Origin of the sequence: Mycobacterium kubicae, from assembly GCF_015689175.1 — a bacterium.
Classification (GTDB): Bacteria; Actinomycetota; Actinomycetes; order Mycobacteriales; family Mycobacteriaceae; genus Mycobacterium; species Mycobacterium kubicae.
Genome location: NZ_CP065047.1, coordinates 576,716 through 634,386, shown reverse-complemented (window position 1 = coordinate 634,386; position 57,671 = coordinate 576,716). Strand labels below are relative to the sequence as shown.

The 57,671-nt window shown below is 67.6% G+C and carries 50 protein-coding genes (1 of these 50 cut by a window edge); 26 read left to right on the top strand and 24 right to left on the bottom strand.

What is annotated here, in order from left to right:
- The 3 genes in view from I2456_RS02935 to I2456_RS02925 are tightly spaced (at most 32 nt apart) and all read left to right on the top strand, a layout consistent with a single transcriptional unit that may run on beyond the window.
- Positions 1-885: the 3' portion of a uroporphyrinogen-III synthase gene (locus tag I2456_RS02935; protein ID WP_068033467.1), read on the top strand. 273 nt of this gene lie to the left of the window's left edge; only the last 885 of its 1,158 coding nucleotides appear in the window; the start codon falls outside the window, past its left edge; it ends in the stop codon at positions 883-885.
- Entirely contained in the window at positions 882-1,652 is a 771-nt protein-coding gene (locus I2456_RS02930; RefSeq protein ID WP_085075643.1) for a sirohydrochlorin chelatase, read from the top strand. Before I2456_RS02935 ends, I2456_RS02930 begins: the two co-directional genes overlap by 4 nt.
- A 32-nt stretch (positions 1,653-1,684) precedes the next feature.
- Entirely contained in the window at positions 1,685-2,134 is a 450-nt protein-coding gene (locus tag I2456_RS02925; RefSeq protein ID WP_068033468.1) for a TetR/AcrR family transcriptional regulator, read from the top strand.
- Between the two features lie 7 nt (positions 2,135-2,141).
- Here the strand turns inward: I2456_RS02925 and nirD are convergent, their stop codons facing one another.
- Positions 2,142-2,495 (bottom strand): nitrite reductase small subunit NirD, encoded by a 354-nt coding sequence (nirD, locus tag I2456_RS02920; RefSeq protein ID WP_068033469.1) that lies wholly within the window; start codon positions 2,493-2,495, stop codon positions 2,142-2,144.
- A 25-nt stretch (positions 2,496-2,520) separates the two neighbouring features.
- Positions 2,521-5,073 carry a nitrite reductase large subunit NirB gene (nirB, locus tag I2456_RS02915; protein ID WP_085075644.1) on the bottom strand — a complete coding sequence of 851 codons (2,553 nt, stop codon included), beginning with the start codon at positions 5,071-5,073 and terminating at the stop codon, positions 2,521-2,523.
- Between the two features lie 216 nt (positions 5,074-5,289).
- Between nirB and I2456_RS02910 the strand changes: the two genes are divergently transcribed.
- Positions 5,290-5,727 carry an Hsp20/alpha crystallin family protein gene (locus I2456_RS02910; protein ID WP_085075645.1) on the top strand — a complete coding sequence of 146 codons (438 nt, stop codon included), beginning with the start codon at positions 5,290-5,292 and terminating at the stop codon, positions 5,725-5,727.
- Positions 5,728-5,779: 52 nt separating this feature from the next.
- Here the strand turns inward: I2456_RS02910 and I2456_RS02905 are convergent, their stop codons facing one another.
- A complete protein-coding gene (locus I2456_RS02905; RefSeq protein ID WP_085075646.1) occupies positions 5,780-6,562 on the bottom strand; it encodes an isocitrate lyase/PEP mutase family protein in 783 nt (260 codons plus the stop codon).
- 114 nt (positions 6,563-6,676) lie between these two features.
- Here I2456_RS02905 and I2456_RS02900 point away from each other — a divergent pair, with 114 nt between their 5' ends.
- The 4 genes from I2456_RS02900 (at position 6,677) to I2456_RS02885 (ending at position 10,578) form a co-directional block, all read left to right on the top strand.
- Positions 6,677-6,973 carry a hypothetical protein gene (locus I2456_RS02900; protein ID WP_068033473.1) on the top strand — a complete coding sequence of 99 codons (297 nt, stop codon included), beginning with the start codon at positions 6,677-6,679 and terminating at the stop codon, positions 6,971-6,973.
- Positions 6,974-7,051: 78 nt separating this feature from the next.
- Positions 7,052-7,876 (top strand): hypothetical protein, encoded by an 825-nt coding sequence (locus I2456_RS02895; RefSeq protein ID WP_068033474.1) that lies wholly within the window; start codon positions 7,052-7,054, stop codon positions 7,874-7,876.
- Between the two features lie 39 nt (positions 7,877-7,915).
- On the top strand, positions 7,916-9,832 hold the full coding sequence (locus I2456_RS02890; protein WP_068159516.1) for a fumarate reductase/succinate dehydrogenase flavoprotein subunit: 1,917 nt from the start codon (positions 7,916-7,918) through the stop codon (positions 9,830-9,832).
- The gene (locus I2456_RS02885) at positions 9,832-10,578 is read left to right on the top strand and encodes a succinate dehydrogenase/fumarate reductase iron-sulfur subunit (RefSeq protein WP_068033476.1); all 747 of its coding nucleotides are present in this window, start codon (positions 9,832-9,834) and stop codon (positions 10,576-10,578) included. The genes I2456_RS02890 and I2456_RS02885 overlap by 1 nt, the downstream gene beginning before the upstream one ends.
- A 3-nt stretch (positions 10,579-10,581) precedes the next feature.
- Here the strand turns inward: I2456_RS02885 and I2456_RS02880 are convergent, their stop codons facing one another.
- Together I2456_RS02880 and I2456_RS02875 are read right to left on the bottom strand one after the other, a co-directional pair.
- Positions 10,582-11,070, bottom strand: coding sequence for a flavin reductase family protein (locus I2456_RS02880; RefSeq protein WP_068159508.1), 489 nt, complete (start codon positions 11,068-11,070; stop codon positions 10,582-10,584).
- Positions 11,071-11,109: 39 nt separating this feature from the next.
- Positions 11,110-12,111 (bottom strand): isopenicillin N synthase family dioxygenase, encoded by a 1,002-nt coding sequence (locus I2456_RS02875; protein ID WP_085075652.1) that lies wholly within the window; start codon positions 12,109-12,111, stop codon positions 11,110-11,112.
- Between the two features lie 203 nt (positions 12,112-12,314).
- Here I2456_RS02875 and I2456_RS02870 point away from each other — a divergent pair, with 203 nt between their 5' ends.
- A complete protein-coding gene (locus I2456_RS02870; protein ID WP_068033478.1) occupies positions 12,315-14,150 on the top strand; it encodes an acyl-CoA dehydrogenase in 1,836 nt (611 codons plus the stop codon).
- Positions 14,151-14,479: 329 nt separating this feature from the next.
- Here I2456_RS02870 and I2456_RS02865 read toward each other — a convergent pair whose 3' ends face one another.
- On the bottom strand, positions 14,480-15,826 hold the full coding sequence (locus tag I2456_RS02865) for an acetyl-CoA C-acetyltransferase (RefSeq protein WP_085075647.1): 1,347 nt from the start codon (positions 15,824-15,826) through the stop codon (positions 14,480-14,482).
- Between the two features lie 138 nt (positions 15,827-15,964).
- Here I2456_RS02865 and I2456_RS02860 point away from each other — a divergent pair, with 138 nt between their 5' ends.
- Complete coding sequence (locus tag I2456_RS02860) at positions 15,965-17,329, top strand: 3-oxoacyl-ACP reductase (RefSeq protein ID WP_085075653.1); 1,365 nt, start codon at positions 15,965-15,967, stop codon at positions 17,327-17,329.
- Positions 17,330-17,334: 5 nt separating this feature from the next.
- Entirely contained in the window at positions 17,335-18,180 is an 846-nt protein-coding gene (locus I2456_RS02855) for a MaoC/PaaZ C-terminal domain-containing protein (protein WP_068033489.1), read from the top strand.
- Here the strand turns inward: I2456_RS02855 and I2456_RS02850 are convergent.
- From I2456_RS02850 to I2456_RS02840, 3 genes are all read right to left on the bottom strand, one after another.
- Entirely contained in the window at positions 18,167-19,414 is a 1,248-nt protein-coding gene (locus I2456_RS02850; RefSeq protein WP_139823333.1) for a chloride channel protein, read from the bottom strand. The two genes, I2456_RS02855 and I2456_RS02850, sit on opposite strands and share 14 nt — an antisense overlap.
- 9 nt (positions 19,415-19,423) lie before the next feature.
- The gene (locus tag I2456_RS02845) at positions 19,424-20,050 is read right to left on the bottom strand and encodes a TetR/AcrR family transcriptional regulator (RefSeq protein ID WP_068033481.1); all 627 of its coding nucleotides are present in this window, start codon (positions 20,048-20,050) and stop codon (positions 19,424-19,426) included.
- A 66-nt stretch (positions 20,051-20,116) separates the two neighbouring features.
- Complete coding sequence (locus I2456_RS02840; RefSeq protein WP_085075649.1) at positions 20,117-21,295, bottom strand: glycoside hydrolase family 3 N-terminal domain-containing protein; 1,179 nt, start codon at positions 21,293-21,295, stop codon at positions 20,117-20,119.
- 110 nt (positions 21,296-21,405) lie between these two features.
- Here I2456_RS02840 and I2456_RS02835 point away from each other — a divergent pair, with 110 nt between their 5' ends.
- The 4 genes from I2456_RS02835 to I2456_RS02820 all read left to right on the top strand — a co-directional run bounded on the left by I2456_RS02835 (position 21,406) and on the right by I2456_RS02820 (position 27,606).
- Positions 21,406-21,636, top strand: a complete 231-nt coding sequence (locus I2456_RS02835; RefSeq protein ID WP_082965811.1) for a DUF2613 domain-containing protein — start codon at positions 21,406-21,408, stop codon at positions 21,634-21,636.
- 24 nt (positions 21,637-21,660) lie between these two features.
- Positions 21,661-21,834 carry a DUF2613 domain-containing protein gene (locus I2456_RS02830; RefSeq protein WP_023369784.1) on the top strand — a complete coding sequence of 58 codons (174 nt, stop codon included), beginning with the start codon at positions 21,661-21,663 and terminating at the stop codon, positions 21,832-21,834.
- 46 nt (positions 21,835-21,880) lie between these two features.
- Positions 21,881-26,080, top strand: a complete 4,200-nt coding sequence (locus I2456_RS02825) for an alpha-(1->3)-arabinofuranosyltransferase (RefSeq protein ID WP_139823334.1) — start codon at positions 21,881-21,883, stop codon at positions 26,078-26,080.
- A gap of 68 nt (positions 26,081-26,148) precedes the next feature.
- Positions 26,149-27,606: a lipase maturation factor family protein gene (locus I2456_RS02820; RefSeq protein ID WP_085075650.1), complete on the top strand. Its 1,458-nt coding sequence runs from the start codon at positions 26,149-26,151 to the stop codon at positions 27,604-27,606.
- Between the two features lie 27 nt (positions 27,607-27,633).
- On the opposite strand, the gene I2456_RS02815 is transcribed toward I2456_RS02820, so the two are convergent.
- From I2456_RS02815 to I2456_RS02795, 5 genes are all read right to left on the bottom strand, one after another.
- On the bottom strand, positions 27,634-29,154 hold the full coding sequence (locus tag I2456_RS02815) for a PPE domain-containing protein (RefSeq protein WP_241007850.1): 1,521 nt from the start codon (positions 29,152-29,154) through the stop codon (positions 27,634-27,636).
- A 2-nt stretch (positions 29,155-29,156) separates the two neighbouring features.
- Positions 29,157-29,459: a PE family protein gene (locus tag I2456_RS02810; RefSeq protein WP_085072495.1), complete on the bottom strand. Its 303-nt coding sequence runs from the start codon at positions 29,457-29,459 to the stop codon at positions 29,157-29,159.
- A gap of 73 nt (positions 29,460-29,532) precedes the next feature.
- Positions 29,533-29,940 carry a TOBE domain-containing protein gene (locus I2456_RS02805; RefSeq protein WP_068024487.1) on the bottom strand — a complete coding sequence of 136 codons (408 nt, stop codon included), beginning with the start codon at positions 29,938-29,940 and terminating at the stop codon, positions 29,533-29,535.
- Positions 29,941-29,985: 45 nt separating this feature from the next.
- Complete coding sequence (locus tag I2456_RS02800) at positions 29,986-30,123, bottom strand: hypothetical protein (protein ID WP_163703792.1); 138 nt, start codon at positions 30,121-30,123, stop codon at positions 29,986-29,988.
- A gap of 383 nt (positions 30,124-30,506) precedes the next feature.
- Positions 30,507-32,153, bottom strand: a complete 1,647-nt coding sequence (locus tag I2456_RS02795; protein ID WP_085072497.1) for an acetolactate synthase large subunit — start codon at positions 32,151-32,153, stop codon at positions 30,507-30,509.
- An 88-nt stretch (positions 32,154-32,241) separates the two neighbouring features.
- On the opposite strand from I2456_RS02795, the gene I2456_RS02790 reads away from it, so the two are divergent.
- Positions 32,242-33,648, top strand: a complete 1,407-nt coding sequence (locus I2456_RS02790; RefSeq protein WP_085072498.1) for an NADP-dependent succinic semialdehyde dehydrogenase — start codon at positions 32,242-32,244, stop codon at positions 33,646-33,648.
- A 7-nt stretch (positions 33,649-33,655) separates the two neighbouring features.
- Here I2456_RS02790 and I2456_RS02785 read toward each other — a convergent pair whose 3' ends face one another.
- From I2456_RS02785 to I2456_RS02770, 4 genes are all read right to left on the bottom strand, one after another.
- Entirely contained in the window at positions 33,656-34,597 is a 942-nt protein-coding gene (locus I2456_RS02785) for a R2-like ligand-binding oxidase (RefSeq protein ID WP_085072499.1), read from the bottom strand.
- A gap of 132 nt (positions 34,598-34,729) precedes the next feature.
- Positions 34,730-35,671, bottom strand: a complete 942-nt coding sequence (locus I2456_RS02780; protein WP_068157562.1) for a R2-like ligand-binding oxidase — start codon at positions 35,669-35,671, stop codon at positions 34,730-34,732.
- On the bottom strand, positions 35,668-36,360 hold the full coding sequence (locus I2456_RS02775; RefSeq protein ID WP_068024484.1) for a TetR/AcrR family transcriptional regulator: 693 nt from the start codon (positions 36,358-36,360) through the stop codon (positions 35,668-35,670). Before I2456_RS02775 ends, I2456_RS02780 begins: the two co-directional genes overlap by 4 nt.
- A 94-nt stretch (positions 36,361-36,454) precedes the next feature.
- A complete protein-coding gene (locus tag I2456_RS02770; RefSeq protein ID WP_085072561.1) occupies positions 36,455-38,164 on the bottom strand; it encodes an acyl-CoA dehydrogenase family protein in 1,710 nt (569 codons plus the stop codon).
- A 116-nt stretch (positions 38,165-38,280) separates the two neighbouring features.
- Here I2456_RS02770 and I2456_RS02765 point away from each other — a divergent pair, with 116 nt between their 5' ends.
- The 3 genes from I2456_RS02765 to I2456_RS02755 are packed head-to-tail and all read left to right on the top strand — an operon-like array spanning position 38,281 to position 41,459.
- The gene (locus I2456_RS02765; RefSeq protein ID WP_085072500.1) at positions 38,281-39,261 is read left to right on the top strand and encodes a phosphotriesterase family protein; all 981 of its coding nucleotides are present in this window, start codon (positions 38,281-38,283) and stop codon (positions 39,259-39,261) included.
- A complete protein-coding gene (locus tag I2456_RS02760; RefSeq protein ID WP_085072501.1) occupies positions 39,258-40,718 on the top strand; it encodes an AMP-binding protein in 1,461 nt (486 codons plus the stop codon). The genes I2456_RS02765 and I2456_RS02760 overlap by 4 nt, the downstream gene beginning before the upstream one ends.
- A gap of 3 nt (positions 40,719-40,721) precedes the next feature.
- Positions 40,722-41,459: a PP2C family protein-serine/threonine phosphatase gene (locus I2456_RS02755; RefSeq protein ID WP_085072502.1), complete on the top strand. Its 738-nt coding sequence runs from the start codon at positions 40,722-40,724 to the stop codon at positions 41,457-41,459.
- Between the two features lie 16 nt (positions 41,460-41,475).
- On the opposite strand, the gene I2456_RS02750 is transcribed toward I2456_RS02755, so the two are convergent.
- On the bottom strand, positions 41,476-42,723 hold the full coding sequence (locus I2456_RS02750; RefSeq protein WP_371869914.1) for an acyltransferase family protein: 1,248 nt from the start codon (positions 42,721-42,723) through the stop codon (positions 41,476-41,478).
- A gap of 102 nt (positions 42,724-42,825) precedes the next feature.
- Here I2456_RS02750 and pgfA point away from each other — a divergent pair, with 102 nt between their 5' ends.
- Together pgfA and I2456_RS02740 are read left to right on the top strand one after the other, a co-directional pair.
- Positions 42,826-44,133 carry a cell envelope lipid trafficking protein PgfA gene (gene pgfA, locus I2456_RS02745; RefSeq protein ID WP_163703793.1) on the top strand — a complete coding sequence of 436 codons (1,308 nt, stop codon included), beginning with the start codon at positions 42,826-42,828 and terminating at the stop codon, positions 44,131-44,133.
- A gap of 5 nt (positions 44,134-44,138) precedes the next feature.
- Positions 44,139-45,836, top strand: coding sequence for an MmpA family trehalose lipid delivery protein (locus I2456_RS02740; RefSeq protein ID WP_085072505.1), 1,698 nt, complete (start codon positions 44,139-44,141; stop codon positions 45,834-45,836).
- Here the strand turns inward: I2456_RS02740 and I2456_RS02735 are convergent.
- Positions 45,820-46,974: a glycosyltransferase family 4 protein gene (locus tag I2456_RS02735; RefSeq protein ID WP_085072562.1), complete on the bottom strand. Its 1,155-nt coding sequence runs from the start codon at positions 46,972-46,974 to the stop codon at positions 45,820-45,822. The two genes, I2456_RS02740 and I2456_RS02735, sit on opposite strands and share 17 nt — an antisense overlap.
- A gap of 278 nt (positions 46,975-47,252) precedes the next feature.
- On the opposite strand from I2456_RS02735, the gene I2456_RS02730 reads away from it, so the two are divergent.
- From I2456_RS02730 to I2456_RS02715, 4 genes are all read left to right on the top strand, one after another.
- Positions 47,253-48,020: a class I SAM-dependent methyltransferase gene (locus tag I2456_RS02730; protein ID WP_085072563.1), complete on the top strand. Its 768-nt coding sequence runs from the start codon at positions 47,253-47,255 to the stop codon at positions 48,018-48,020.
- Between the two features lie 45 nt (positions 48,021-48,065).
- Positions 48,066-49,538 (top strand): aldehyde dehydrogenase, encoded by a 1,473-nt coding sequence (locus I2456_RS02725; protein ID WP_085072506.1) that lies wholly within the window; start codon positions 48,066-48,068, stop codon positions 49,536-49,538.
- A 154-nt stretch (positions 49,539-49,692) separates the two neighbouring features.
- Positions 49,693-50,763, top strand: a complete 1,071-nt coding sequence (locus tag I2456_RS02720; protein WP_085072507.1) for a GGDEF domain-containing protein — start codon at positions 49,693-49,695, stop codon at positions 50,761-50,763.
- Positions 50,764-50,907: 144 nt separating this feature from the next.
- Positions 50,908-51,735, top strand: a complete 828-nt coding sequence (locus I2456_RS02715) for a glycoside hydrolase family 16 protein (RefSeq protein ID WP_068157591.1) — start codon at positions 50,908-50,910, stop codon at positions 51,733-51,735.
- Positions 51,736-51,738: 3 nt separating this feature from the next.
- On the opposite strand, the gene I2456_RS02710 is transcribed toward I2456_RS02715, so the two are convergent.
- Complete coding sequence (locus I2456_RS02710) at positions 51,739-53,241, bottom strand: glycosyltransferase family 39 protein (RefSeq protein WP_174814173.1); 1,503 nt, start codon at positions 53,239-53,241, stop codon at positions 51,739-51,741.
- 118 nt (positions 53,242-53,359) lie between these two features.
- Here I2456_RS02710 and I2456_RS02705 point away from each other — a divergent pair, with 118 nt between their 5' ends.
- A complete protein-coding gene (locus I2456_RS02705) occupies positions 53,360-54,244 on the top strand; it encodes a cyclopropane mycolic acid synthase family methyltransferase (RefSeq protein ID WP_068024408.1) in 885 nt (294 codons plus the stop codon).
- 3 nt (positions 54,245-54,247) lie between these two features.
- Here the strand turns inward: I2456_RS02705 and I2456_RS02700 are convergent, their stop codons facing one another.
- The 3 genes from I2456_RS02700 to I2456_RS02690 all read right to left on the bottom strand — a co-directional run bounded on the left by I2456_RS02700 (position 54,248) and on the right by I2456_RS02690 (position 57,427).
- On the bottom strand, positions 54,248-54,904 hold the full coding sequence (locus tag I2456_RS02700; protein ID WP_085072508.1) for a nitroreductase family protein: 657 nt from the start codon (positions 54,902-54,904) through the stop codon (positions 54,248-54,250).
- 26 nt (positions 54,905-54,930) lie between these two features.
- Positions 54,931-55,659, bottom strand: a complete 729-nt coding sequence (locus I2456_RS02695; RefSeq protein ID WP_085072509.1) for a sulfite exporter TauE/SafE family protein — start codon at positions 55,657-55,659, stop codon at positions 54,931-54,933.
- A gap of 193 nt (positions 55,660-55,852) precedes the next feature.
- Positions 55,853-57,427 carry a PPE family protein gene (locus tag I2456_RS02690; protein ID WP_085072510.1) on the bottom strand — a complete coding sequence of 525 codons (1,575 nt, stop codon included), beginning with the start codon at positions 57,425-57,427 and terminating at the stop codon, positions 55,853-55,855.
- Positions 57,428-57,671: the final 244 nt, after the last annotated feature.

Genomic DNA, 57,671 nt, shown 5'->3' with positions numbered 1-57,671 from the left:
CTACTCGAAGCGTTGTCGTCGGCCCGAGTGGTGTCCCGGGGACCCAAAGCCACCGGTGCGCTGCGTGCCGCCGGGCTACGCGAGGAATGGTCACCGGAATCCGAGTCGTCGCACGAGCTGCTGGAATACCTGCTGGCGACCGGGGTGGACGGCAAGCGTATCGCCGTTCAGCTGCACGGCGCCGCCGATGCCTGGGACCCGTTCCCGGAATTCCTCAGTGGATTGCGCTCGGCCGGTGCCGACGTCGTGGCCATTCGGGTATATCGCTGGAAGCCAACGCCGTTGGGCGGCGACTTCGACCAACTGGTGACCGGAATCGCCCGACGGCAGTTCGACGCGGTCAGCTTCACCTCGGCGCCGGCTGCGGCCGCCATGCTCGAACGTGGCCGCGAGCTGGACATCGAGGAGCAGCTGGTGGAGGCGCTGCGCACCGGGGTGCACGCGATGTGCGTCGGACCGGTGACTTCTCGACCGTTGATCCGAAAGGGCATACCCACCTCAGCGCCGGAACGGATGCGGTTGGGGGCATTGGCTCGACACATAGCCGAGGAACTGCCGCTGCTGGGCTCGTGCAGCGTCAAGGCCGCCGGGCACCTGATCGACATTCGCGGAACATGTGTGCTGGTCGACGGGTCGGTCAAGACGGTATCGGGTTCGGGCATGGCGATTCTGCGGGCGCTGGCACAGCGTCCCGGTGATGTCGTCGGCCGCACCGACCTGTTGCGCGTACTGCCCGGCAACGGCAATGACACGCACGCGGTGGACACCGCCGTGCTGCGGTTGCGAACCGCGCTGGGCGACAAGAACATCATCGCGACGGTCGTCAAGCGCGGTTACCGGTTGGCCATCGATTCGGATCTGGATACGGAACCTGACGCCTTATGACCTTGATCTTGACAGCCCACGGCACCCGCAGGGCCTCCGGTGTCGCGATGGTCGCAGACCTCGCGGCACGAGTGACCGAGTTGGTGAGCCGCCCGGTGCATGTGGCCTTCGTCGATGTGGTGGGTCCCACCCCCAGTGAAGTTCTCTCCCGGGTTGCGGCGCACAGTCATGGGCCGGCCGTCGTGGTACCGGCGTTCTTATCCCGCGGTTACCACGTCCGCACCGACCTGCCCGCCCACATAGCCGCCAGTGGGCACCCCAATGTCAGCGTCACCCCCGCGTTGGGACCGAGTCCCGACATTGCCCGCATTCTGTGTCAGCAGCTGGTTCAATCAGGCTGGTGCCAAGGCGATTCGGTGGTCCTCGGGGCGGCGGGCACCTCGGATGAACTGGCCCGCAACGATCTTCACACCACCGCGGCGCTGCTCTCCGCACTCACCGGAGCACGCGTGGAGTTGGGCTTCGCGGCCACCGGGGCTCCCACTGTGCAAGACGCCGTCGCTGCTGCTCGCCGCCGCGGGGCACACCGTGTGGTCATTGCCTCCTACCTACTGGCCGACGGCCTGTTCCAACAACGGCTGCACGCCTCCGGTGCCGACCTGGTGACCGAGCCGCTGGGCACTCACCCTGGACTGCCACGGTTGATCGCCAGCCGGTTTCGCCGGGCCATGCCGCGTCGGTTCCTCACTGCGCGGCCGCACCGGCTGCCGAATTGCGTAGAGCACAAGGGATTGCTGCCCTGGCCGGCTTCTACCAGCGGCGCTTGATCTTTGACTGACATCCGGGTATTCCTGGCACCATGGCCCGCAAGGAAGAGCCCTCGCGAGGGTTTCTCGACGATGTAGCCAAAATGCTGCGTCTGCCATTCAGCACACCGGAATTCATCGACCGCATCGTCACCGGCAGTGTCAACCAGGTGGGACGCCGAACGCTGTATATGCTGATCACCACCTGGGACGCGGCCGGCGGCGGTCCGTTCGCGGCCAGCGCGATCGCGTCCACCGGGCTGGCCAAGACCGCCGAAATTGTTCAGTCGATGTTCATCGGGCCGATCTTCAACCCGCTGCTGAGGATGCTAGGGGCCGACAAGATCGCCGTTCGCGCGTCGCTGTGCGCTTCTCAGCTCGTCGGCCTGGGCATCATGCGGTACGGAGTGCGCTCAGAGCCACTGCATTCGATGTCGGTGGAAGCGATCGTCGATGCCATTGGCCCGACCATGCAGCGCTATCTCGTCGGCAAGATCGACTGACCCGACCTCACGCCACGCGCGCAACCTGAATGTGGCCGTCCGGGGTGACCCGGGCCGGATACACCGGCACCGAGACGCGCGGGTCGTCCAGGCAGGACCCGTCGTCCAGCGCGAAAGCCTGCTTGAGGATCGGTGATTGCACCGTGGCGCGACCGCCGCGGTCACCGACGATCCCTCGGGACAGCACGGCCGCACCGGAGAACGGGTCGACGTTACCGACGGCGTGCACCGAGCCGTCGTCGAGGCGGAACAAGGCCGCCTGCGTGCCGTCGTCGAGCAACACCCCGACACCACGGCCCGGAATGAGGTGCTCGTATTCGCAAGCGGTGGTCCACACCTGAATGTCGTTGAGAAGTGTCATGATTCCTCCTTGGTCAATGCAGTGCTCAAGAACGGACTCGCGGAATGCCAATGGGCACAGGGACTTTGCGCCCAGCCCGCTCGGTGAAGGTCACAGTCGGGTCAACAGCGTCGGGAGCGTTGACGAAGGACACGAACCGCGACAGCTTGTTCGGGTCCTCCAGCACGCCCTTCCACTCGCACTGATAGTTGGCCACATGCCGTTCCATCGCGGCTTCGAACTCCGCGGCCAGGCCCAGCGAGTCGTCGCACACGACCTCGCGCACGTGATCGAGTCCCACTGATTCGACCCACGGCGCGGTGCGCTGCAGCCGATCGGCCGTGCGGATGTAGTACATGAGGAACCGGTCGATGTAGCGGGTCAGTGTTTCGGTGTCGAGGTCGCTGGCCAGCAGTTGGGCATGCTTGGGTGTCATCCCGCCGTTGCCACCGACATACAGGTTCCAACCCTTTTCGGTGGCAATGACACCCACGTCCTTGCCGCGCGCCTCGGCGCACTCTCGCGCACAACCCGATACGCCCAGCTTGATCTTGTGCGGCGCCCGCAGTCCCCGGTAGCGCAACTCGAGGTCGATTGCCAGTTGCACCGAGTCCTGCTGGCCGTACCGGCACCAGTCGCTACCTACGCAACTCTTCACGGTGCGCAGCGCCTTGCCGTAGGCGTGGCCGGACTCCATGCCGCCATCCACCAGTCGCTGCCAGATCGCGGGCAGTTGATCCACCCGGGCCCCGAACAAGTCGATGCGCTGCCCACCGGTGATCTTGGTGTAGAGGCCGAAGTCCTGGGCGATCTCACCGATCAGGATCAGGTGCTCGGGCTTGATGTCTCCGCCGGGCACCCTGGGCACCACCGAGTAGCTGCCGTTGCGCTGGATGTTGGCCAGGAAGTGGTCGTTGGAATCCTGCAGGGCGGCTTGCTCACCCTCCAGAATGTGCTCGGACCCGGTGGACGCCAGGATCGACGCGACGACGGGTTTGCAGATGTCACAACCCATTCCGCGGCCATAGCGCTGCAGCAGTCCGGAGAAGGTGCGGATCTCGGTGGCGCTGATGATCTCGAAGAGTTCGGCCCGCGACTGGCTGAAGTGCTCGCACAACGCCTTGGACTGCTCGACACCCTCGGCTTCCAGCAGCTGTTTGAGCAGCGGGACACAGGATCCGCAGGAGGTGCCGGCCGCCGTGCAGGACTTCAGCGACGGCACGTCGCCGCAGCCATCGGCGATGGCGCACTTCAAGTCGCCCTTGGTGACGTTGTTGCAAGAACAGATCTGCGCCGAGTCCGGCAGCGCCCCGATGCCCAATGCGCCTGCGCCGTCGCCGGATTGGGCGGGCGCGATCAGCGCCAATGGATCACCCGGCAGCTCGCTGCCGACCATCGGGCGCAACACGCCGTACGACGAGGCGTCACCAACCAGCACCCCACCGAGCAGTGTCTTGGCGTCGTCGGAGAGCACCAGTTTGGCGTAGGTGCGGTTCACGGCATCGTTGATGGCCACCTCGAGGCAGTTCTCGGTGGTCCCCATCGCGTCGCCGAAACTGGCGACGTCGACACCCAACAGCTTGAGTTTGGTCGACAGGTCGGCCTCGCCGAACTCCGCCACCCCGTCCAAGAGCCGGTCAGCCACCACTTCGGCACTGGTGTAACCGGGTCCGACCAGGCCATAGCAGCGACCGTCGATGGCGGCGACTTCCCCGATCGCGAAGATGTCGGGATCACTTGTCCGGCATGCCAAATCAGTGAGGACACCACCGCGTTCGGCGATCGCGAGGTCGGCCGCGCGCGCCAATTCGTCGCGCGGCCGGATGCCGGCGGCGAAAATGACCACACCGGCGTCGATCAGCTGACCGTCGCTCAGGCGCACCTGCATGCGGTGCGAACCCTCAATCGCCTCAATGCATTCGGTGCCCGTCCCGACGTGGACGTTGATGCCGAGCTCGGTGACCATCCGGGCCAGCAACGCTCCGCCGGCCTCGTCGATCTGCTGGGCCATCAAGCGCGGCATCATCTCGACGACGTGGGTCTGCAAACCGAACTGCCGCAGGGCATTCGCGGCCTCCAGGCCCAGCAGACCACCACCGATCACCACCCCGCCAGCGCCGTCACCGGCCTGCACCGCCCGCTGCGCCCCGGCGCGGATCGCGTCGAGGTCGTCGAGCGTGCGGTAAACGTGGCATCCGGGCAGGTCGTGACCAGGCACCGGCGGCACGAACGCGTAGGACCCGGTGGCCAGCACCAGCGCGTCGTAGCCGTATCGGCGACCATCGGCGGTGGCGACCGTCTTTGCGGCACGGTCGATTTCGACGACCCGGGCGTTGAGGAGCAGGTCGACCTGTGGGTCACCGGTGTAGTCGTTGCCCGGCAGTGCGAGCAGGGCACGGTCCCAGGACTCGGTGTAGGAGGTCAGACCGACACGGTCGTAGGCCGCATCGGCTTCCTCGGCCAGCACGGTGATGTGCCAGGACCCGTCGGTGTCCCGAGCGCGTAGCGCCTCAACGAAGCGGTGACCCACCATGCCGTGCCCAATCACGACGACGCGGCGGACCGCTTCAGGCGCGCGGGAAGTTCCGGCTGAAGGCATGTGAACGAGACTACGAACGCGATGTTGCCGAAAATGACGCCGAATGTGACGCGCTTATCACGCCGTCATCACAGCTGGAAATTAGCTGTGTGACGTCGTTCGCCGTAGGCGAAAATCCAAGTGGAACTTTAGCGTGGTTCGCTCATGTTTATTCGGATAGCCGACCAGAACAGGGTCGGGCACAGCTAACTCACAACGAAAAGTAAGGAGTTATCCATGAGCAACCTTGCCCTATGGTCACGATCCGCATGGGACACCGACCGGTGGCTGCGTGACTTCTTCGGTCCGGCTGCATTGGACTGGTACAAGCCTGTGACCAGCGACTTCAACCCCGCAGCGGAAGTCGTCAAGGACGGCGACGACGCCGTCGTCCGGCTGGAGCTGCCGGGGGTCGACGTGGAGAAGGACGTCAACGTCGAGCTGGACCGGGGCCGCCTGGTCATCCACGGCGAACACCGCGACGAACACCAGGAAGACAAGGACGGACGCACCCTGCGAGAGATCCGCTATGGATCCTTCCGCCGGTCCTTCCAGTTGCCCGCGCACGTCACCGGCGAGGCGGTTTCGGCTTCCTATGACGCTGGCGTATTGACCGTCCGGGTCGCCGGGGCCTACGCCGGCAACCAGCCACAGCGCATCGCGATCACCAAGTAGTTCGCGGACCGACGCGGCGGGGCCACCAGGCCCCGCCGTTTTGGTCCGGCGGTCAGCGCCAGCGGGCCAGCAGCTCTTTGGAATGCGCCGACAGCGCGTACTGCCAGAACGGCCCGAAGCTGATCCGTCCCACGCCCAGCGGTCCGAAGGAGGCGAAGTCGTCTTCATCGGGCACCGCAATGGCATTGATGGGCAGCGGCAACGCCGCGGCCAAGCGGCGCAACGTTTCCCGGTCGTGACGAGCCACCGGATACAAGACGTCGGCGCCGGCCGCGGCGGCCTCGGTCAACGTGGCCACCGCCCGCTCGAACCGGTCGGATTCGTCACCGTCCTGGTTTAAGAAGATGTCGGTGCGCGCGTTGATCACCACATGCACCCCCGCGGCATCGGCAGCCGAGCGCAATGCGGCCACCAATTCGGCATGCTCCGCAGAGGAGCGCAACCGCTTGCCTTCTGAGTGCACGGTGTCCTCGATATTGAGCCCGACGGCGCCGACTTCCAACAGTCCCTCGATCAACTGCTGCGCCGGCAGCCCGTAGCCGGATTCGATGTCGACCGAGACCGGGACCTGGCCACTCTCCGAGACCGCGGCGGTGATCTGAGCGACGCGCGTCAAAACGTCCTCGAACGACATTCCCTCGTTGTCACTTTTGCCGATCGAGTCGGCCATCGGGTGGCTGCCCACCGTGAGGGCCGCGAAGCCGGCGTCGACGGCCAGTCGCGCCGACCAGGCGTCCCAGACCGTCGGCAACACCACCGGATCGCCCGGCCGGTGCAGCTCGAGCAATGTTTGAGCGCGCTGGGCGGCCGCGGCTTGACCTGCCTCAAAAGACATGAAGACATCGCTTTCTGTCCGGGCGACATGAGTTGTCCGACGTCTGACGGAGACTCTGGATACTATCGAGGACGTACTGTGATCCGTAACACCTTCAGCCCCAGGGAGCATGCTTTGTCCACCACGACTGAACTCGCCGAACTGCACGACCTCATCGGCGGCTTGCGGCGGTGCGTGACCTCACTGAAGGCGCGGTACGGCGACAACCCCGCGACGCGTCGCATCGCCATCGACGCCGACCGCATTCTCAGCGACATCCAGCTGCTGGACAGCGACGTCTCCGAACTGGACCTTGCTCGCGCGACCGTGCATCAGTCCGGCGAGAAGATCGCCATCCCAGACACCCAATACGACAGCGACTTCTGGCGCGATGTCGACGACGAAGGTGTCGGAGGTCACAACCGGGCCTGACAGCGACGCCCGCCTCAGTCCGGGGCACTTCTGCTGTGTACCCTTCGACAGACAGCCCTGTTCGAAGAGGAACACTTGATGAGCGCACCCGCGGCGAACCGTCCTGCCTCCGGCGTTTTCTCACCCACGAGAGCCCAGATACCCAAACGGACTCTCCGAGATGACGCATGGTGGTGGCCACCACTAGTAACGAACCTCGGGTTATTGGCGTTCATCGTCTACGCGACGACCCGCGCCTTCTGGGGCAGCGCCTACTGGGTGGACAAGTACCACTACCTGACACCGTTCTATTCGCCGTGCGTGAGCGCCTCGTGCGCCCCGGGCGCAAGCCACCTGGGTGTCTGGTTCGGGCATTTCCCGTGGTGGATTCCGTTGGGCGCGTTGGTATTACCGTTCCTGCTCGGATTCCGGATCACGTGTTACTACTACCGCAAGGCTTACTACCGGTCGGTGTGGCAGTCACCGACTGGCTGCGCGGTTCCCGAACCGCGCGAGCACTACACCGGTGAAACGCGATTTCCGTTGATCTTTCAGAACAGCCACCGGTACTTCTTCTACTTCGCAACGATCGTGTCGCTGATCAACACCTATGACGCGATCATGGCGTTCCATTCGCCGTCGGGCTTCGGATTCGGTTTGGGCAACATCATTTTGGTGACCAACGTGGTGCTGCTCTGGGCCTACACCATCTCCTGCCACTCGTGCCGGCACGTCACCGGTGGGCGGCTCAAGCATTTCTCCAAACACCCGGTGCGCTACTGGATTTGGACCCAGGTCAGCAAGCTGAATACTCGGCACATGATGTTCGCGTGGATCACGCTGGGCACGCTGTCGCTGACCGACTTCTACATCATGCTGGTGGCCAGCGGCACCATCACCGACCTGAGATTTGTTGGCGCCTAAGCCAACCGAGTATCAACAGAATTAAGCAAGCGAGGATTCATGGTTGAGGTCGAACGGCACTCCTACGACGTCGTCGTCATCGGTGCCGGCGGCGCTGGATTGCGTGCGGTCATCGAGGCGCGCGAACGCGGCCTGAAGGTCGCGGTGGTCTCCAAGTCGCTGTTCGGCAAGGCGCACACGGTGATGGCCGAAGGCGGCTGCGCGGCCGCGATGGGCAACACCAACCCGAAAGACAACTGGAAGACCCACTTCGGCGACACGATGCGCGGCGGGAAGTTCCTGAACAACTGGCGCATGGCTGAACTGCACGCCAAAGAGGCGCCAGACCGGGTCTGGGAGCTCGAGACCTACGGCGCGCTGTTCGACCGCACCAAGGACGGCAAGATCAGTCAGCGCAACTTCGGCGGGCACACCTATCCCCGCTTGGCGCACGTCGGTGACCGCACCGGCCTGGAGCTGATCCGCACCATGCAGCAGAAGATCGTCTCGCTGCAGCAGGAGGATTTCGCCGAACTCGGTGACTATGAGGCACGGATCAAGGTATTCGCCGAATGCGCGATCACCGAACTCCTCAAAGACGGGGACGCCATCTCCGGGGCGTTCGGCTACTGGCGTGTCAGCGGCCGTTTCGTGCTGTTCGAGGCCCCCGCGGTGGTGCTCGCCACCGGTGGCATCGGCAAGTCGTTCAAGGTGACCTCCAACTCCTGGGAGTACACCGGCGACGGACACGCGTTGGCGCTGCGCGCCGGGGCGTCGCTGATCAACATGGAGTTCGTCCAGTTCCACCCGACCGGCATGGTGTGGCCGCCCAGCGTGAAGGGGATTCTGGTCACCGAGGGTGTGCGCGGTGACGGCGGCGTGCTGAAGAACTCCGAGGGCAAGCGGTTCATGTTCGAGTACATCCCGCCGGTGTTCAAAGGCCAGTACGCCGAGACCGAGCAAGAAGCCGACGAGTGGCTCAAAGACAACGACTCGGCCCGCCGCACCCCGGACCTGTTGCCCCGCGACGAGGTGGCGCGCGCCATCAACTCAGAGGTCAAGGCCGGCCGCGGCACCCCGCACGGGGGCGTCTACCTGGACATCGCCTCGCGGTTGACCGCGGCGGAGATCAACCGCCGGCTGCCGTCGATGTACCACCAGTTCAAGGAACTGGCCGGAGTCGACATCACCAAGGAGCCGATGGAAGTCGGGCCGACCTGCCATTACGTGATGGGCGGTGTCGAGGTCGACGCCGACACCGGTGCGGCCACGGTGCCCGGGCTGTTCGCCGCCGGCGAGTGCTCCGGGGGCATGCACGGCTCCAACCGGCTGGGCGGCAACTCCCTGTCCGACCTGCTGGTGTTCGGCCGGCGCGCCGGCTTGGGCGCGGCCGACTACGTACGGGCGCTGAACAACCGTCCCGCGGTGTCCGAGGAGGCCGTGGACGCCGCGGCCAAGATGGCGCTCAAGGCGTTCGAGGGCCCGACGGACGGGTCGGCCCCGGAGAACCCGTACGCGTTGCAACTGGACCTGCAGCAGGTGATGAACGACCTGGTCGGCATCATCCGCAAGGAGGACGAGATCACCAAAGCGCTGAAGCTGCTCGACGAGCTGTGGAAGCGGTATCAGAACGTGCAAGTCGACGGCGACCGCCCGTACAACCCGGGCTGGAACCTGTCGATCGACCTGCGCAACATGCTGTTGGTCAGCGAATGCGTGGCCCGCGCCGCGCTGGAACGCACCGAAAGCCGTGGCGGTCACACCCGTGATGACCACCCGAGCATGGACGCCAATTGGCGCAAGACCCTGCTGGCCTGCCGGGTGAACAACGCCGAGGTGGACGGTCCGCACATCACCATCACGCACCAGCCACAAGTCCCGATGCGACCAGATCTGCTGGAAACGTTTGATATCGCGGAGTTGGAGAAGTACTACACCGACGAAGAGCTGGCCGACCATCCAGGACGGAGAGGCTGATGACCTACAACGCGAGCATGCGCGTGTGGCGCGGCGACCAAGACGGCGGTGAGCTCAAAGACTTCACCGTGGAGGTCAACGAGGGCGAGGTGGTGCTCGACATCATCATCCGCCTGCAACAGACCAAGGCGCCCGACCTCGCGGTGCGCTGGAACTGCAAGGCAGGCAAGTGCGGGTCCTGCTCGGCGGAGATCAACGGCAAACCGCGGCTGATGTGCATGACGCGCATGTCGACTTTCGCCGAAGACGAGGTTGTCACCGTCACCCCGATGCGGACCTTCCCGGTGATCCGGGACCTGGTGACCGATGTCTCCTTCAACTACGAGAAAGCCAGGGAGATACCGGCTTTCGCACCGCCGAAGGAACTACAGCCGGGTGAGTACCGGATGGCGCAGATCGACGTGCAGCGCCCGCAGGAGTTCCGCAAGTGCATCGAATGCTTCCTGTGCCAAAACGTCTGCCACGTGGTGCGCGACCACGAGGAGAACAAGCAGGCGTTCGCCGGACCGCGCTACCTGATGCGGATCGCCGAACTCTCGATGCATCCCCTCGACACACTCGACCGGCGCAACCAGGCGCAGGACGAGCACGGCCTGGGCTACTGCAACATCACCAAGTGCTGTACCGAGGTGTGCCCGGAGAACATCAAGATCACCGACAATGCGCTGATCCCGATGAAAGAACGGGTCGTCGACCGCAAGTACGACCCGATCGTCTGGCTGGGCAACAAGCTGTTCCGGCGCTGAGCCTCAGACGCCGAGGCGGCGCAATTCGCTGCGGTGGAACACGATTGGCGCCACCTCGGAGTCGACCGTCACTTCGCTGACGCGTAACACGACGATGGTGTGGTCCCCGGCCGGGATCAGCTGCTCAATGGCGCTTTCCAGCCACAAGGCGGTGCCCTTGATGAACACGGCGCCGCTGTCTCGCGACACCGTCTCCAAGCCGGCGAACCTGTCCCCGGTCTTGGCGGCCAGGGTGCGCACGGCCGCGTCGTGCACTTCGCCCAGCACGCTGATGCCCAGCATCGGTACACCCTTGAGTTTCGGCCACGTCGTCGACGTGTTCTGCACACAGAACGACACCAGCGGTGGGTCCAGCGACACGGGCACGAACGTGCTGGCGGCCAAACCCTCCCGCACGCCGTTGACTTCGGCGGCGATGGCCACCACCCCGGTAGGGAAATGACCGAAGGCTTCGCGCAGTGACGAGGGTGTCAGATTGCTATTGGAGTTCACCGAACTTCATTGCCCCTTGTAGCCGAGAACGGGATTCTCCTATCCGACATTACCCGGCGAGTAGCCGTGGGCGCGTGCCACGTCGGGGTGTGCGCGCAACCTACTCTTCCACGCGTTGCGGCCATACACCGAGAAGATGGGATCCGACGGATCCTGCGGCGGTGCTGCGCCGACCGCCAGTTCCGGCGGCAACGCCAACATGGGCAGGCGCGCATCCAGGCGCGGATTGAAGAAATACGCCACCGAGATCCGCTCGGCCGACGAATGGCTCAGGTCCACCCGGTGCTCAGTGGCGCGTAGGTAACCGCCCGTGGCGACCTCGAGCAGTTCGCCGATGTTGACGATCAAGGCTCCGTCGACCGGCGGCACCTCGATCCATTCCGCTGAGTCGCGCGGTCGCACCTGCAGGCCCCGACTACCCGGCTCGGCCAGCAGCAGAGTCAGCACGCCGGAATCCCGGTGCGCACCGACACCCTGGGTGCTGGCCGCGGCCGCGGGATAGCGGATGACCTTGATCAGCGTGGCCGGGGTATGGGCGAAGGCTGGTTCGAAGACGTCGGGCCGGCTGCCCAGGGCGGCCGCCCAATGGCCGAGCAGGGTGCGGGACACGCCCGAGAGTGCGGCGTCCCAGTCGGCGATCACGCCGGGTAGCTCGGGCAGTGCCGCCGGCCACTGGTTGGGGCCCTGCAGCCACAGGTAATCCGGCTTTTCGGGGCCGCCGATCGGTGGTCGCTGTGGACCGATGTCGATCTGTTCGCGCCAGTCCACTTCCCCGCGCGTCAGCTCACCGCCCAGCCGGGTGTAGCCGCGGAAATGCGGGCTGCGCACCATCGCCACGGCGTCCTTCTCGGCCTGCGGCAGGGCGAACAGCCTGCGCGCCGCCCGCAGGACGCCGGCGACCTGTTCGGCCGGCACGCCGTGCCCCACCAGATAGAAAAATCCGACTTCGTGCGCGGCCGCTCGAAGGCTGTCGCGCAGCGGGCTAGCAGCGTGACGCAGGTCAACAACAGGCGGTGCAGTGAGGCTGCGCACACGAGTCATCGGATCATCATCGTCGCAGGTGAGCCGGTATGCCAGAGCTGGGATCACCGCCATCCCAACCGGTTGGTTAGTTAGACAGTGAAATATAGCTCACACTGACTTGCGTTCAAGTTACTGGTCGGTATATTTTAACGGTGTTACTGGTGGGTAACTTAGCCCGAGTACCCAACCGTCAAGTGGCATTCTCAACGAGGAGGAACGTAGTGAGCCACTACAAGAGCAACGTCCGCGACCAGGAGTTCAACCTGTTCGAGGTATTGGGCGTTGACAAGGCTTTAGGTGCCGGCGAATTCAGCGATCTGGACGTCGACACCGCCCGCGAGATGCTCGCCGAGGTCAGCAGACTAGCCGAAGGTCCGATCGCCGAGTCGTTCACCGAAGGTGACCGCAACCCGCCGGTCTTCGACCCCAAGACGCACTCGGTGAAGCTGCCGGATTCGTTCAAGAAGTCCGTCCACTCGGTGCTGGAAGCCGGTTGGGACAAGGCCGGCATCGACGAGGCGCTCGGCGGTATGCCGATGCCCAAGTCGTTGGTGTGGGCGCTGCACGAACACATCCTGGGCGCCAACCCGGCGGTCTGGATGTACGCCGGTGGCGCAGGCTTCGCGAACATCCTGTACCACCTGGGTACCGAGGAGCAGAAGAAGTGGGCCGTGCTGGCCGCCGAGCGGCAGTGGGGTTCGACCATGGTGCTCACCGAGCCGGACGCCGGTTCGGACGTGGGCGCCGGCCGGACCAAGGCCGTGCAGCAGGAGGACGGTTCCTGGCACATCGACGGCGTCAAGCGGTTCATCACCTCCGCTGACTCCGACGACCTGTTCGAGAACATCTTCCACCTGGTGCTGGCCCGCCCCGAGGGTGCCGGCCCCGGCACCAAGGGACTGTCGCTGTTCTTCGTGCCGAAGGTTCTGTTCGACTTCGAGACCGGCGAGCTGGGCGAGCGCAACGGCGTCTTCGTCACCAACGTCGAGCACAAGATGGGTCTGAAGGTCTCGACCACGTGCGAGCTGTCTTTCGGCCAGCACGGAGTGCCCGCCAAGGGCTGGCTGGTCGGTGAGGTGCACAACGGCATCGCGCAGATGTTCGAGGTGATCGAGCAAGCGCGCATGATGGTGGGCACCAAGGCCATCGCCACCCTGTCGACCGGCTACCTCAACGCGCTGGAGTACGCCAAGTCCCGTGTGCAGGGTGCCGACCTGACCCAGATGACCGACAAGACCGCGCCGCGGGTGACCATCACCCACCACCCCGACGTGCGTCGTTCGCTGATGACCCAGAAGGCTTACGCCGAGGGCCTGCGCGCGCTCTACCTGTACACCGCCACCTTCCAGGACACCGCGGTCGCCGAGACGATCCACGGGATCGACGCCGACCTGGCAGTGCGGGTCAACGACCTGATGCTGCCGGTGGTCAAGGGAGTGGGCTCCGAGCAGGCCTATGCCAAGCTCACCGAGAGCCTGCAGACCTTCGGTGGGTCCGGCTTCTTGCAGGACTACCCGATCGAGCAGTACATCCGGGACGCCAAGATCGACTCCCTGTACGAAGGCACCACCGCCATCCAGGCCCAGGACTTCTTCTTCCGCAAGATCGTCCGCGACAAGGGTGTGGCGCTGGCCCACGTGTCGAGCCAGATCCAGGAGTTCGTCGACAGCGAGTCCGGCAACGGACGGCTCAAGACCGAGCGTGCGCTGCTGGCCAAGGCGCTGACCGACGTCCAGGCGATGGCGGCTTCCCTGACCGGCTACCTGATGGCCGCGCAGGAGGACGTGTCCAGCCTGTACAAGGTGGGCCTGGGTTCGGTGCGCTTCCTGATGAGCGTCGGTGACCTGGTCATCGGCTGGCTGTTGCAGCGTCAAGCCGCGGTGGCCGTGGAAGCCCTGGACGCCGGTGCCACCGGTGCCGAGCGGTCCTTCTACGAGGGCAAGGTCGCGGTGGCGTCCTTCTTCGCCAAGAACTTCCTGCCGCTGTTGACCAGCACCCGCGAGGTGATCGAGACGCTGGACAACGACGTCATGGAGCTCGACGAGGCCGCGTTCTAAAGGCTGAAAACACAAGATCCCCCCGTTCGTTCCGGACGGGGGGATCTTGCGTTTGTGCCCCGGAAATGCGAAATCCCCCGCTCCTCAGAACGGGGGATTCGGCAACGTTGGCGCGTCCCCAAAAAGACCGCCGCTGGATCCCCTCACTCCAGCGGCGGTCCTTTTCGTTCGCCCGTCTCCGCTGACCGGCGGTCGATCCAGGGATTGCCCCGCGTTGCCGTCGGGGTCGGGGGGTCAGACCACAACACGGGGCTATCCGTGCCATCGGGTACCCACATGTTCACCTGACAAACCACCCGCCGCGGAACTCGGCGTGATTCGTCGCCGGGTCAGGCCTCCAGTATGGCCGCGACACCCTGCCCACCGGCGGCGCAGATGGAGATCAGCCCGCGCACCGGTCCCCCGTCTTTCTTCGCTGCCTTCTTCTCGGCGATCTGCTTGGCCAGCTGCGCCAAGATCCGCCCGCCGGTGGCCGCGAACGGGTGCCCAGCCGCCAGCGACGAACCGTTGACGTTGAGCTTGGACCGGTCGATCGAGCCCAGCGCGGCGTCCAACCCCAGACGCTCCTTGCAATACTCCTCGGACTCCCAGGCCTGCAGGTGGGCCAGCACCACCGATGCAAAGGCCTCGTGGATCTCGTAGAAGTCGAAGTCCTGCAGGTTGAGGCCGTTGCGGGCCAACAGCCGCGGCACCGCGTAGGTGGGAGCCATGAGCAGGCCGTCGGCGCCGTTGACGTAGTCCACCGCGGCCGTTTCCGCGTCGACGAAGTAGGCCAACGGCGTCAGGTTGTGCTCGGCCGCCCACTGCTCGGTGGACAGCAGCGCGACCGAGGCGCCGTCGGTGAGCGGGGTGGAGTTGCCGGCGGTCATCGTGGCGTCGCCGTGCTTGACGCCGAAGACGGGCTTGAGCTTGGCCAGCTTCTCCACGGTGGCGTCCGGGCGCAGGTTGTCGTCGCGGTAGACGCCGAGGAACGGCGTCACCAGGTCGTCGAAGAAGCCCCGCTCGTAGGCGGCAGCCATGTTGCGGTGGCTGGCCACTGCCAACTCGTCCTGGTCGACGCGCTTGATGCCCATCTGCTTGGCGGTGATGGCGGCATGCTCACCCATCGACAGCCCCGTGCGCGGCTCGCTGTTGGCCGGGATGTCGAGTCCCAGGTTCGCGGGCAGGGTGCCGACCAACCGGAGCCGTTCGACGTTGGACTTCGAGCGGCGCAGCTTGAGCAACGTGCGGCGCAGGTCCTCGCCCAGCCCGATCGGCGCGTCCGACGTGGTGTCCACACCACCGGCGGCGGCCACCTCGTAACGACCACCGGCGATGCCGTCGGCGGCCGCGATGGCGGCCTGCAGGCCGGTACCGCACGCTTGCTGGATGTCGAACGCCGGGGTGTACGACGACAGCGCCGAGCCGAGCACGCACTCGCGCACCAGGTTGAAGTCACGGCTGTGCTTGAGCACGGCGCCGCCGATGACCGCGCCGAGGCGTTCGCCCGACAAGCCGAATCGGTCGATCAGGCCTGCCAGCGCGGCGGTGAACATGTCTTGGTTGGACGCTTCGGCGTAGGCGCGGTCGGACCGGCCGAACGGGATCCGGTTGCCGCCCAGCACGGCTACCCGGCGCCTGCCGTCGGAACCCTTCTGAGAAGCTTGGGTATTCGGCTCAGAACTTGCAGGGGCCACGTTTGTCTCCGTAGTCGGTGTAGGGGTCAGTTTGGGGTACCCGCCTTGACGGCAATATTACCCACTGTCCTTACTCTGAAGTAAGTTCGTCCCCGATACGGTGACCCTCCCGGCCCGCTCGACATGGAAGGCAGCTCAGTGGCCCCCAAGACCTCGCCCGATCTGTTCTCGCAGGTTGTCAACTCCGGCCCCGGATCGTTCCTGGCCAAGCAACTCGGTGTGCCCCAACCTGAGCCGCTGCGCCGGTACAACCCGGGCGATCCGCCGCTGGCGGGGTCGCTGCTGATCGGCGGAGAGGGCCGGGTGGTCGAGCCGCTGCGAACAGCGCTGGACGGCGACTACGACCTGGTCGGCAACAACCTGGGCGGCCGCTGGGCCGACACCTTCGCGGGCCTGGTTTACGACGCCACCGGCATCACGACGCCGGCCAAGCTCAAGGGTTTGCACGAGTTCTTCACTCCCCTGCTGCGCAACCTCACCCGCTGCGCGCGGGTCGTCGTGGTCGGCACCACCCCGGAATCGGCGGGCAGCACCGACGAACGCATCGCGCAGCGCGCGCTGGAAGGTTTCACCCGGTCGCTGGCCAAGGAAGTGCGCAACGGCGGCACCGTCTCGCTGGTGTATCTGTCGCCGGAAGCCAAGCCGGCCGCCACCGGGTTGGAGTCGACGATGCGGTTCATCCTGTCCGGCAAGTCGGCGTACGTCGACGGACAGGTGTTCCACGTCGGCGCCGCAGACTCCACCCCGCCGGCCGACTGGGACCGTCCGCTGGACGGGAAGATCGCCATCGTGACCGGCGCCGCCCGCGGCATCGGCGCGACGATCGCCAAGGTGTTCGCCCGCGACGGCGCCCGGGTGGTGGCGATCGACGTGGAGTCCGCCGAAGAGGCGCTGGCCGAGACCGCGAGCGCGGTGGGCGGGACGCCGCTGTGGCTGGATGTGACCGCCGACGACGCCGTTGACAAGATCACCGAGCACCTGCGCGACCACCACGGCGGCCGGGCCGACATTCTGGTCAACAACGCCGGCATCACCCGGGACAAGCTGCTGGCCAACATGGACGACGCCCGTTGGGACTCCGTTCTGGCCGTCAACCTCCTTGCCCCGCAACGTCTTACCGAGGGGCTGATCGAGAACGGCACCATCGGCGAGGGCGGTCGGGTGATCGGCCTGTCGTCGATGGCCGGCATCTCCGGTAACCGCGGTCAGACCAACTACGCGACCACCAAGGCCGGGATGATCGGGCTGACCCAGGCGCTGGCACCGGAACTCGGCGAGAAGGGCATCACCATCAACGCCGTCGCGCCCGGTTTCATCGAGACCCAGATGACAGCGGCCATCCCGCTGGCCACCCGCGAGGTGGGCCGCCGGCTGAACTCGTTGTTCCAGGGCGGTCAACCGGTCGACGTCGCCGAGACGATCGCTTACCTGGCCAGTCCGGCCTCGAACGCGGTGACCGGCAACGTCATTCGGGTGTGCGGCCAAGCCATGATGGGGGCGTGAGCGCCGTGACCCAACCCAGCGGCCTGCGCAACATGCTGCGCGCGGTGGCCGGCGCGGTGCCCGTGGTGCCCCGCAACGACAAGCTGCCCACCCGGACGGTCAGCGTCGAGGAATTGCCCATCGACCAGTCGAACGTGGCCGCCTATGCCGCGGTCACCGGTCTGCGTTTCGGCAACGACGTGCCGCTGACCTACCCATTCGCCTTGACCTTCCCGACCATGATGTCGCTGGTGACCGGGTTCGACTTTCCTTTCGCGGCAATGGGTTCGGTCCACATGGAAAACCACATCACCCAGTATCGGCCGATCAAGGTCACCGACACGGTGGGCGTCAAGGTGCATGCGGAGAACCTGCGCGAGCATCGCAAGGGTCTGCTGGTCGACCTGGTCACCGACGTCAACGTCGGCAACGACACCGCCTGGCATCAAGTGACCACGTTCCTGCACCAGCAGCGCACCAGCTTGTCCGATGAGCCCAAGCCGCCGCCGGCCAAGGAGCCCAAACTGCCCCCGCCGAGCACGCTGCTCAAGATCACCCCGGCACGGATCCGGCGCTACGCGTCGGTCAGCGGCGACCACAACCCGATCCACACCAACCCGGTGGCCGCGAAGCTGTTCGGCTTCCCCACCGTGATCGCCCATGGCATGTTCAGCGCCGCAGCGGTATTGGCCAACATCGAGTCCCGGTTCCCGGCGGCGGTGAAGTATTCCGTGCGCTTCGCCAAGCCGGTGGTGTTGCCCGCATCGGCCGGCCTCTACGTCGAGGAAAAGGGCGGCGGGAACTGGGAGATCGCGCTGCGTCACGCCTCGAAGGGATACCCGCACCTGACCGGTACCGTCAGCCCGCTGTAGCGCCGGCGCGTCTCCCGATGAGCGCTTGAATGCCGTGTGCGGCAGCGGCGGTCACGCAGAAGACGACCAGCAGCCAGATCGGTGGGCGGGCCAGCTCCCAGACGAACAGCGCGGCCCAGATCGGTGAACCCTGCGTGACCGCAAGCACTCCCGCGGCGCCGGCCAGCGACACCGCGGCCACATGCAGGTGCGTACCGGCGACAGCGTTGATGGCCAGGATCAGCAGCGATCCGGCCGCCGCGCCGGTGGCCAGCGACGGGGTGAGCATGCCACCTGCGCCTCCGGCGCGTAGAAACAGTGCTGTCAGCACCGGTTTGAGGACGAGTATGACCGCCGCCGCCGACAACGTCATGCCGCTGGCCAGACTGACCGACAGGATGCTCTTGCCGTTGCCGGGCAATTCGGGCCACCAGTGCGAACAGACACCGGTCACCAACCCGGCACCGGCCAGCGCAGGTACCAGCACCCAGGAGCGGATCAGCCGCGACGGCCGCGCGGCGGCCATGATGCGGTTGAACGCCCAGCCGGCCGCGAAGGCCAGCGGCGCCAGCAGCAAACCGTGTGCGGTGAGCAGGTAGGTGGAATCGGCACTGGGCCAGTCCAGTTCGGGGCGGTCATGGGTGAGTGGAGAGCCGATGGCGACGGCCAGGCTGGAACTGATCAGTGCCGCACCGACCGCTCTGGGGTGCCAGGTGCGCAGCATGACCCGCAGCGTGAACAGCGCGCCGCCCAGCGGCACCGCATAGACGGCACCCAGACCTGCCCCCGCCGCGCACGCCAGCAAGACCTCGCGGTCACCGGGCGAGAGCCGCTTGAGCCAGCCAGTAGCGGAATCGCCGAGAGCGGCGGCGAATTGGCGCGGGGCGCCTTCGCGTCCCAACGACGCGCCGGATCCCACCAGCAGCACCTGCAGTAGGGCGTCGATGCTCCACGACACCCGCGGGATCCGCTCATGACGGGCGATCGTTGCGGCCAGCGGTGGCACGTCGGCGCGGCGGCGCAGCAACCACCAACCCAGTCCGGCCAGCGCTCCGCCGATCATCGGGCCGACCGCGCGGCGCACCGGGCTGCTGCCGGTGATGCCGTCCAGCAGTGGGCCGAAAGTGTAGTGATACGTCAGGTGTTCGACGAAGCGCAGCACCACGGTCGTCGCTAATCCGGCGACCCCGGCCAGCAACCCGACGATGACTATGGCACAGAAGAAATCGAGATTGCGGCGCGCCAATCCGAGCACCGCACGCACCTAACGCGTGGCGACGTTGGGACCGATATCCCGATCGGCCGGCGCCCCTTTCAGGCCGCGCCAGAACAGGTTGATCATCAGCTCGGCCGCCTCGTCGACATCGGTGTCGCCGGTGCTGAGCCGGTTGGCGATGGCCTCGCCGGCCCCGACCAGCGCCACGGCCATCATCTCGTTCTCGGCCTCGGGCCGGGGGCTGCGGGTGCCGGCGCGGACCAGCCCCGCCACCAATTCGATGATCTGCTCGCGCCCTTCGCGCACCGTCGCGGCGAACGCCTGGGAACTGGTGGCCTGGGTGTACATCACGATCCACGACGCGCGGTTCTCGTCGATATAGCGCAGGAACGAACCAATGGTGTTGCGCAGCATGTCTTGTGGACTGTCGTCGAAGTCGATGTCGGCGCGGATGGCGTCGATGAACCGGGTCATCTCCCGGTTCAGACAGGCACCGAACAAGTCCTCTTTGGAACCGTAGTACAGGTACAGCATCGGCTTGGAAATCTGCGCCGCGGCCGCGATCGTGTCCATCGAGGTCTCGTGGTAGCCGTTGACTGAGAACATCTGCACCGCCGCGTCCAGCATCTGCTGCTCACGCACGGCACGCGGTAACCGCTTGCTACCACCTGCCATTGTCGTGCGCCTCTCTAGCCCGTCAGCTCAATCCAGGGTAAGCGTTGCCGGTATGCAACACACCCGCTAGCGGCCGCACGTCGGGTTGACGTTCTTCATCTTGGCCACCCGCACCAGCGACGCGTCGACGGCCGACGCCGGCAATTCCCCGGCGCCGACGGCCTGTTCCAACCGGTCCAAGACGGCGGGCACCTCCTTGGTGGTGACCCACAGCGCGATGTCGCTGCCCGCTTGCAACGTGCGCAGTACCGCCTCGGTGACGCCGAAGCGGTCGGAGATCGCGGCCATGCTGGACAGGTCGTCGCTGAACACCGGCCCGTCGAACGCCGGTCCGCCGTAGCCGGTTCCGGTGCGCAACAAGTCGACCGCCGCCTTGCTCAAGCTGGCCGGCTCGTTGCCGGTGAGCCCGGGCACCTGCATGTGCCCGATCATCACCGCCACCGGCGCCTGGGTGACCAGCGTGCGGTAGGGCACCAGGTCGTCGGCGATCAGATCGCCCAGCGGCGGTGTGCTGACCCCACCGGTGTGCGAGTCGCCGGAGCCGTGCCCGTGTCCCGGGAAGTGCTTGAGCACCGGCAGCACCCCGGCGTCGCGCAGGCCTTGCGCATAGGCGCCGGCGTAGGCGGTGACCGTGTCCGGACTCGAGCCGAACGACCGGTCCCCGATCACCGTGTCGGCGGGGGCATCGGTCACGTCGACCACCGGGGCGAAGTCCACGGTGATGCCCAGCTTCTTCATCTGCTGGCCGCGGTTCAGCGCGAGGTCGTGTACCTGCGGCGGTGTCTGGGTCTGGCTCAGCTCCCGAGGCGTCGGTCCCCGGCCCCCGAGCAGCGTGCGCAGCCGCGACACCCGGCCGCCTTCTTCGTCGACGCCCACGGCCAGCGGCAGCGGCCCGGCGCCGTGCGCGATCTCGCCCAGCGGCCCCGGCAACATCGACAGGTCGGTGTCGCTGCCAATGAGGATGCCGCCGACATGGAAGTCGTTGACGACGGCCTTGGCGTCGGCGGCGTCGCGCACCCCGACCATCAGCAGCTGCGCGAGCTTGTCCCGCAGGTTGGGTATCGCCGCGGGAACGGCCGACGGGTCGGCGCACACCGACGGCGCCGGCGCGGCTGCGGGAGCCGGCGTCGTCGGCGACGGGCTGGACCCGGTGGAGGACGATCCGGTCCGGCCACCACCGTGGCTGCACGCTGCGACCAGCGCCGATGCGGCGACGAGCACCGCCAAGGTGCGCGGAAAAGGCATCCGGACATGCTTGCATGGGAGGGCGCGGCCGGCTGATCCGGGGCGTTTGATCGGCAGCGGGCGCGGGAACAAGCGTGTGTTGCTTGGCGACGAACGATGGGGGGCCGGCGATGAGCAGGTTGTCGATGGTTGCGGCCAGCGTCGCCGCTGGGTTGTCGATCGGCGCGGCGGCGACCGTCGGCGCGACGCTGGTGCTGCAGGACTCGGACACCCCGCCCGCTCAGGGGGTCCATACGCCGGCGGTGTCGAACGCGGTGGAATACGGCGACCGGTGCGCCCAGGCGCCCTGCGCCCCGGCTCCTGCGGTGGTCGAGCCCGCGGATCGCTTCGCCAAGCAGTGACCGGCGGTCTGCTAGGTTGGCGCTATGAACCGGATCGTCGCCCCCGCCGCTGCGAGCGTGGTGGTTGGCCTGTTGCTGGGCGCGGCCGCGATCTTCGGGATCACCTTGATGGTGCAACAGGACACGAAACCGCCACTCCCCGGGGGCGATCCGTCGTCGTCAGTGCTCAACCGGGTCGAGTACGGCAACCGTAGCTAGTCCGACGACGCGGGTGGCCCCCGCGGAAACGGCATTCAATTCGGTGGTGGCGCCGCTGTCTCGGCGGTGGCTGCTGTTGGTCTCCGCGGTCGCCCTGGTGTTGACGTTCGCCCAGTCGCCCGGGCAGATCTCCCCCGACACCAAGCTCGACCTCACCGCCAACCCGCTGCGGTTTCTGACCCGGGCCACCAACCTGTGGAGCAGCGACCTGCCGTTCGGCCAATCGCAGAACCAGGCCTACGGCTACCTGTTTCCGCACGGCACCTTCTTCCTGATCGGTCACGCGCTGGGCCTGCCCGGCTGGATCACCCAACGGCTGTGGTGGGCGTTGCTGCTGACCGTCGGCTTCTGGGGGCTGATGCGCGTCGCCGAAGCCCTGGGCATCGGCAGTCCGTCAGCGCGGATTTTGGGTGCGGCTGCCTTCGCCTTGTCGCCGCGAGTGCTCACCACGCTGGGTTCGATCTCGTCGGAAACGCTGCCGATGATGCTGGCGCCATGGGTGCTGCTGCCGACCATCCTGGCCCTGCGCGGGACGACGGATCGGTCGCTGCGGGCGCTGGCCGGCCAGGCTGGGCTGGCCGTGGCGTTGATGGGGGCGGTCAACGCCATCGCGACGCTGGCGGCTTGCCTGCCGGCGGTGCTGTGGTGGGCCTGCCATCGGCCCAACCGGCGGTGGTGGCGCTACACCGGGTGGTGGCTGCTGGCGCTGGGGTTGGCGGTGCTGTGGTGGGTGGTGGCGCTGGCCATGCTGCGTGACGTCAGTCCACCGTTTCTGGACTTCATCGAGTCGTCGGGCGTCACCACGCAGTGGTCGTCGCTGACCGAGACGCTGCGCGGCATCGACAGTTGGACACCGTTCGTGGCGCCCAACGCGACGGCGGGCGCGCCGTTGGTCACCGGATCGGTCGCCATTCTGGGCACCTGCCTGGTCGCCGCCGTCGGGCTGTGCGGGCTGGCCGGCCCGACCATGCCGGCCCGCGGACGGCTGGTGACCATGCTGGCGGTCGGGGTGGTGTTGCTGGCCGTCGGCTACAGCGGCGGGCTGGGCTCGCCGGTCGCCCATCAGGTGCAGGCGTTCCTCGACGCCGCCGGCACCCCGCTGCGCAACGTGCACAAGCTGGGTCCGGTGGTCCGCATCCCGCTGGTGCTGGGCTTCGCCGAGTTGCTCGGCAGGATTCCGCTGCCCGGTAGTGCGCCGCGCTCGCAGTGGGTGAACGCGTTCGCGCACCCGGAGCGCGACAAGCGGGTCGCGGTGGGCATCGTCGCCCTGACCGGCCTGCTGGTCAGCACCTCGCTGGCCTGGAGCGGTCGGCTGACCCCACCCGGGGCGTTCGACGCGATACCGCCGTACTGGCAGGAGACCGCCGACTGGCTCAGCGCGCACAACACCGGCACTCCGGTGCCCGGCCGGGTGCTGGTGGCGCCCGGCGCACCGTTTGCCACCCAGGTGTGGGGCAACAGCCACGACGAGCCGCTGCAGGTGCTGGGCAGCAGTCCGTGGGGGGTGCGCGACTCGATCCCGCTGACGCCGCCGCAGACGATTCGTGCGCTGGACTCGGTGCAACGCCTGTTCGCGGCGGGGCGGCCCTCCGCGGGCTTGGCCGATACTCTTGCCCGCCAGGGCATTTCGTATGTGGTGTTGCGCAACGACCTGGATCCGGAGTCGTCGCGCTCGGCGCGGCCCATCCTGGTGCACCGCGCCGTCACGGGGTCACCGGGTCTGACCAAGGTGGCGCAGTTCGGTGCGCCGGTCGGCCCCGGTTCGCTGGCCGGGTTCGTCAACGACAGCGGCTTGCGGCCGCGCTACCCCGCGGTCGAGATCTACCGGGTGGGCGCCGGGGCCGATCCGGGCGCGCCCTACCTGGTCGGCACCGAGCAGATGGCCCGCGTCGACGGCGGGCCCGAGGCCTTGGCGCGGCTCGACGAACGGCGGCGGTTGCTGGGCCAGCCGCCGCTGGGTCCGGTGCTGATGACCGCTGACGCCCGGGCCGCGGGACTGCCGGTCCCGGTGGTGACCGTGACCGATACCCCGGTGGCGCGCGAGACCGACTACGGCCGGGTCGACCAGCACTCGTCGGCGATCCGGGCGCCCGGCGATGCCCGGCACACCTACAACCGGGTGCCCGATTACCCGGTGCCGGGCGCTGATCTGGTTTACGGCGCCTGGACCGGCGGCCGGATCACGGTGTCGAGTTCCTCGGCGGATTCCACGGCCATGCCCGATGTCGCTGCGGCGACCGCGTCGGCCGCCGCCATCGATAGTGACCCGGCGACGTCCTGGGTGTCCAACGCGCTGCAGGCCGCCGTCGGGCAGTGGCTGCAGGTCGACTTCGACCATCCGGTGACCAACGCCGCACTGACCCTGACGCCCAGCGCCACGGCGGTCGGGGCGCAGATCCGCCGCATCCTGGTCGAGACGGCCACCGGCAGCACCACGTTGCGCTTCGACGAGGCCGGCAAGCCGCTGACCGCCGCCCTGCCCTACGGCGAGACACCGTGGGTGCGGATCACGGCGGCGGCCACCGACGACGGCTCCTCGGGCGTGCAGTTCGGCATCACCGACCTGGCCATCACTCAGTACGACGCGTCCGGCTTTGCGCACCCGGTGCAGTTGCGGCATACCGCGCGGGTGCCCGGCCCACCGCCGGGGTCGGTGATCCGGGGCTGGGATCTGGGCTCGGAGCTGCTGGGCCGGCCCGGCTGTGCGCCGGGACCCGACAGCGTGCGCTGCGCCCCGTCGATGGCCTTGACTCCGGAAGAGCCGGTGAACTTCAGCCGTACGCTGACGGTGCCGACGCAAACGCAGGTGACACCGACGGTATGGGTGCGGCCCCGCCAGGGGCCGAAGCTGGCCGACCTGATCGCCGAGCCGGGCAGCACCCGCGCCGGCGGCGACGCCGACGTGGTGGACGTGCTGGGCTCGGCGTATGCCGCCACCGACGGTGATCCGGCGACCGCGTGGACCGCGCCGCAGCGCGTGGTGCAGTACAAGACCCCGCCGACGCTGACCCTCAAGCTGCCTCGGCCGACCGAGGTGTCCGGGTTACGGCTGACGGCCAGCAGGTCGGCGTTGCCCGCGCATCCGACGATGGTGGCGGTGGACCTTGGTGACGGCCCGCAGGTGCGCGGGGTGCAGCTGGGCGAGGACGGGCAGGTGCAGACGCTGCCGCTGCATGCCCGGGTGACCGACACCGTGACGGTCAGCCTGCTCGACTGGCAAGACATCATCGACCGCAATGCGCTGGGTTTCGACCAGCTCAAGCCGCCGGGGCTGGCCGAGGTGGCCGCGCTGGGCCCCGACGGCGCGCCGATCGCCGCGGCCGACGGTGCCCGCAACCGGGCGCGGGCAGTCACCGTCGACTGCGAGCACGGCCCCGTCATCGCGGTCGCCGGGCGGTTCGTGCACACCTCGATCTCGACCACCGTGGGCGCGCTGCTCGACGGTGCACCGGTCGAGGCGCGCGCCTGCGACACCGCGCCGATCGCGCTACCGGCCGGTCAACAGGAACTGCTGATCAGTCCCGGGGCCATGTTCGTCGTCGACGGGGTTCAGCTGTCGGTGCCCGAGGTGGCCGCACCGCCCGGCGCGGCAACGGTCACCGCCGCGACCGCAGTGTGGGGAGCGGCGCGCCGGGAGGTACGGGTGCCCGCATCGCCCGCGGCGCGCGTGCTGGTGGTCCCCGAAAGCATCAACCCAGGGTGGATCGCGCGGACCAGCAGCGGTGTCCGGTTGACGCCGGTTGCCGTCAACGGCTGGCAGCAGGGCTGGGTGGTGCCCGCGGGGGATCCGAGCACCATCACGCTGACATTCGCATCGAATTCGGTGTACCGGGCGGGACTGGCGGTGGGCCTGGCGCTGCTGCCGCTGTTGGCGGTGTTGGCGCTGTGGAGACGCAGGAGGCCCGACGAGTCGCCACCCACCCAGCCGTGGGCGCCCGGTCCGTGGGTCGCGGCCGCGGCGATAGCGGCCGGGGCGGTCATCGCCGGAGTGTCCGGCGCACTGGTCGTGGCCGCGGCGGTGGGTTTGCGCTATGCGCTGCGCGAGCGAGAGCGACTGTCGGACAAGGCTTTTGCCGGACTGAGCGCCGGTGGACTGATCCTGGCCGGGGCGGTGTTGTCCCGCTACCCCTGGCGGTCGGTCGACGGTTATGCCGGGCATTCGGCGAGCGTCCAACTCCTGGCGTTGATTTCGCTGGCCGCGGTCCTGGCTGCCGCAGTCCCCCTGCGAGGTTCGCGCGCCGACTAGTTGGCGGCCGCTTGTTCGGCTGGTTGACTGGAGTGTCGCGGGAACGCCACCGCCTAGGAGTTGCGGCCATGAATTGGTTTTCAGCACCCGAATACTGGTTGGGCAGGCTGGTGCTCGAGCGGGGCACGGCGGTGATCTATGTGGTGGCCTTCGTCGCAGCCGCGCGGCAATTCCGCGCGCTCATCGGCGAGCACGGCATGCTGCCGGTACCGCAGTATGTGGCCGCGCGGTCGTTTCGGGCCGCCCCGAGCATCTTTCACTTCCGCTACTCCGACCGGTTGTTCGCCGGCGTCAGCTGGGTCGGGGCGGCGCTGTCGGCGGCCATCGTCGCCGGTGTCGGCGACCGGGTGCCGTTGTGGGCGGCGATGCTGTGGTGGTTGACGGTCTGGGTGCTCTATCTCTCGATCGTCAACGTCGGCCAGGTCTGGTACTCGTTCGGCTGGGAATCGCTGCTCCTGGAATCCGGCATCTTGATGGCTTTCCTGGGCAATGCGCGAACGGCCCCACCGCTTTTGACGTTGTTGCTGATCCGTTGGCTGTTGTTTCGCGTCGAGTTCGGCGCCGGCTTGATCAAGATGCGCGGTGACCGGTGCTGGCGGGACCTGACCTGTCTGGACTACCACCACGAGACCCAGCCGATGCCGGGGCCGCTGAGCTGGTTCTTCCATCACCTGCCCAAACCGCTGCACCGGATTGAAGTGGCCGGCAATCACGTGTCGCAATTGGTGATTCCGTTCGGGCTGTTCGCTCCCCAGCCCGTGGCGAGCATCGCGGCGGCCATCATCGTCGTCACACAGCTGTGGTTGGTGTTGTCGGGCAACTTCGCGTGGCTGAATTGGCTGACGATTCTGTTGGCGTTCAGTGCGATCGACGCCCCGTCGGCGCGGGCGCTGCTGCCGCTGCCGGATCGGCCGGCGACGCCGGCGCCGCCGGTGTGGTTCGTCGGGCTGACGGGCACATTCGCGGCCGCGATGCTGGTGTTGAGCTATTGGCCGGCGCGCAACATGTTGTCACCCCAGCAGCGAATGAACATGTCGTTCAACCCCTTTCACCTGGCCAATACGTACGGCGCGTTCGGCAGCATCAGCCGTACCCGCGAGGAGGTGGTGATCGAAGGCACCGACGATGCGCTGATCACCGACGAGACGGTATGGCAGGAGTACGGATTCAAAGGCAAGCCAGGTGACCTGCGCCGACTGCCCCGGCAATACGCGCCCTACCATCTGCGGCTGGACTGGTTGATGTGGTTTGCGGCGATCTCACCCGGCTACGCGCTGCCGTGGCTGCGGCCGTTTCTGCAGCGACTGCTCAGCAACGATGCGGCAACACTGAAGTTGTTGCGGCACAACCCGTTTCCGGATTCGCCGCCGCGCCACGTACGGGCGCAACTGTACCGGTACCGGTTCACCACGCCGACCGAGCTGCGACGCGAGCACGCATGGTGGCATCGCACGCTCATCGGGGAGTATGTGCCGCCGATATCGCTGCCGTCGCACACCGGGCCCACGCGTCACTATCCGCAGTGAGGCAATTGGTGGCCAGCTAGAAGTCCGTCAGTCCACGTGCCCGGTACCCGGCAGCAGGGGCAGCGCCGGACCGCCGCCGAACCCGTCGCCGCCGATGGCGGCCAAACCCGTCGGCCGCGCCGCGCACGCAGCCACTGTGCCGGCGAAACCCATCGCGCCCGCGCCCTGTTCGGATGGCCGGTCGGGCACGGCCGGTCCGGCATCGGCCAGGTACTCATACCGGTACCCGCGATCGATCACCCTCCGCCGGCGCCTGGCGGTCCGAGCCCCGTCGCGACGCGCTGCCTCGGATGCGGGTGCCGCCACCGCGGCGCGACCCTGAGCGGGCTCTTCGGCGCGCATGCCAGCGCCCAACGTCGGCCCGAAGCCCGGACCCGGTCCGCCCACCAGACATCCCAGACCCTCGACACCGGGCAGCGGTGCCGGCGTGGCAACCGCTGGGGCCGCCGAGCCGGCCGGGGCGACATGGGGAGTCGGCGACACCAGCGGGGCCGGCGCCGACGCGGGCGCGGCGAAGACCGCGACAGCGGGCAGGTCGGGCTTGGCCGCGATCGGAACCGGCGCGGCCAGCGGGGCCGACGCGACCGCCGGTGTCAGCCCGGCCAAGCCCGACAACCCGGCCAGCCCGCCCAGGTAGGAGACGGCCAGGTTCATGATGGCGGGCACCAGCAGCGGCGCGGTCTGCACCAGGAACCGCAGTGTGCGCAGGGTCCAGTTGACGGCGCGGAAGGTCTGCCAGGCGACGAAATAGGACAGCAGGGCGGGTAACTGCGATGGGTTGGTCAGGACCTTCGGAATGTTGGTCTGCAGGTAAGTCAGCGCTTGGGTGTTGCCGTTGAGGAAGCTGGAGATGTTCTGCAGGTACTCCAGCGGATTCCAGTTCCCTTGTCCCTGACCGGGAATCTGCTCACCGTCGGGTCCGAAGATCATCGCCCAGATCTCCGCCGGCGTCGGCAGCTGGAAGCCCCCGCCTCCCCCGCCGCCGCCCCCGCCGCCCTCGCCGCCGCCGGCGCCACCACCGCCGCCGCCTCCCCCTCCCCCGCCGCCGGCCGCTGCCCGCGGTGCTTCGGTGGCGGCTTGGTAGGTGCTCATCGTCGCCGCCGCCTGGGCCCACATGCGCGCATAATCGGCCTCGTTGACCGCGATGGGGACGGTGTTGATCCCGAAGAAGTTCGTGGCGACCAACGCCGCGTGGACGGCGTGATTGGCGGCCAGTTCCGCCAGGGTGGGCATGGCCGCCAGCGCAGCGCTGTACGCCCCGGCCACCGCCTCGTGGGCGGCTGCCGCTTCGGCGCTGACCGTGCCGGCCAGGTCCAACCACGCGAGGTAGGGTTCGTGCGCGGCCAGATATGTCGCGGCGCTCGCGCCTTGCCAAACCTGCTGCGACTCAGCCAACACCGCGGACAGTTCGCCGGCCGCGGACTGATACTCGGCGCTCAACCCCGTCCAGGTCTGGGCGGCGGCCAGCAGTGGCCCGGGCCCTGGACCGGTGCTCAGCAACGCCGAGTGCACTTCCGGCGGAAACGCCATCCACACCGGTGCCAGCATCGTCAGTCACCCAGGTAGGTCGATGCGGCCGCCGCGTCGCCGACGGCATAGCTGGCGCCCGCCCGCGCGACGCCGGTGCCCGCTCGAGCCAGCACCTCCACCCCGCGACTCACCACGGCCTGATGCTGGCTGCCATAAGTGCTGAAGTCCAAAGCCGACTCGATCGATACCGGGTCGGCCGCCGGCGGCACCACCGCCGAGATCACCGGGGCCGCGGCGAGGTGCGCGGCGGCCAGCCGGGCCGCGATCGCCTCGACCGCCGCGCTCGTCGCCGCCAACCCTTCGGGAACGACTCGTAGCGTCATGTGCGGAAGAATACGCCCATATCAGTGGCAGATGCGGAACTTTATCCCGCAGAGCGCGAATACCTGCGGAATGCTAGCCAGGCTCGGCGGGGGTGTCGATGATGACGTTGGTCGCCTTGACGACGGCCACCGCGATGCTGCCGGCCTCCAGCTTCAGCTCGCGCGCGGCCTCGGCGCTCATCAGCGATACCACCGTGAACGGTCCGCACTGCATCTCGACGTGGGCCATCACCTGGTCCATGACGACTTTGGTGACCAAGCCGACGAAGCGGTTGCGCGCCGAGCTGCGTACCTTCAGCGGGTTCGCCGGCAGCCGCGCCGCGTTACTGCGGGCGAATTCGGCCAAGGCGCTGCCGGCGATGACCTTGCGGCCGGATTCGTCGGTACTGACCGGCAGGCTGCCCTGATCGATCCACCGCCGCACGGTGTCATCGCTGACGCCCAGCAGCTGGGCCGCCTCCCGGATCCGCAGTTGAGCCACGGTGAACACCTAACCATCACCGGGATTCGGCGGGGTGCGAGTGGATCAACCGAGCCTGGTGAGATCGGTGACGAACTGAGAAACCAGGCTCATCGTGGCGATTCGGCGCCCGGCGTCGTCGTCGAGATCGGCGGCCAGCACGGCGTTCGTCTTGGTCAGTTTCAGGACCCGCCCCGTGGCCACACGCTTTCGTCGTTCCGCCCCGCAGGATGTTCACCGTGATGCTCAGCGTCGGGCACGGATGTCCGGTGACCAGCGACCCGCAGTGGGTGGCCGTCTGATCCAACATTTCGGCGATAGAGCCACCGCTGAGCTGCGCGAAGTTGAATGCCCCGGGGCCAGGGCGGTAGGACATGCGCAACCACTGCTCTGAGCGGCTGCCGGTCAGATACTCCGCGTTCAGCGCGAACAGGTTGGGCGTCAAGTAGTGATTGGCATGCTTGATCCACTGCTCATCGGTCAGCGCGCGACCGGGTTCGCCGAACAGTCCGAGATATCCGCTGACATCCATACGTCGCTCCTAAGGCGTCGGCCCACCGTCGTTGTGGGCACCATATGGATAACGGTCAGAGCGTCTCGTCCAGTTCACCGAGCCGGTCGGTCAACCGCAAATTCTCCGAATAGTCGACCGGACATGCGATCAGCGTCACACCATCGTCGTCGAGCGCCTTCTGCAGCGTCGGCAGCAATTCGTCGGCGCTGGTGATCCGGTAGCCCTTGGCGCCGAAGCTCTCCGCGTAGCTCACCACGTCGGGATTGCTGAAGGAAACGTAGTGGTGCTCGCCGAGTTCGAGGTCCATCTTCCACTCGATCAGGCCGTATCCACCGTCTTCCCAGATGAGCACCACCAGCGGAATCTTCTCCCGGACGGCGGTCTCGATCTCTTGGGAATTCATCATGAACGCACCGTCACCCACCACGGCCAACACCTTGGCGTCCGGGCGCGCCAGCTTGACTCCCAGCGCACCGGGAAGGGAAAAGCCCATGGTGGACAAGCCATTCGACACCAGACAGGTGTTCGGCTCGTAGGTCGGATACAGCCGGGCCATCCACATCTTGGTGGCTCCGGTGTCCACCAGCACGACGTCCCCGCGCCCCAATGCGGCGCGGGTATCGGCGACCACGCGCTGCGGTGCCAGCGGAAACCGCGAATCTTCTTGCCCTCGAGCGAATTCCTCGTTCAACAAGCCCGATCCGGGTTCGTCCTCGTAGCCCTTGAAGCGGTGACCGGCCAGCTCGTCGGTCAGTGCGTTCAACGAGTCGCTGATGTCGCCGATGATTCCCACATCGACCGAATAGTGCGCGTCCACTTCGGCGGGGAAGCGATGGATATGGATGATCTTCTTGTCGCCGTTGGGGTTGATCCGGACCGGGTCGAACTCCTGCAACTCGTAACCGACCGCGATGACGACGTCGGCACTGTCGAACCCGAAGTTGACGTAGTCATGCCGCATGAAGCCGAGCGTGCCGATGCTGTTGGGGTGGTCGTCAGGCATCACGCCCTTGCCGTGGAACGAATTCGCCACCCGAACACCGGTCTTGTCGGAGAACCGGATCAGCGCATCGGTCGCGCCGCTGCGAGCGGCGCCGTGGCCGGCCAGGACCACCGGCCGCTGCGCCTTGCGCAGGATCTCGGCGGCACGGCTCACCTGGCCGGGTGCTGGAGCGTCGGGCCGGACCACATTGCGCGGCAAGGGCTTGAGGTCGTAATCGGCGTCGTCGGCGTCCACGTGCTCCGGTACGGCCAGATACACCGCGGCGGGGCGTTCGGTTTCGGCGACCTTGAAGGCCTTGCGGATCATCTCCGGCAGTGCCCGGCTGGTGGGGACGCCGGCCGACCAGCGGGTGATCGGGGCGAACATCGACACCAGGTCGACGTACTGGTGGGATTCCTTGTATTCGCGGTCCTGGCCCACCTGCGCGGAGATGGCGACCAGCGGCGTGCTGTTGGTGGTGGCGTCGGCGACCCCGAGCTGCATGTTGATCGCACCCGGGCCCAGGGTGGCCGAGACCACCGCCGCGCGCCCGGTGACGCGCCCGTACATCTCGGCCATGAACGACGCCGCCTGCTCGTGGCGGGTCAGCACGTAGCGGATGTCGGACTTGGCCAACGCCGTCACGAACCGGATGTTCTCCTCACCGGGCAGGCCGAAGACGACCGCCACCCCCTCGTTTTCCAGGCACTTGACCATCAGCTCCGCTGCTGTACTCATCCGCCACCTCCCTTTGGCAACGATAGTGGCAGGCTGGACGTTAAACGGTTTACTAGTACCCGACGAACGCAGATGAAGGAGGGCCAGCGTGCCCATCGCCACCATCAACCCGGCCACCGGCGAGACCATCAAAACCTTCAAGCCGGCGACGGATCAGGAAGTTCAGGACGCGATCGCCCGCGCCTACGAGCGTTTCCAGGACTATCGCCGCACCAGCTATGCCCAGCGCGCCGAGTGGGCCAACGCCACGGCCGACCTCCTCGAGGCCGAGGCCGACGAAACCGCAGCCCTGATGACCCTCGAGATGGGTAAGACGTTGGCCTCCGCCAAGGCCGAGGTGATCAAGTCCGCCAGCGGTTTTCGCTACTACGCCGAGAACGCCGAGAAGCTGCTCGCCGACGAGCCGGCGGACGCCGGCAAGGTCAAAGCCGCCCAGGCATACGCGCGCTACCAGCCGCTGGGCGTGGTGCTGGCCGTGATGCCGTGGAACTTCCCGCTGTGGCAGGCGGTGCGCTTCGCCGCCCCGGCGCTGATGGCGGGCAACGTCGGCATCCTCAAGCACGCGTCCAACGTGCCGCAGACCGCGCTGTATCTGGCCGACGTCATCGCCCGCGGCGGCTTCCCGGACGGCTGTTTCCAGACGCTGCTGGTCCCCTCCAGCGCCGTGGAGACCATCCTGCGCGACAAGCGCGTCGCCGCGGCCACGCTGACCGGCAGCGAGCCGGCCGGACAATCCGTCGGCGCCATCGCCGGTGAAGAGATCAAGCCCAGCGTGCTCGAACTCGGCGGCAGCGACCCGTTCATCGTGATGCCCTCGGCCGATCTCGACGCCGCGGTCAAGACCGCCGTCACCGCCCGCACCCAGAACAACGGCCAGTCCTGCATCGCGGCCAAGCGGTTCATCGCGCACGCCGACATCTACGACGAGTTTGTGGAGAAGTTCGTCGAGAAGATTCAGGCGCTGAAGGTCGGCGACCCCACCGACCCCGACGTCGACGTCGGCCCGCTGGCCACCGAATCGGGCCGCGACGAGGTCGCCAAGCAGGTGGAGGACGCCGTGGCGGCCGGTGCGGTGGCGCGCTGCGGCGGCGAGCGTCTCGACCGGCCGGGCTGGTTCTACCCGCCGACGGTGGTCACCGACATCACCAAGGACATGGCGCTCTACACCGAGGAGGTGTTCGGGCCCGTCGCGTCGGTGTACAAGGCCGCGGACATCGACGAGGCCATCGAGATCGCCAACGCCACCACCTTCGGGCTCGGCTCCAACGCCTGGACCAGCGACGAGGCCGAGCAGCAGCGGTTCATCGACGACATCGAGGCCGGGCAGGTGTTCATCAACGGCATGACGGTGTCCTACCCCGAATTGCCGTTCGGTGGCGTCAAGCGGTCCGGTTACGGCCGCGAACTCGCGGGTCAGGGCATCCGCGAGTTCTGCAACGTCAAGACGGTGTGGATCGGCAAGCCCGACACCGCCGACGAGAAGAAGGTCGAGTGACCGCCACTCAGGCAGACGCGGCGAGGGCCTTTTGGTCCTCGTCGGCGAAGGCGTCCTCCAGCTGCAGCGGGGAGTAGTCGAGGTCGATCTCCTGCAGCGGTCGCCCACGCGCGCTGCTGATGGTGCCGAAGCGGCGGGAAGCCTTGTCCGCGGCGTACTTCTGGAAGTCGTCCAGGGAGAGGTCGAAGGGCATCGGGTCGCCGTACAGGGCGAAATTCTCATCGGTGCCGCGCAGTCCCAGCGGGATGAGTTCGTTCATCCGCGACTCGAACACCGCCCAATTGGCGTCGTCGACGGCGACGTGGCGCCGGCAGGTGAAGGTGCCCCACGCCATGTGGCGCCGCTCGTCGTCACCGATGCGTCGGACGATCTCTCGCATGCCCGGCAGAATGCCGCGGTCGACACAGATCTTGTGCCAGGCGTAATAGCCGGTCAGCGCCAACATTCCTTCCACGACGTGGTTGTAGGTCACCGACGCCCGCACCTGGGCAGCCGGTGAGGGGTCGGCCACCAAGGCGTTGAGCGAGGATGGCAACTCCTCGTTGAAGATCTGCCGGTAGGCCGGCAGCGCGTCGAGGTAGTGATGCAGGTCCTGGGTCATGCCGACCGCATCCAGCCACATCCGGAACACCTGAGTGTGCTTGGCCTCCTCGAAGGCGAACTGGGTCAGGTACATCTCGTCGCCCAGCCGGCCTTCGGCCCGCATGGCGGCCAGGAACGGCTGGATGTCCTCGGTGACCGCTTCCTCGCCGGCGACGAACTGGGCGCACAACCGGGTGGCGTAGTCGCGTTCTGGGTCCGACAGCGCCTCCCAGTCCGCCCGATCCCGCGAGAGGTCGATCTCCGCGGGATCCCAGAACTTCGCGTTGCCTTTGGCGAACAGCCGCAGCGGCAGACTTTCCCAGTTGAGGCCGCCCATCCCGAGCGAGCCGTAACGTGTGCGTGTCATGGTGGGGTTCCTTCACGTCAGCGGGGTGATTACCTCGGTCGTCCCGGGTGCTCCCCCGACGCTATTCAGGCGGCCCCACGCCGCACAGCCACTGTGCGCCACCTTTCGGCCGGCTTGCGCAGGTACGCGGAGTTACGCCGAGGCGGCGAGAACCTTCTGGTCCTCGTCGGCGAAGGTGTCCTCCAACTGCAGCGGGGAGTAGTCGAGGTCGATCTCCTCCAGCGGTCGGCCGCGAGCGCTGCTGATGGTGCCGAAGCGCCGCATCCCTTTATCGGCGGAGTACTGCATGAACTCGTCCTTGGAGAGGTCGAACGGCATCGGGTCGCCGTAGAGGGCGAAGCCATCCTCGGTGAGTTGCAGCGCCAGCGGGATGAGCTCGTTCATCCGGGTCTCGAACACCGTCCAGTTGGCGTCGTCGGCGGCGACGTGGCGCCGGCAGGTGAAGGTGCCCCATGCCATGTGGCGCCGCTCGTCGTCGCTGATGTGGCGCACCAGTTGCTGCATGCCGGGCAGGATGCCCCGGTCGATGCAGATCTTGTGCCAGGCGTAGTAGCCGGTCAGCGCCAGCATTCCTTCCACGATGTGGTTGTAGGTCACCGACGCTCGCACCTGCGCGGCCGGCGACGGGTCACTGGCCAACGCCTCGAGGCTGTCTGGCAGCACGTCGTAGAACATCTGCCGGTAGGCGGGCAGCTCCTCGAGGTACCCATGCAGGTCGTCAGTCATGCCGACGGCGTCCAGCCACATCCGGAATACCTGGGTGTGCTTGGCCTCCTCGAACGCGAACTGCGTCAGATACATCTCGTCGCCGAGTCGTCCTTCGGCGCGCATGGCGGCCATGAACGGCTGGATGTCCTCGGTGACCGCTTCCTCACCGGCGATGAACTGGGCGCACAACCGGGTGGCGTAATCGCGTTCGACGTCGGTGAGCGACTCCCAGTCGGCCCGGTCGCGGGAGAAGTCGATGTCGGCCGGATCCCAGAACTTGGCGTTGCCGCCGGCGAAAAGTTTCATCGGCAGGCTGTTCCAATTCAGCCCGCCCCGGGCAAGCGAGCCCGAGCATGTGCGTGTCATGTGACCTCCTCAGATCGTGTGTGGGCTGGGGTGAGGGCCGGGTCGGCGCAGGGCGAGAAGGCGGCCGACAGCACGGCGACCAACCGGCGTACCGCCAGGGCCGGTTGTTCGGGTGTCGGCTCGTCCAGGCCCAGGATGGGGTCCAGCCCGCGCATGTACGGGGCCAGCGCCAGGTGCGGAAAGATCAACAGCAGCAGCGACAGCAGCACGTCGGTATCGGAGTCCGGACGCAGGTCACCGCGGGCCAGGGCGTCGCGCACCAGCGGCCGGAGTACCTCCAGGTAGTGCCGGTGGCTGACGCTGCGCACACTGATGCGTGCCTCGGTGTCGACCTCCAGCGTCACCGCTGCGTGCAGGGCTCGTTCCCGGGGATGCTCGGCGTAATAGGCGACCCAGGCGTCGAGCAGGTCGGTGAGGAACTCGAAGAAGGGCCGGCTGGGGTCCAGGGCACGGATGATGTCCTCGACGTAGGCGCGGATCCGCAAGCTGGCGATGTCGGTGATGTAGGCGTAGAAGTCCCGCTTGTCCGCGAAGTACTGGAACAGACTGCCTTTGGCGACGCCGGCCCGGCGGGCGATGACGTTGAGGCTGCCTTGGGAGAATCCGTGCGCGCCGAACTCGGCTTCGGCGGCTTCCACGATCGCGGCCCGGCGGGCGGGATCCAGCCGTGCCCAAGTCACCGTCGGCAATGCGGCCTCCCTCGCTCCGATGACCACTGGTCATAGTACTGTGACCGGCCTCACAGTCAAGGTTAGACCGGTGCGGGAGGGCGCGCCGGGCCTGCTACGGCCGCATCTGGTAGGCGCCGTTGAGGGGCAGCACGTGGTCTTTCCAGATCTGGTCGTAGCGGGCCGGGTCATGGGCCGGGCGGCGGATCATCCGCAACGCGTGGCGGGCCTGCTCGTCGGTGGTGGCGGCCTTGTCGCTGAGTTCGACGGCGAAGGTGTTGAAGTCGCGGATGAGCACAGCGAACATCTCGTCGAGCAGCGCCTCGTCGACCCCGGACAGCGGCGCTTCTTCGAGGATGAGTTGGGCATAGGGCACGGTCGCGAACAGTTGCCCGACGCCGAAGGCGAAGTCGATGTCCTTCTGTTGCGCGGCGTCCGGGGTCGCGGTGGCCAGCATTTCGGTGAGTACGTCGATCTGCTCGCGTAGCAGCGCGACGTTGGGCAGGTGGCCGTAGCTGTCGAACGGCGCGCGCCAGTCGTGGAACCGCACCTTGCCCAGACCGCCGGTCGGGCCCTGCTGGAACAGGAAGGTGTCGTCGGCGGCGTCGTCGCGGCGCCCGATGAGTGGCAGCGCGGCGTCCGGGGCGAACAAGTAGTTCGGCATGAACTTGCCGAGCAGCCCGATGTTGATGTGCACGGTGCCTTCCAGGCGGGGCAGCAGCCCGATCTCGCGGGCCACCGTCTCGAAGAAGGTGTCTTTCTCCACGCCCTTGGCGGCGATCACATCCCACAGGGCGGTGATGACGCGCTCGCCCTCGCTGGTGATCTTGGCCTTGGTCAACGGGCTGTAGAGCAGATAGCGGCGGTCCTGCGCCGAAGCGCTGCGCATGTAGTCGCAGGCGCGGGTGGCCACCAGTCGCATGGCGACCAGCCGCGCGTAGGCGTCGGTGAGCAGGCGCCGGACATGGCTGAAGTCGGTGACGAGGTTGCCGTACAGGATGCGGTTGGAGGCGTGGGTGATCGACTCGTACAGGGCGTGGGTGCACATGCCGATCGCGCCCCAGCCCAGGTTGTACTTGCAGACGTTGACCGTGTTGAGGGCGGCGTGGAAGGCCTCGGGACCGCGGTGCAGGATGTCGGCTTCGGTGACCGGGTAGTCGTGCAACGCGTAGTTGGCGACGAAGTTCTGCGAGTTGACCACGTTCTTGATCACCTCGAACCGCTCGTGCTGGGAATCGGCGGCGAAGAAGACATACTCCGGGTCTCCTGACGTGCCGGCGATCTTGCCGAAGGTCGAGACCATGCGCGCGACGTTGGCGTTGCCGATGTAGTACTTTTCGCCGTTCGCGGTCCAGCCGCCGTTTTCCGACGGGGTGAGGATGAGGTCGGTCTGGTAGACGTCGGCGCCGTGCGTCTGCTCGGACAGGCCGAACGCGAACACCTCTCCGGCCTCGAGCTGCGCGGCGGCCTTGCGTTTGGCGTCCTCGTTGCCGCTCATCCAGATCGGACCCAGACCCAGCGCCGTCACCTGGAACGGGTACCAGTAGCTCAGCCCATAGAAGCCGATGATCTCGGCGAACTCGCTGATCCGGTAGGTGTCCCAGCGGCAGTCGTCCGCACCGTACTGGGCCGGGGTCAGCAGGGAAGCGAAGATCCGCTCGCGGGCGACGTGGTCGAGAAACTCCGAGTACCACGCCCGCTCGTGGTCGTCGTGCTTGAGTCGCGCCTTGCCGCGGGACTCGAAGAACTCCACCGTCGACGCCATGATCTCGCCCGACCGGCCGTCCGGGTACTTGCGTTGCAGGCGGTTGGGGTTGAGCAGCATGAGGGTGGCTCCCGGGGCGTGCGGATCGAGGACGAGCTGAGCGTACGTGACCCCGTTCACGTCAGCTCAAAATTTGCACTGTCGGCGAACCGCCGCAGCGACTTAGCATCGGTGGCGTGTCAGAACTCAATACCGCACGCGGGCCCATCGATACCGCAAATCTCGGCGTCACGCTCATGCACGAGCACGTGTTCATCATGACCACCGAAATCATCCAGAACTATCCCGAAGCCTGGGGTGACGAAGAGAAGCGGGTGGCTGACGCGGTCGCGCGGCTCAACGAGCTGAAGTCCCGCGGCGTGGACAGCATCGTGGATCTGACCGTGATCGGGCTGGGTCGCTACATTCCCCGCATCGCCCGGGTCGCCGCCCAAACCGACCTGAATATCGTTGTGGCGACCGGGATTTACACCTACAACGACGTGCCGTTTCACTTCCACTACAACGGCCCGGGCACCATATTGAACGGTCCCGAGGTCATGGTCGACATGTTCGTGCGCGACATCGAGCAAGGCATCGCCGACACCGGCGTCAAGGCCGGCATCCTCAAGTGCGCCACCGACGAACCCGGCCTCACCCCCGGCGTCGAGCGGGTGCTGCGGGCGGTGGCCCAAGCGCACAAACGCACCGGCGTCCCGATCTCCACCCACACCCACGCCGGGCTGCGCCGCGGCCTGGATCAGCAACGGATCTTCGAAGAAGAAGGCGTCGACCTGAGCCGGGTCGTCATCGGGCATTCCGGCGACAGCACCGATATCGGCTACCTGGAAGAACTGATCGCCTCGGGTTCCTATCTAGGCATGGACCGATTCGGCTTGGACTTGATCTCACCGTTCGAGGACCGGGTGAACATCGTGGCCCAGATGTGCGAACGCGGTCATGCCGACAAGATGGTGCTGTCGCACGACGCCAACTGTTATTTCGACGCGCTGCCCGAAGAAGTCGTGCCGCAGGTGTTACCGAACTGGCATTACCTGCACATCCACAACGACGTGATCCCCGCGCTGAAAGAGCGCGGGGTGACCGACGAGCAACTGCACACCATGCTCGTCGACAACCCGCGCCGCATCTTCGAACGGCAGGGCGGCTACGAGTGACCGGGCCGGTGCCCACGATCGCCTCCCAGCTCTCGGCGCTGGCACAGTCCGATCCCCGCGCACCCGCCCTCACCTGTGACGGGCGCACGCTCACCCGCGGTGAGCTCGACCGGTCCACCAACAGATTGGCTCACGCCTACGCCGAGCACGGCGTGAGCACCGGCAGCTACGTCAGCATCGTGCTGCCCAACTCCATCGAGTGGGCGCAGGCGGTGCTGGCGTGCTGGAAGCTGGGCGCGGTGCCGCAGCCGCTGTCGCCGCGACTGCCGGACGCGGAGTTCGAAGGTCTGCTGGCGCTGCGTCCCCGCGCCCTGCTGGTCGGCCGGTCCAGCCCGGGGATCCCCAGTGTGCCAAGCGGGTTCACGCCGGCGGAGACGGTGTCGGATGCGGCGCTGCCCGAGGCGGTGTCGCCGTCGTGGAAGTCGTTGGCTTCCGGCGGCAGCACCGGACGCCCCAAGCTCATCGAGGCCGGCGGCGACAGCCGCGTCCCGGCGGCGATGGGATATGTGATGGGCGCGCAGGACGGCGACACCACGTTGCTACCCGTGCCGTTGAGCCACAACACCGGCTTCACCACCGCCACCATCGCCTTGCTGATGGGACATCACCTGGTGCTGATGCCCAGGTTCGACGCGCCCGAGTTTCTGCGGCTGGTGACCGAGCATCGTGTCAGCTTCCTCATCTTGGTGCCGACGATCATGCAGCGCCTGCTGCCCGTCTACCACGCCGACCCGAACTCCTATGACCTGTCGTCGATCCGGCGGTTGTGGCACGTGGGTGCGCCGTGCCCGCCGGCGGTCAAGCGGGCCTGGATCGACCTGTTGGGGCCCGACGTGATCTGGGAGCTCTACGGCGGCACCGAGTTGCAGGCCATGACTTTCATCTCCGGGACGCAGTGGCTGGCGCATCCCGGTTCGGTGGGCCAGGTGGTCACCGGGGAGATGAAGGTGCTCGACGACGACGGCAACCCGTGCCCACCCGGCGTGGAGGGGGAGATCTACATGCGGCCCGCCCCCGGCAGCGACCCGACCTACCGCTACATCGGCGCCACCGCCAAGAGCCGCGACGGCTGGGACTCGCTGGGCGACCTGGGCTGGTTCGACGCCGACGGGTTCCTGTACCTGTCGGACCGTCGGGTGGACATGTTCACCGTCGGCGGCCGCAACGTGTACCCGGCCGAGATCGAGAACGCCTTGTCGGCACACCGCGATGTGCTCTCGTGTCTGGTGGTGGGCGTACCGGACGAGGACCTGGGTCAGGTGCCGTACGCCCTGGTCCACACGGTCGCCGGAGCCGCGCTCGACGAGGCCGGCGTGCAGGAACTCGTGCGGTCACGGCTGGCCGCCTACAAGGTGCCGCGCACTGTGGAGTTCGTCGACAGTCCGCTGCGCGACGACGCGGGCAAGGCCCGCCGGTCCGCGGTGCGTGACGAGGTCGTCGCGCGGCTGCATGCTTAGACCATGTCCCCCCTGGAGTATTCGGCGCTAACCGACGTCGGCTGTCACCGATCGGACAATCAGGACCGCTGGGGTACCGATGACGATCAGTATCTGTTCATGGTGGCCGACGGCGTAGGCGGCAGCAGAGACGGTGCGCTGGCCGCCCAGACGATGGTCGACATCCTGCCGCAATATGTCGCCCACCATCTCCCGCCCGAGCAGCGCGACTACCCGGACGCGGCCGAACGGCTGGCTCGCGCCGTCTCCGAGCTCTCCGACGATCTGTATGCCAAGGCGCAGAAGGATGCCCGGTTCGCGGGGGCCAACAGCACCCTGGTGACGGTCGTCATCGCCGGCCCGCGGGCGCTGGTCGCCCACCTCGGCGACAGCCGCGCCTACCTGCGCCGCGACGGGCAGCTGCGGCGGCTGACCCGCGACCACACGCTGGTGCAAGCGCTGGTCGACGCGCACGCCGTCGACGCTGCGGACACCGGCCGGCATCGTGCCCGCAGCATCGTGACCAAGTACATGGGCATGCAGCCGCCGGCGCACGCCGACGGCGGCGCGGTGGAGCTGCGTTCCGGTGACCGGATTCTGTTGTGCAGCGACGGCCTGCACGGCGTCGTGAGCGAGGTCTCCATGGGCGACATTCTGGATGCCAACCCCGATCCGGGGTATGCCTGTGCGGCGCTGATCGCGGCGGCCAGGGATGCGGGTGGACCCGACAACATCACCGCGCTGGTGATCAACATTTCCTAGCGCTGCGCCGTAGGCCTCAGGGCGCGACCGCGTCGGCCTCCGCATCGGGCACGGGTTCGGCCGGCTTCTTGCGACGTTCCCAGCGGCGCAACGCTTCCCGGCAGGGCGATTCGACCAGGGCGTAGCTGACGGCGGCGATCGCGAAGCCGAAGATCAGCGTCAACACCAACACCGTCGGCATCTGACCGGTGAACGGGAACGCGCCGATCACCGGGAAAACCATGTCCATGGCGGCCAGATGCCAGATGAACAGCCCGTAGGACCAGCGCCCGAGGGTCACCATGAAGGTGCTGCCCAGCAGCCGGTGCGGGGTGTCCGGGCGGTCCAGCACCAGCGGCGCGATCAGCCCGAACGCCACCACGGAGCCCATCGCCGTCTTCACCGCGAATTCCGTGGAGGTGCTCGGCACCAGCCCGGGCGGGCCCGCCAGCGGTGAGGCCGCCACCAAATAGGCCGCGACGGCGACGACGCCGATCGGCAGGCGGCGGCGGGCCAACCGATGCGCGGGCCCGACGGGGCTGTAGGCCCACTCCGCCAGCAGCATGCCCGCGGCGAACCAGGAGAAGAACGCCGGCGGCCAGTTCAGTGGGTTGGCGCCGTCACCGGTGTCGATGGGCACCCAGCCCCATGCCCAGCTCAGCACGCCGAGCGCGGCAATGGCCGGCACCCGCGCCCGCACCGGAAGGCGGCGGGCCAAGAACGCCAGTACCGGCAGGGCCAGATAGAAGCTGACCTCGACCGACAGGCTCCACATCTGGGTCAGGCCGCCGGTCAGGGTCAGCGGCACATAGATCTGCGTCAGGGTTAGGTTGGCCAGCCACACCGTCAGGCTGGCGCGGTCGGCCTCGGGCAGCAGGGACAGGATCACCACCACCGCCACCACGTAGGCCGGCATGATGCGGACCACGCGCGAGCGTAGATAGTGTCCGGTCCGGGGACGGGCGCCGAGACCCCGAGCCGCGGCGGCGTGACCGCGCCACAGCAGGTAGCCCGACAACCCGAAGAACACCGCGACGGCCAGATCGAAGCGGCCGAAGAGCCGGCCGGTGACGCCGCTGGAATGCCCGGTCTGGAACGCCACGTGGGTGACGACGACGCCCATCGCCGCGCACGCGCGCATGCCTTCGACGGCGGGCAGGAACTTGCGGGTGCCCCCCACCTGCTGGCCATCGGTCACCATCACAGTGTGCCTGCGGGTTGCGGCCGGATGGATGGGGTACACCGCAACGGCCGCTGCATGGCTAGGTTGATCCGCAGGGGCGATGCGTCCGGCTGTTAGGGTCAATCGGGTTCTGTCACGCTGCTTGGTCAGGTCGGCGCGGGTCGTGCCCGACTCGTCCCTGGACCAGAAGGAGGTCACGGCAACGTGAACCGAGCAGTCATGTTGCGCATCGCTGCATGCGGAACTATCGGCCTCGGAGCCGCTCTGCTGATCGCCGCGCTGCTGTTGTCGACCTATACCAGCAGCAGGATCAGCAAGATTCCGCTCGACATCGACGCCACGCTGGTCGGCGAGGGCAACGGGACCGCGCTGGACGCGGCGTCGTTGTCGGGGGACCACGTGGTGGTCAACCAGAATGTGCCGCTGGTGTCCCAGCAGCAGGTGACCGTCGAATCACCGGCCAACGCCGACGTGGTCACCCTTCAGGTCGGCAGCTCGCTGCGCCGGACCGACAAGCAGAAGGACAGCGGCCTGCTGCTGGCGATCGTCGATACGGTCACCCTCAACCGCAAGTCGGCCTTGGCCGTTTCCGACGACACCCACACCGGCGGCGCGGTGCAGAAGCCGCGCGGCTTCAACGACGAGAACCCGCCGACCGCGATCCCGTTGCGCCACGACGGGCTGGCCTACCGCTTCCCGTTCCGCACCGAGAAGAAGACCTACCTTTACTTCGACCCGATCGCGCAGAAGGCGTTCGACGCCAATTACGAAGGCGAAGAAGACATCAACGGGCTGGCCACCTACCGGTTCACTCAGCAGGTCGGCTACAACAGCGACGGCAAGCTGGTCGCCCCGATCCGGTATCCGTCGCTTTACGCCGGCGACGAGGACGGCAAGATCACCACGACCGCGGCGATGTGGGGTGTGCCCGGCGACCCCGGCGAGCAGGTCACCATGACCCGCTACTACGCCGCGCAGCGCACCTTCTGGGTGGACCCGGTCTCGGGCACCATCGTCAAGGAGAGCGAGCACGCCAATCACTACTACGCCCGCGATGCGCTCAAGCCCGAGGTGACGCTGACTGACTACAAGGTCACCTCCACCGAGGAGTCGGTCGAGACGCAGGTCAACACCGCGCGCGACGAGCGCGACCGGCTGGCGCTGTGGTCGCGGGTGCTGCCCATCACCTTCACCGCGATCGGCCTGATCGCGCTGATCGGCGGCGGGCTGCTGGCCTCGTTCAGCTTGCGCACCGAGAGCGCGTTGACCGATCCCAGCCTCGACCGCGACGACACCGAGTTCCTGCGCCGGGCCGGTCTGGAACCGCCGGTGCCGGGAGCTGAGGCCGAGACCGAGAAGCTGCCCACCCAGCGGCCACCGGAGCTGGCCGAGGATCCGGTGGCGCCTGCGGCCGATCCGCCGATCGAACCCGGACCGCCGGAAGTGGGGCCGCCCGAACCGGGGCCGCCGCCTGCGGGTCCGACTAGCCCGGGCCCGACCGAACGGCCCTAACTGGGATGCGGGCCGCCTGGGCCCGGCCGGGATACGCACTTCTTCTGGCGCTGCTGGTGACTGCGCCGCTGCTGGCGCCCGGCTACCTGCTGCTGCGCGATGCGGTGTCCACCCCGCGGTCGTATCTGACCGACAGCGCGCTGGGCCTCACCGCGGCGCCGCGCGCGACGCCCCAGGATTTCGCGGTGGCACTGGCCTCGCACCTGGTCGACGGCGGCATCGTGGTGAAGGCGCTGCTGCTGGCGGGCCTGTGGCTGGCGGGCTGGGGTGCGGCGCGTTTGGTCGGCACGGTGCTGCCCGAGGCCGGCGTCGGCGGCGAGTTCGTCGCGACCACGCTGGCGGTGTGGAATCCCTATGTCGCCGAACGGCTGTTGCAGGGGCATTGGAGTCTGCTGGTCGGGTACGGCTGTCTGCCCTGGGTCGCGACGGCGATGCTGCGATTGCGGGCGGGCGGCGGCGCGGTGTTCGGGTTGTTCTTCTGGATTGCGCTGGCCGGGCTGACCCCGACCGGCTTGCTGCTGGCAGCGGCGGTCGCGCTGGTCTGTGTGGCCGCGCCCGGCGCGGGCCGGCCGCGGTGGCAGTGCGCGCTGGTGGCGTTGGCGACGGCGCTGGTGGGGGCGCTGCCGTGGCTGACCGCCTCGGTGGTGGGCTCGTCGTTGACCGCACACAGCGCGGGCAACGGGCTTGGGGTGACCGCGTTCGCCCCGCGCGCCGAGCCGGGCCTGGGCACGTTGGCCAGCCTGGCCAGTCTCGGCGGTATCTGGAACGGCCAAGCCGTACCCGACTCGCGCACAACACTTTTCGCGGTGGTGGCGGCCGTGGTGTTGCTGGGTGTGGTGGCGACTGGCCTGCCGGTCACCGCGCGTCGACGGCCCGCGGTGCCGCTGCTGGTGCTGGCGGCGCTGGCGGTGATGGTTCCCGCGGTGCTCGCGACCGGTCCCGGGTTGTCGGTGCTGCGGGCACTGGTCGACGCGGCGCCCGGGTTCGGGGTGCTGCGTGACGGGCAGAAGTGGGTGGCGTTGGCCGTGCCCGGCTACGCGCTGGCCGGCGCGGGTGCGGTGGTGACGCTGCGGCGCTGGCTGCGCCCCGCGCTGGCGGCGGCGGCGTGTGGTGTGGCGCTGGTGCTGGTGTTGCCGGACTTGGCCTGGGGGGTGTGGGGCAAGGTGACGACCGTGCACTACCCGCCCGGCTGGGCGGCGGTCGCCGCGGTGATCAATGCGAATCCAGGCCCGGTCGCGGTGCTGCCGACCGGCACCATGCGGCGCTTCGGCTGGTCGGGTCCCGCGCCGGTGCTCGATCCGCTGCCGCGCTGGGTGGACGCCGAGGTACTGGCCACCGGAGATTTGGTCATCTCGGGGGTCACCGTTCCCGGCGAGGGCGCGCAGGCCCGGGCCGTGCAGGAGTTGCTGCTCAGCGGCCCTGAGCCGGCCGCGCTGGCCCGGGCGGGGGTGGCGTGGCTGGTCGTCGAATCCGACAGTCCCGGCGACCTGGGCGCCGCGCCACGGACCGTGGCCGGATTGTCACCGGCGTACCGCGACAGCGGGCTGGCCCTGTACCGGATCGGCGGACACGGCGCCGGGGTGCCCGCCGGCCAGCGCCGCGCGACGGTGCTGGCGCACGCGGCATGGGTGGCGCTGCTGGTGCTCGGCGCGGCCGGTGCCGCGGTCACCGACTGGCGGGCGCGGGTCAGACCACGCCGTTGACGACGTGGCCGGCCTGCACGGCCTGCAGCACGCCGCACATCGCGTCGGCGCTTTGCCGCCAGGAGAATTCGCCGCTGCGCGTCTGCGCCTTGGCGCCCAGCTGCTCACGCAACACCGAATCGCACAGCAGCTCTTCGAGGCGCTGCACCAGCTCGGCGCGGTCGTCGACCAGGATGCCGGTGACCCCGTCGATGATCGAGTCCGACAGGCCACCCGAGCTGCGGTAGCCGATGGTGGGGACGTTGTGCTGGGCCGCCTCGACGACCGCTAGTCCCCAGCCTTCCTTGCGCGAGGGCAGCACATGCACCCAGGCGCGTTGCAGCAGTTGGTGTTTGGCGTCGTCGTCGACGTGGCCGTGGAACGTGACGGCATCAGAGATGCCGAGCCGGTGCACATGCTCGACGAGACGCTGACGCCACCAGCCACCCCCGACGATGTCGAGGTGCAGGGCCGGTATGCGTCCTCTGAGCTCGGCGACCGCCTGCAGGGCGTCTTCGATCTGCTTGTGCGGCACCAACCGCGACAACACCACTATCCGCGGCGCGGCCGCGCGCGGCCCGGACAACGACGGCGCCGGCGCCTCGTCCAGACCGTTGCGCACCACGGCGATCCGCTCGTTGTCCACGCCGAGGGTGACCAGGTCCCGGGCCGACGGTAGCGACACGGTCACGTACTGGTTGCGCCGGTTCACCAAAGGTGACAACCGCGACTCGACGAACCAGCCCAGCCGGCCGAGCAGCGGCCCGGCCACCGGCCACTGCTCTCGGTGGCAGTGATGCACCAGCACCACCACCTTGCTGCCGTAGATCAGCCGGGCGAGGAAGGGGATGCCGTTCTGGGTGTCGACGACGACGTCCGGGCGCACCCGGCGCAGTGGACCCAGCCCGATCCGGGCGGCGGCCATGGCCAGCAGGGCCCAGATGTAGACGGTGTAGCGCCCCCCGGCGCGGCTGATCCGGACCCCGTCGACCACGTCGTGGCGCGCGGCGCCGGGGTAGCGGGCGGTGCGCAGGGTGACGGCGACGCCGGATGCGGCCAGTTGCGACCCGATGCGCTGCAGGTACGTTTCGCTGCCGCCGCCCTGCGGGTGCCCGGTGTCGCGCCAGCACAACAGCAGCACCGAGCGCAGAGTAGACATCGGTCGCCAGCCTATCTCGGCGGCGGAGCGCGTCGCCGTGCGCTGCTCGCCCGCGGCCATGACGTCACGGATGTCACAGCGGTCACTCTGGTCGCTAGCCGAGAGGCATAGTCCGTTGTGCCCGCCTCCGAGCGACAACGACGGAAGGTGGGGCACGGGCGGGCCGAGTTGTCGCTGTGAGGTGGGCACATCGGATACCACCCGAGCCCGGGGCTGAAGTGACCGATGCGACCGATGGGACGAACAGTCGGCCGATGCTGCGACGTAGGGTGTGGCGCGTGGCCGCCACCGACATCTTCGCTCGCCGGGCCACCCTGGCCCGCTCGGTGCGACTGCTCGCGGAGTTCCGCTACGAACAGACCGACCCGGCGCGCTTTTATGGTGCGCTGGCCGCCGACACCGCCGCGATGGTCAGCGACCTGTGGCTGGCCACCCATGGGGAACCGCCGGCGGGCCGCACTCTGCTCGACGTCGGCGGCGGCCCCGGTTACTTCGCGGCGGCTTTCGCTGACGCCGGCGTCGGCTACATCGGCGCCGAACCCAGCTCCGAGGAGATGCACGCCGCCGGACCGGCCCTGCACCGCCGATCGGGTGCGTTCGTGCGGGCCTCGGGCATGGCGCTGCCGTTCGCCGACGACTCGGTCGACATCTGCTTGTCCTCCAACGTCGCCGAGCACGTGCCGCGGCCGTGGCGGCTGGGCGCCGAGATGCTGCGGGTCACCAAGCCCGGCGGCCTGGCGGTGCTGTCCTACACCGTCTGGCTGGGACCGTTCGGCGGGCACGAGATGGGCCTGACGCATTACCTGGGAGGCGCCCGTGCCGCCGCCCGGTATGCCCGCAAACACGGTCGCCCGGCGAAGAACAACTACGGGTCGTCGTTGTTTGCGGTGTCCGCCGCCGACGGCCTGAAGTGGGCCGCCGCCACCGGCGCCGGAATCGCGGCATTCCCCCGCTACCACCCGCGATGGGCGTGGTGGCTGACCTCGGTGCCGGGGCTGCGCGAGTTCCTGGTGAGCAATCTGGTGCTGGTGCTCCGGCCGCGATAATGGAACATGTTCTAATATCGCTCCGCCTTGGGTAGGGTGGCGCGCATGACTACCAGCGTTACAACGGAGTACGACAAGCTTTTCATCGGCGGCAAGTGGACCGAGCCGTCGACGGATGAAGTCATCGAGGTGCACTGCCCGGCCACTGGCGAGTACGTCGGCAAAGTACCGATGGCCGCCGCCGCCGACGTCGACGCGGCCGTCGCCGCGGCCCGTGCCGCTTTCGACAACGGCCCCTGGCCGACGACGCCGCCGAAGGAGCGCGCGGCCGTCATCGCCAACGCGCTCAAGCTGATGGAAGAGCGCAAGGACCACTTCACCGCGTTGCTCGCCGGCGAAACGGGCCAGCCGCCGATGGGCATCGAGACCATGCACTGGATGAGCTCGATCGGGGCGCTGAACTTCTTCGCTGGTCCCGCGGTCGAACAGGTCAAGTGGCGTGAGGTCCGCACCGGTGGGTACGGGCAGAGCATCGTGCATCGCGAACCGATCGGCGTGGTCGGCGCGATCGTCGCCTGGAACGTCCCGCTGTTCCTGGCCGTCAACAAGCTGGGTCCGGCGCTGCTGGCCGGTTGCACCGTGGTGCTCAAGCCGGCAGCCGAGACCCCGTTGAGCGCCAACGCGTTGGCCGAGGTGTTCGCCGAGGCCGGTCTGCCCGAGGGGGTGCTCTCGGTGGTCCCCGGTGGAATCGAGACCGGCCAGGCGCTGACCTCCAACCCGGACGTCGACATCTTCTCGTTCACCGGAAGCTCGGCCGTCGGCAAGGAGATCGGGCGTCGCGCCGCCGACATGCTCAAGCCGTGCACCCTGGAGCTGGGCGGGAAATCAGCCGCCATCGTCTTGGACGACGTGGACCTGGCCGCCGCCGTCCCGATGCTGGTGTTCTCGGGGATCATGAACACCGGGCAGGCTTGCGTGGCCCAGACCCGGATCCTGGCGCCCCGCTCGCGGTACGACGAAATCGTGGACGCCGTAGGCAATTTCGTGCAAGCGCTGCCGGTGGGGCTGCCGTCCGACCCGGGCGCTCAGATCGGCTCGCTGATCTCGGAGAAGCAGCGCGCCCGCGTCGAGGGCTACATCGCCAAGGGCGTCGAGGAGGGCGCGCGGCTGGTGTGCGGCGGCGGCCGCCCCGAGGGGCTGGATTCCGGCTTCTTCGTGCAGCCAACCGTCTTCGCCGACGTCGACAACAAGATGACCATCGCGCAGGAGGAGATCTTCGGGCCGGTGCTGAGCATCATCCCCTATGACACCGAGGACGACGCGATCAAGATCGCCAACGACTCCGCGTACGGCCTGGCCGGCAGTGTGTGGACCACCGACGTGTCCAAGGGCATCGAGATTTCGGAGAAGATCCGGACCGGGACGTACGCGATCAACTGGTATGCCTTCGACCCGTGCTGTCCGTTCGGTGGCTACAAGAATTCCGGGATCGGTCGGGAGAACGGCCCCGAGGGTGTCGAGCACTTCACGCAGCAGAAGAGTGTGCTGATGCCCATGGGATACACGGTCGACAGCTAGATTTGCGTATATTGCTGGACGGCAAGCAATAATAAGTCGCCTCGGGAGCACACCTAGAAACGATTCGACCCAGCGAAGGTAAGCGATGCGCCTCATCATGACGGGCGGCGAGTCTTCGGCACGCTGTAACAGCGGCACCTAGAGGCAGCGTGCGGTGTCACGGCTAACGCAGTGGTGGAATCAGCCCGACCAGTACGAGCTGAAGACCATCTTCCTGCGCCAACGCGGACTTCTGCGTGCGGCACAACGGATCATGGCCGTCGTCGCCGCGTCCTCGGCGATGGTCCCGTTGACCAGCTTGGCGGCGATGCGCCACCCCAGTACCGGCTCGGTCGTCGTCGGCGTGGTGGGCGGGGCCTTCACGGTCGCCCTGACGTTCTTCTGGCTGATGCGTTGGCCGACGCGTCGGCAGTCCGAGGGTGCAGCGCTGCTCGGCGTCGTGGCTATCGGCGCGTGGAGCCTGGTCCAACCCACCGCGGCGGTCGCCGCCCTGACGTGCACGGCGGCCGCGATCACCGGCGGCTATATCGCTTTCTTCCACAGCTCCAGACCGCTGCTGATCAACGGCGCGATTGCCGTCGCGGGGACCACCGTGGCGGTGCTGCGGCTGGCTCACGAGGCCGACATCCAGTCCGCCATCACGGCGTTCTGGTTGATCTGGTTCCTGAATTTGTCGGTGCCGATGGCGGTCGGAGCGATGTCCCAGGCCATCGGCACCTACGCTCAGCGCTCCGAACAGGATCCCCTCACCGGCCTGCTGAATCGGCGCGCATTCACCGACGCCGTCACCGATCGCGTCGGCAGCGCACCGGCGGCACACACGCACCTGGCGGTAGTGATGGTCGACCTCGACAACTTCAAGCGCATCAACGACACGCACGGCCATTCGATCGGCGACTGCACGCTGCGGGCGGTCGCCGAACTCTTGCGGGAGCACACCCCGGCCGACGCGGCGATCTGCCGAGCCGGCGGCGAGGAGTTCCTGGTGGCCTTGACGGCCGAGGACTCCGACCTGCGGCCGCTGGCCGACCGGTTCTGCGCGGCGGTGGCACAACTGGACCCGGCCATCACCGCCAGCATCGGCACTGCCAGCGCCCAGCTACACCAGCTGAGCAGGAGCAATGGCGTGAACCCCGTCGACGAACTGATCGCGCGCGCCGACAGCGCGATGTATGCGGCCAAACGCAGCGGCGGCAATCAGGCGCACCACATTGCGGTGATGTAGCGCCGCTCTGAAAGAATCGCGGCGACTTGCTTTGACCAGAGGTGCGTTCGCGGCATGCGCGTGGTTTCATAACACCGTTTGCGAAGTGCCTTACGGGTATCGCACCGGGGCTGATGCCCGTGCTCGAGAGATTGGTGGTGTCAGATGGATCGTCGCAGCATGTTGCTGAGCACGGGGCTCGGCATGCTGGCGGCCGCAGCCGCGCTTCGCGTTCCGGAAGCCCAGGCCCACCCGGCACCTCCACAAGCCCCGTCCGCGGGCGCCGGCGGCCCCTACATCTTCCAGGACGAATTCGACGGCCCGGCGGGTTCGGCGCCCGATCCGGGCAAGTGGACGGTGCAGAGCTGGCAGGACGACGTGTTCCCGCCGGTCGACGGCATCTACCGCGACGATCGCCGCAATGTTTTCCAGGACGGCAACTCCAACCTGGTGCTGATGGCCACCCAGGAGATGGGCAGCTACTACACCGGCAAACTGCGCGGCAACTGGCGCGGCATGATCAACACCACCTGGGAGGCGCGGATCAAGCTGGACTGCTTGAGCCCCGGCCTGTGGCCCTCGTTCTGGGCGGTCAACGAGGACCCGCTGCCCGACGGTGAGGTCGACATCTTCGAGTGGTACGGCAACGGCCAGTGGCCGCCGGGAACCACGGTCCACGCGGCTTCCAACGGCAAGACGTGGGAAGGCAAGTCCATCCCGGGTCTGGTCGACGGCGGCTGGCACACCTGGCAGATGCGCTGGGATGAAAGCGGCTTCAAATTCTCCCGCGACGGCGCCCAGTACTTCAGCGTGCCGCCCAAGCCCATTCACGTCGCCGGCGGCGCGCCCGACGATTTCCGCTGGCCGTTCAACAACCCCGGCTACTGGCTGTCGCCGATGTTCACCCTCGCGGTCGGCGGCGTCGGCGCCGGCGACCCGGCCGCCGGGCGGTTCCCCGCCAGCATGCTGGTCGACTACATCCGCGTCTGGTAGCGCTTATCGCACCCCTTGGATGACCTGAACCAGGTTGAACTGCCAGCGTTCGGTCAACCGGAAGCCCAAGTCGTGCGGCACCGCGAAGGCCGGAGTGACTCCGTAGCGGTCCCCGGGCGGCAGCGCCACACCCTGCTCGTGCGCGGGCCGGGACGCGTCGGCCTGGGTGATGATCCACACCACCTTGCAGTGGCTCAGCGGTTCGGCGACGACTTCGGGGATCAGGTTGGTGTCGAAGACGTCGTTGCGGTCGATGGCGCGCTGCCACAGGGTCAGGTCGTTGAGCTTGCGATATGCATCGGGACGCGCCGCCAGCAACGGCCGCATCGGCGCAGGCATGAACGTCACAGTGTCGTTGACCAGCAGGCAGTCCCCGGGAGCTGCATGCGCGGTGATCACATCGGCCACTTGGCTGTAGTCCATTCCGTACTTGGCATACGGGTTGCGTTGCGCGCCAAGGTAAGTCGGCACCGCGGCGACGGCGAAAAGGGCGAGGACCGCCGCCACCGCCCACGGCTTGAGGGGCAGCGCCGCCACGCATACACCGAGCACGAGGGCGACCGCCGGCACGGTGAAGGACAGGTAGCGCGGCGTGTAGATGGGGTGGACCAGCGCGGAGTACGCGATGATGAGCGCCGTCGGCATGACCAGCCAGGCCGCCGCGAGAGTCAACAATTCCCGCTGCGCCTGCTGCAGCGGGACATATCGGGTGAGCCACAGCACGAGTGCACCTGCCGCCACCAGGACCGAGAACACCGCGAACGACGGGCTGCGCTCAAAGTACTGCTGAATGACTACGTCCTCGATGGTCCGGTCACCGATGGGGCTGATCCATCGGATTTGATTCACCTGTCCGACGACCGTCAGCAAGAACGGCGTCAAGGCGCACACGGCCGCCACCGACGCGAGCGCGAAACGCCACCACACCCGCCGATGGAAGAGGCCGAGATAGGCGCCATACGCCACCGGCAACAACACCAGGTAGGTGTCGAGCGCCACCGACATCGCCGCAGCCACGCCATAAGGCAGCCATGACTTCGCGTCATCGCGACGTGCGGCGCGTACCAGCAGCACGGTCAACCACGCCGCGGCCAGCATCGACAGGGCCGAGGGACGCGCTTCGATGCCGGCCCAGGTCGAACGCGGCAGTATCGCGCAGAACACGCCGGACGTGACCGCGACGGTGCGCGACGAGAACTGCCGGCCCAGCACCACCACACCCGCGGCCGCACCGCCGACGGCCAGCGCGCTGGGTAAGCGGGAAAAGAATTCGGTGGGCGGGAAGACCCGGAACCAGCCGTACATCAGCAGGTAGTACAGCCCGTGCACGGCGTCGACGTTGCCCAGCATGTGCCACAACTGACCGAGAGATCGGCTGTAAGACGCCGAGATGGTGGCGGCCTCGTCGTACCAGAACGAGGGACGAGCCGCGCCGCACAGACTGACCGCGGTGGCCACGACGCCGACGATCAGCGGGTCTGCGGATTCGGTTCGGGGAGCGCTCACCGAACGGTTATGTTGCCAGAACCGGCCGGGTATGCGTGGGCCGCGGCCCGCACGGCGGCCGCCGAATGTTACGGTTCGGCCCGAAAACACCCACCCATCGACGTCCGAAGGCTGCGCTTTGCCCGATCAACCCAGTGACAACGCCGGCTTGAAGCCGCATTTCGAAGACGTCCAGGCGCACTACGACCTATCGGACGACTTCTTCGCGCTCTTCCTGGACCCGACGCGGACCTACAGCTGCGCCTACTTCGAACGCGACGACATGACGCTCGAAGAGGCGCAGCTGGCCAAGATCGACCTGGCGCTGGGCAAGCTGGGGCTGGAGCCGGGCATGACGCTGCTCGACATCGGCTGCGGCTGGGGCGCCACGTTGCGGCGAGCGCTCGAGCGCTACGACGTCAACGTCGTCGGCCTGACCTTGAGCCGCAATCAGCACGCCCACGTGCAGCAACTGTTCGACGCCCACCCCAGCACGCGTGACAAGCGGGTGCTGCTGCAGGGCTGGGAGCAGTTCGACGGGCAGGTGGATCGCATCGTGTCCATCGGCGCCTTCGAGCACTTCGGGCGCGACCGCTACGCCGACTTCTTCAAGACGGCCTACGAGGCGCTGCCCGCCGACGGCGCGATGCTGCTGCACACCATCATCAAGCCCAGCGACGAGGAATTCGCCGAACGCGGTCTGCCCATCACCATGACCAAGATCCGGTTCATGAAGTTCATCATGGACGAGATCTTCCCGGGCGGAGATCTGCCCGGCGCCAATGTCGTGGTGGACCATGCGCAGCGGGCCGGCTTCGACGTCACCCGGGTGCAGCAGCTGCGGCTGCACTACGCACGCACCCTGGACACCTGGGCCGAGGCGCTGCAGGCGCGCCGCGACGAAGCCATCGCCGTGCAATCCGAAGAGGTCTACGACCGGTACATGAAGTACCTGACCGGCTGCGCCGAGCTGTTCCGCGAGGGCTACACCGACGTCGCGCAGTTCACCCTCGTCAAGGGCTGACCTTCACAGCGGCGGACCGTCGAAGGACTCCCTGGTCGCGATCTCGCGCAGCGGTTTGCGGGTCAGCTTCTTGACTTGGCGCACCGGCTTGCCCAGCGGGACGACGGCCGCGACGGCGAACTGCTCGGGGATGTTGAGCAGCTCCTTCACCGCGGGTTCGCGGGCTACCACCATCGTGGTCAGCACACCGCCGAAACCCTCGTTGCGGGCGGCCAGCAGCACGTTCCACACGAACGGATACACCGACGCACCGCTGATCACCCCGATACGGTCGAGGTCTTGATCCAGCGCCGCGGCGACGCTGAGGTCAAGGCAGAAGACGAGCACCACTTGGGCCTCGAGGACCGGCTTGCCGAACGAGCTTCCGTCGGTGGCCGCGATCGTCTGCGCGTCGACTCCGCACGGGGACAACGGGTTCCACGGCGACTCGCCATGCTGAGCCTGGGCCAGGTACCGCTGGGCGCCCGGGATGGTCAACTCGGCGAGCGTGGCACGAGTCCCCATGTCGCGCACGGCGATCACCCGAACGCCCTGCCGATTGCCGCCGGTGGGAGCAAAGCGCGCGTTGTCCAGGATGCGGTGCAGGGTCTCATCGGGCAGCGGGTCGTCGGTGAACTGCCGGACCGCTGCCGTGGTGCGCATGACGTCGTAGAGTTCCACCCCACCATCATGGCAATGGGCAGGTGTCACCCAGTGCCGATGGCGACGAACATCCCGGCGCCCGCGACGACCAGGACGACGTCGATCACCAGCGCGAAGGTGCGGGGACCCAGCCGCCGCACGACCGGGCGGGCCAGGAACGGGCCGATCATCAGCGCGGTTCCGATCGCCAGGCCCCGCACCAGAACCACGGGCGGCAGTGCCCCGAGTTGGCCGAAGGTGGCCATCTTGCCCGCGTAGAGCACCAGCGAGCTGGCGGCTTCGGTGCCCAGGAACGCCCCGCCGGACAGCCCGTATCCGGTGAAGACGGGGACGCTGAGTGGCCCGGTCGACAGAATCATCCCGGTGAGGAAGCCGACGACGGCACCGGCGACCGACAACTGCCAGGGGCGGACCCGCCATTGCCGCGTGGCGATGATCCTGCGCACCGGAACCATGGCGAAGAAGAAGACGCCGAGCGACCCATCGACGACGGCTTGCGGAATGGTCAGCAAGGTGTGGGCGCCGACGGCCGCGGCGGGCAGGCCCGGGATGGCGTAGGCCAGCACCGGCCGCCACCTGATGTGTCGCCACCAGGCCGCGACGCGGGCCACGTTGGCCAGCACCGCCGCAATCGCCATGACCGGTACGGCAACGCGGGGCCCGTACATCATCACCAATGTCGGCAGCAGCACCAACGACGATCCGGTGCCGATGAGGCCACCCAGGACGCCGGCGGCCAGGGCGAGGAGAAAAAGGACTGCAAGAGCAGACATGGCGGACCTTCTCGGCGGCGCGCGGCACGCCGCCGGAGATCCGCCAGGCTTTTATCCGGTCAGATGACCGCACCCGATCCGCGGGTGCGGTGGCGCCGCTTGGACCAGGCACGCGGGTGACGTCGGAACCCTAGGCGCTATCGACAGCGACGGTAGCACGCAGACACCGCAGACAAGCACCGAGACGAGCCCGCTACTGATCCCAGGTTTGGGGCATCATCGGCATACTCGGGCCCCCACCGAAGTCGTCCTGCGCCAGTGTGGTCAACCCCGACGGCTGCGCAGTCGACTCCTTGCTTGCCGTGCCGGCGAACCCGAATTCGCCGGCGCCGTGGTCGGAAGACAATGTCGGCTCTGGATCCTTCGGTGCTGTCCAGTCGGGGTCGACGCCGACGTTCATGTCCATGAACTCGTCGCCGAAGCCGCGTTGGGTGGCGCGTCGGCGGCGCCGCGCCCGTGCTTGTTCGCGCGCGGCCGCCGCGACCGCCGCGGCCGCGCTATCGGGTTGCGGCGCTTTCTTTTTGGCGCTGGCGCTGGCGTTGGCGCTGCTGCTCATTCCCGAGCCGAACCCGATACCCGGCGGTCCGACCGCGAAGGGCGGGGTGAAAGCCGCTCCCCCCGCTGCTGTGGGAGGCGGTGTGGGTGGTGCGGAGCCGGCGACGCTGCTCGCGGTGGGCGTTGGTGCGGGGGCGGGCGCAGCGGCGCCAGCGGCCGCGATGCCGGTGGGCGCCAGCCCCGCGGCGGACAACAGGTCAGGTGGTGGGGCCGGTACCAACGGTGGTGCAGCGACCACGGGCTGGGGAAAGGCCGCCAGCCCGGCGAGTCCGGCCAAGCCGCCGACGGCCCCCACCGGGGCCACCGCTGCGCCCAATCCGACCGCCAACACCGCCGACTGGCTGGCAAGGTAGGGAACGACTTCGGCGATGTGCAGCGGGAAATCGAACAGCTCCAGGCTGATGAGGTACTGAATGGCGAAGACCGGGTTGGTGGTGAGGTATTCGCCGAACTGCTGGAAATCCTCCAAGAGTTCGAGGCTTCGAACCACGTAGAAGATCGGCTGACTGGCGTCGGTGTAGGCGTCGAAGTCCAGTCCGTTGACCGTGCCCTCGGCCGGGTTCCAATTGATCCCGAAGTTCTGCAGGAACTGCGATATGGCCTGGTCGAGCGGGTTGTCGATGGTCGGGTCGTGCGCGAGTGTGTCGTCGGATATGCCGTCGAGGAATTGCTTGAGAATGGGCGGCACGCCGGGGCTGTTCTGCAGTTGGTTCAGTACCCCGATGGCGTCGGCTTGCGCTTGGTAGATGGCCATGGTGACCGCGGCCTGGATCCACATCTGCACGTACTGCAGTTCGTTGAGCGCAATCGGGATGGTGTTGATGCCGAAGAAGTTGGTCGCCACCAAGGCTCCGTGAACGGCATGGTTGGCGGCTAGCTCGGGCAACGTCGGCATGGCCGCCAACGCGGAGGTGTAGGCCGCGGCCATGGTTTCGTGTTGAATGGCCGCCTCTGCGCTGTTGGCGCTTTCCTGGGTCAGCCACGCCAGATACGGAACATGCGCGGCCGCATAGGATTCGGCACTTGGCCCCTCCCACGCCCCACCCTGGACGGTACCCAGTGCGGCGCTCAACTCCTGGGCCACAGAAGCGTACTCGGCGCTCAACTCATGCCACGCACCTGCCGCAGCCAGTAAGGACCCCGCCCCGGGCCCAGTGCTGAGCAAGGCCGAATGAACCTCCGGCGGTGCGGCCATCCAGATGGGCGCGGTCATCGGTCAACACCCCTTCCGTCGCAGGACACACTGACGAGCATGTGAAGAATCCCTGCGCTGGATATGAATATCATTTTCATTAAGTAAGCCGCGAGAGGGCCTTTTCACAAGTTGAGATAACGGTTGAGGCTCACCAGTGGGGCCGCTCGAGCGGCACGCACCGCGCCGCGGTTCGGTCACCCAAGGCCGTTGCATTTTATGCTTTCAAGCATAATTTTTGGCGGCCAACGCTCACGCCGCAGCG

Coding starts and splice junctions, on each gene's coding strand:
- I2456_RS02795 (WP_085072497.1), bottom strand. CDS start 32,153: ATGAGTACAGCAGCGGAGCTGATGGTCAAGTGCCTGGAAAACGAGGGG.
- I2456_RS02905 (WP_085075646.1), bottom strand. CDS start 6,562: ATGTCTTTTGAGGCAGGTCAAGCCGCGGCCGCCCAGCGCGCTCAAACA.
- I2456_RS02840 (WP_085075649.1), bottom strand. CDS start 21,295: ATGCCTTTTCCGCGCACCTTGGCGGTGCTCGTCGCCGCATCGGCGCTG.
- I2456_RS02725 (WP_085072506.1), top strand. CDS start 48,066: ATGACTACCAGCGTTACAACGGAGTACGACAAGCTTTTCATCGGCGGC.
- I2456_RS02740 (WP_085072505.1), top strand. CDS start 44,139: ATGCGGGCCGCCTGGGCCCGGCCGGGATACGCACTTCTTCTGGCGCTG.
- I2456_RS02755 (WP_085072502.1), top strand. CDS start 40,722: ATGTCCCCCCTGGAGTATTCGGCGCTAACCGACGTCGGCTGTCACCGA.
- I2456_RS02875 (WP_085075652.1), bottom strand. CDS start 12,111: ATGACTCGTGTGCGCAGCCTCACTGCACCGCCTGTTGTTGACCTGCGT.
- I2456_RS02835 (WP_082965811.1), top strand. CDS start 21,406: ATGAGCAGGTTGTCGATGGTTGCGGCCAGCGTCGCCGCTGGGTTGTCG.
- I2456_RS02830 (WP_023369784.1), top strand. CDS start 21,661: ATGAACCGGATCGTCGCCCCCGCCGCTGCGAGCGTGGTGGTTGGCCTG.
- I2456_RS02885 (WP_068033476.1), top strand. CDS start 9,832: ATGACCTACAACGCGAGCATGCGCGTGTGGCGCGGCGACCAAGACGGC.
- I2456_RS02695 (WP_085072509.1), bottom strand. CDS start 55,659: ATGTCTGCTCTTGCAGTCCTTTTTCTCCTCGCCCTGGCCGCCGGCGTC.
- I2456_RS02770 (WP_085072561.1), bottom strand. CDS start 38,164: ATGCTGCTCAACCCCAACCGCCTGCAACGCAAGTACCCGGACGGCCGG.
- I2456_RS02895 (WP_068033474.1), top strand. CDS start 7,052: ATGAGCGCACCCGCGGCGAACCGTCCTGCCTCCGGCGTTTTCTCACCC.
- I2456_RS02910 (WP_085075645.1), top strand. CDS start 5,290: ATGAGCAACCTTGCCCTATGGTCACGATCCGCATGGGACACCGACCGG.
- I2456_RS02810 (WP_085072495.1), bottom strand. CDS start 29,459: ATGACGCTACGAGTCGTTCCCGAAGGGTTGGCGGCGACGAGCGCGGCG.
- nirB (WP_085075644.1), bottom strand. CDS start 5,073: ATGCCTTCAGCCGGAACTTCCCGCGCGCCTGAAGCGGTCCGCCGCGTC.
- I2456_RS02690 (WP_085072510.1), bottom strand. CDS start 57,427: ATGACCGCGCCCATCTGGATGGCCGCACCGCCGGAGGTTCATTCGGCC.
- I2456_RS02930 (WP_085075643.1), top strand. CDS start 882: ATGACCTTGATCTTGACAGCCCACGGCACCCGCAGGGCCTCCGGTGTC.
- I2456_RS02815 (WP_241007850.1), bottom strand. CDS start 29,154: ATGCTGGCACCGGTGTGGATGGCGTTTCCGCCGGAAGTGCACTCGGCG.
- I2456_RS02735 (WP_085072562.1), bottom strand. CDS start 46,974: ATGTCTACTCTGCGCTCGGTGCTGCTGTTGTGCTGGCGCGACACCGGG.
- I2456_RS02925 (WP_068033468.1), top strand. CDS start 1,685: ATGGCCCGCAAGGAAGAGCCCTCGCGAGGGTTTCTCGACGATGTAGCC.
- I2456_RS02780 (WP_068157562.1), bottom strand. CDS start 35,671: ATGACACGCACATGCTCGGGCTCGCTTGCCCGGGGCGGGCTGAATTGG.
- I2456_RS02845 (WP_068033481.1), bottom strand. CDS start 20,050: ATGGCAGGTGGTAGCAAGCGGTTACCGCGTGCCGTGCGTGAGCAGCAG.
- I2456_RS02820 (WP_085075650.1), top strand. CDS start 26,149: ATGAATTGGTTTTCAGCACCCGAATACTGGTTGGGCAGGCTGGTGCTC.
- I2456_RS02890 (WP_068159516.1), top strand. CDS start 7,916: ATGGTTGAGGTCGAACGGCACTCCTACGACGTCGTCGTCATCGGTGCC.
- I2456_RS02785 (WP_085072499.1), bottom strand. CDS start 34,597: ATGACACGCACACGTTACGGCTCGCTCGGGATGGGCGGCCTCAACTGG.
- I2456_RS02715 (WP_068157591.1), top strand. CDS start 50,908: ATGGATCGTCGCAGCATGTTGCTGAGCACGGGGCTCGGCATGCTGGCG.
- nirD (WP_068033469.1), bottom strand. CDS start 2,495: ATGACACTTCTCAACGACATTCAGGTGTGGACCACCGCTTGCGAATAC.